Raw genomic sequence first — 57,671 nt, forward strand, 5'->3', positions numbered from 1 at the left:
TCGGGAATGTCGTGGAGGTTATTGATCAGTTGCGGCGGGAAGGCCTGAAGATCGGCGCAACAACCGGATACAACGATACAATGATGAAGATTGTGGCGGATCATGCCCGGGAGAAAGGATATGCGCCGGACTATTGGGTAACGCCAGATTCAGTGAAGGGCAAGGGCCGTCCTTATCCCTATATGATTTACTCCAATATGATTGAACTGGATATGGGGATGCCGTCACAGGTCATCAAGGTTGGGGATACGGCCTCGGACATGCAGGAGGCCAGAAATGCCGGTGTCTGGGCGGTTGGGGTGGTAGACGGCAGCTCGATGCTGGGCTTAACAAAAGAAGAAACAGCCGCGATGGAGCCTGCTGCTCTAAGGGAATATACCGAAGCTGCCAAACAGCAATTCTTATATCACGGAGCGCACTATGTGGTTGACCAGATATCCGGTCTGCCAGACCTTATCGGACAGGTGAACCGGCGTCTGGGGGAGGGGGAGTTGCCTTGTGGACATAAAGGCTAATACAAGAACCGAGGGAGATATTAACCTATCCACAGAGCGGCATAACTTTCAGGAGGCCTGGCTCAGTCCCGAAACAATGGAAGTATTAGCAGAGGACAGCCGGTATTTCCTTCATCAGTCCATGTCGACACCTTGTCTTAATGTCATCACGAATGCGGAAGGCATCTACCTGGAAGATATGGACGGCCGCAAGGTCATGGACTTTCACGGGAACAGCGTGCATCAGGTCGGGTATAAGAACCGTTATGTTCTGGATGCGGTTATGGCCCAATTGGAAAATCTCCCTTTTCTGCCCCGCCGCTATACCAATCCGGTAGCCATCCGGTTAGCACAAAAGCTTGTCCAGCTAGCCCCAGGTGATTTGAATAAAGTATTATTCACGCCTGGCGGAACAAGCGCCATTGGACTTGCGATGAAGCTGGCCCGTAAGGCAACGGGCAAATTCAAGACCTTATCCACTTGGGATTCATTCCACGGCGCAAGCCTGGATGCGATCTCTGTGGGGGGAGAAGGCATATTCCGCAATGGAATGGGTCCACTCTTGCCGGGGACGGGGCATATGATGCCCTTTAATTCCTACCGTAGTATCTTCGGAGATCATGATGATGGCACTTATTCCCTTAACTATCTGGAATACATGCTGGAGCGGGAAGAGGATGTAGGAGCGCTCATCCTGGAGCCGATCCGGAGTACAGATGTGCAGATTCCTCCCAAAGCTTACTTCCAGCGGCTCCGCCGGCTCTGCGATCAATATGGCATCCTGCTCATCCTGGACGAGATTCCTACAGCATTCGGAAGAACCGGAACGATGTTCGTTCATGAACACTTCGGAATCGTGCCTGATATCGTAGTGATTGGCAAGGGCTTCGGGGGCGGAGTGTTTCCCATGGCCGGGATTATTACCCGCGAAGGCCTTGATGTGGCACAGGACATTTCGCTTGGACATTATACGCATGAAAAGAGCTCTGTAGGCTGTGCGGCAGCACTCGCCACTATAGAATTCATCGAAAATAACGGCCTTCTGGCTCATGCCGTACAAATGGGGCAATTCCTGCAGCAGCAGCTTACAGAGATGATGCAGAGGCACGAGGCGATTGGCGATGTGCGTGTCATTGGGATGCTGGCCGGGATTGAACTGGTAACGGATAGACACACGAAGGAGAAGGCGACCCAGCATACCGAAAAGGTAATGTACCGCTGTATGGAGCGGGGCTTAAGCTTTAAGGTATCGAATGGAAATGTCATTACGCTGGTCCCGCCTTTGATTACGACTCAGCTCCAATTGGAACAGGCATTAACGATTATTGAAGAGGCCATTGTGGATACTTATCCACATAAAAACAACTTTTAAATACTAAATAACAACAAAAACAATATTAAACAACAACAAAACAAAAATATTACGTGGTTTTAATCCCAGCTTTACATGCCGCCTTTATACTTAGCTTGTACAGGAAATTAAGTAAAGTGAAACGGCCATGAGGAGGACTTTGAGGAATGAAGAAGCTTGTTGTTACTGCGTTGAGTGTAGTCTTGAGCACAGGACTGTTGGCGGGATGCGGGCCCGGTAACGAACCGGCAGAGGCAACATCGGCAGGTGAGGCGAAGATGAAGGAGATTCAAATTTCTGTTCGCGAGAGTACTTGGGGAGCACGCAAAGACAACTTTATCGAAGCTGAGAAACGCTTGAACGAAGAACTGAAGGCTGACAATGTTCAAGTAAAGATCGATTGGTGGCCGGGAATCGGCGATGACGAGCTCATTCTTCAGGCACAGGCTGGAAAAGTAGCAGATATCTTTATGAATTCCAGTGTGGATATTGGCTGGGAGCTCAATGCCGGTATCATCCGTGATGTCGATTGGGTGAAGGATTCTGAAGTATTCAAGAATGTGCCTGATTCCTATACCAATATCATGAAGTATGACGGCCATTATTATGGGGCTATTCAGGATATGGATGCTTCCCCGGTATTCATCAGCCGCAAAGCGCTCGAAGGCTTAGGCTGGACGAAGGAACAGATCGATGGCTTAAGACAGCGTGTGGACTCCGGCGACTTCACCTTCGGGGATCTCGAGAAGCTGGCTGAAGAAGCGAAGCAGAAAAAATTGGTCAAAATGGGCTTCGCCGTAGAAGATACACGGTTTGAAGGCTGGAATTATGCGTTCGGCAATTACAACTACAATGTCGATGAGAATAAAATGGTTCTTACTAAAAAAACCAAAGACGTATACGGCTTCTGGGCGGATGCGGTAAAACGCGGCATTATCGACGAAGCGATCGGTGATGTAGACACGGATAAAGCGGCGCCTATGTTTGTCAAAGGTGAGATTTTCGCTGAATTCGCCCGTACCGAGTTCTACCAGATGATGCGTGAAGCGAATGGCATGCAGGACGATCTGGAAGGCTTTAATACCTGGTTCAATGAGAATATCGTCTGGCTCCCTATTCCCTCAGCGGAAAAAGGCGGCAAACCTGTGTCCTACAGCAACCCGGCTATGATCTACGTGGGTCCGACTGTTGATGACGATAAGATGCCGTATGTCCAAAAATTGATCGAGCACGTGCTAGATCCGGACCTGCAGATCAATCACACCCTGGTCAGCGGCAAACTGCCGGTAACACCGGAAGCGCAAGAAGACGCACGCTTTAAGGAAATGGACTTCTACAAGGACCATGCGTACCTGCTCGAATTCACGAAGACCCGCCCTGCCCAACCAGATTACGCAACCTATACCAAATCTTATATCCTGGGCGTTGATGCGATTCTAACCAAAGGCCAATCCGCAGAACAGGCCTACGAATTGTTCCAGAAGGATGCGAAGCAGAACGTACCTTCCGATCATCTCATCACAGAATAAGAATAGGCTGGATTCACTCTACCGGAAACGGATACCGTCCTTTCACAGGGCTGCGTAGCCGTTTCCTCTTGTTCCATATTATGAAGGCGGGTGAAGGATCAGCATGGATCACACTACTGTTCAACCTATCTACAAAAAACCTTTCAGGAAGAAGATGTACCCCTACTTTTTCATTATGCCGTTTGCGGCATTGGTGCTCGTATTTTTCATCCTGCCGGCCATCGCAACCATCGCCATGTCCTTTACGGATCTGAATGCGTCGATGAAGCCGAAATTCGTAGGATTTAGTAATTTTACAAGAGTATTCTCAGACTACAATCTTCCGGGCATTTTATGGAATACGGCTATTTTCTCCATCCTGTCCTTGTCCGTCTCGCTGCTCTTTGCACTGATTATATCCATTGCCACCCAGTACTTTCTTAAGGGGAAAATCACGGCTGTCATCTACAGGGTGCTATGGCTCATTCCCAGTATTATACCTGCTGTCGTCTATGTTACCTTCTGGAAGTATATCTTTGATCCCACCGAAGGCGGCCTGGTCAATCGGATCCTGCTGCAATTGGGTGTCGAGTCTGACCCGGTATCCTGGTTCTCCAAAGCCGCAATGGGAATTGTCATCTTGGCGACTGTCGTGTCCACGATATCCGGCGGCATGATTCTGCTGTCCGCTGCGATCAATTCGATCCCTGAGGACTTGTACAAAGCAGCAAGAGTGGACGGCGCAAGTGAGAAATCCGTTATTATGAAAATCATTTTGCCCACCTTAAAGTGGCCGTTAATGTATATTACCATCTCGGAGCTGATCGGCTTTGTATCCTCCTACTTCTTTATCATGCTGCTTACGAACGGCGGCCCGATGAGAGATACGACAACCTTGTCCCTGTACGCTTACCAACAGGCCTTCAATCTGAAATACTATGGCTACGGAGCAGCCGTATCACTGATTGTCGTAATGATCTCTTTTATACTCACCTTATTCTTCTTGCGGTTATTTGATTTTGACCAAATGATCAAACCTTCAAGAATTGAAGACTAATCCAGGAAGGCGGCAGTCTGATGTCGACCAGTACGCTTAAAAAGTTGCTAGTGCACACCTACATGACATTATTTACGCTGCCGATTATCGCGATGATTATCTGGTATTTTCTGGCAGCCACAATGAACTTCACGACAGGGCAGTTTTCAATGGACAATTTCTCCTTCTTCAAGGAGCCTGTCGAATATGCCGGGGTTAAGCTCCCCTTAATATGGCCTATTGTGCTCAATACGCTTGTCTATTCTTTTTTGATTGTCATGATCGAAGTCTGCATCTCTGTACCGACGGCCTACGCCTTCTCCAGACTGGACTTCAAGGGCAGACGCTCCGCGATGAAATTCCTGTTTCTGATGAGATCCTTTCCGGGGATCACGCTAATTATCGCGACCTTTTTTATTCTCGTTCAAATGCATCTGGTCAATACGTATACGGGCGTATTATTGGTCGCAGTGACCGGTTCTCTTCCCGGGCGGGTCTACATTATGAAGGGGTTCTTTGACGAGGTACCCTGGGATATTGAATGGGCGGCCATGGTGGATGGATGCACCCGCTACCGGGCCTTCAAAAAGGTACTTGTCCCCTTCGTGCTGCCCGGAATTGGCGCGATTTCCGTATTTTCCTTTCTCGGGGCGTATGGGGAATGGTTCCTGTTCAAGCTGCTTATTTTTAATGACGATATGCTTACGCTTGCCGGCTACTTGTCCAAGCTAGTGACCAAAGAGGATCAAATTATGAATTACGGCCTTATTACAGCGATAGGATTGTTCTATACACTGCCTATCATTCTATTCTACATATTCACCCAGAAGATATTCATGAAGGTCAACTTGGGAGGGGCTAAGCAGGTATGATTACCTTAAGAAATATTGTGAAGGAATACGATGGCAAGCAAGACAGCGGCAGAGCGGTAGACGGCCTGAATCTCGAGATTAACAAAGGGGAATTTGTAGCTCTGCTCGGTCCTTCCGGCTGCGGGAAGACGACGACGCTTATGATGCTCGCAGGGCTGCTGAAGCCGACTTCAGGAGAGATCCACTTCAACGGGAAGCTGGTCAATCACGTGGAGCCCAAAGACCGCAATATAGGCATGGTGTTTCAGTCCTATGCGCTGTATCCCCATCTGTCTGTCCGGGACAATATCGCTTTTCCGCTAAGAGAACGGAAGATTCCCAAGCAGGAAGCCTATGAACGGGCCAAAGAAACGAGCAGAATTCTGCAAATCGATCACCTGCTTGACCGCAAGCCTTCGCAATTGTCCGGTGGACAACAGCAACGGGTGGCTATGGCCCGGGCACTCTCCAAAAATCCTGAAATCTTATTGCTGGATGAACCCATGTCCAATCTGGACGCACGCCTGAAGCTGGATGTCCGGGACGAGATCCGTAAGATTCAGCGGAACTTGGGAGTAACTACGATTATTGTGACTCATGATCAGGAAGAGGCGCTGGCCATATCCGATAGGGTCGCTATCTTGAACGGCGGCAGGATTCAGCAATACGCACCCCCGAATGAATTATTCAACCATCCGGTGAATCTGTTCGTAGCCAGCTTTCTGGGCAACCCGCCGATGAACCTTGTCCAAGGAGAGCTCAGAGAGATGAACGGCAACCAGGTAGTTGTTACGGAAGGCTTTGAGTATATGGTTCCGGCCGGGCGCAGGCTGGACAGAGAGCATATCGGGAAATCCGTACAGTTCGGGATCAGGCCTCATGACATCACGATTTGCTCTGAAGCAGACCCCCAGAGGATAAAAATGAAGGTGGATCTGGTCGAGCACCTGGGCAGCGGCAAGCTGGTAAAAGTGATGGATCCGTTAGGAAAGCTGGATACGATGATCCGGCTGTTGACCGGCAATGAGGCCGAGATCGGGAACGGTGATGAAGTGTATATCAAATTCAGGGAGGACAAATTCCACCTGTTCGATATGAAGGATAACGGCCGCAATTTATTGCAATATATATAGAAGATGAGTGCTTGAGGATGTATTGAATGCCCTTTATTATTAAATGAAGAGCCGATATAATGATAGTTCATAATAAGAAGGGGGTAGGGTAGGGTGTCTCTTGCCAGCGAAGAAAGAAAAGAGACGATCATGACTCTCCTGAATGAGAGAGGTAAAGTGATCGCAAGCGAGCTCTCTTTGCTGTTCGAAGTGTCCACTGAAACGATTCGCAGAGACCTCGACGAGCTAGAGAAAGAGAATAAACTGAAAAAGGTATATGGCGGTGCCGTTAAATTCAAGGCTGAAGTCGAGCCTCCTCTCTTGGAAAGAGAGGCCGTTCACGTTGAAGCGAAACGCAAAATTGGCGTTCTTGCTGCAGGACTCATTGAGGACAATGATGTTATTGTTGTGGATGAAGGAAGCACCGCGCTGCAGATCATTCATTGCCTGGAGGGCAAGCAGCATTTGACGATCTTAACCAATTCCGTGCCTGCCCTCATGCTTCTCATCGAATTTCAAAAACGCGGTACGTTCAATGGGAAGCTTATTTTCATTGGCGGCGAAGTGAGCGCCAAGCATCTCCGGGTATCCGGCCCCATCGCCGAGAAGGTTCTGGAGGATTTCTATGTGAATAAATCCTTTGTCTCTGTCGACGGTGTCTCCCTGGAGAACGGCATTACAAGCTACGACTATGAGAAGGCTGTATTCACCAGGCAAATGATCCGCAACTCAGAATTGGCGATCGTGGTAGCCGATTCCTCCAAGATTGATAAGCGTACTGTAGCCAAAATAGCCGATATGAATGAAATTCACATGATTGTTACGGATCAGGCACCTTCACCCAAATGGAAAGCGGCATTACAGAAAATGGCTGTACAGTGGATTCATCCTCAAGATGAAGTCTAGACCAGGAACATGGCGACGATCGTAGTCGCCGCAAGCCCAAGCAGGACCGGCTTCAGGTTGCGCCGGGCCAGCTCAAAGGGGCTGACTCCGCAGATGGCAGCCGCAGGAATCAGCGCCCACGGAATCAGGGTGCCTCCGCCGACCCAGATGGCGGCCACCTGCCCCAGGGCGGTCAAGGTCGCCGCGCCGGAATGGATGGCGGCGGCGAACAGCTGGGCCACTGAGCCGGCCAGCGAGATGCCGGAGAAGCCCGAGCCGTCGAGGCCGGTGATCGCGCCGATCGCCGTCATGGTCACGGCTCCCACTGCACCGTTCAGCGGCACGTGATCTGCGAGGGCCACGCCCAGGTCGTTCACGATGCCGTGTGAGCCGCCCGGCAGCACCTTGCCGAACAGCTCGGTGAATGCCGAATCGCCCAGATAAAAGAAAGCGGCGATGGGAATTACCGGACCAAACACCCGGAAGCCGAAGGTGAAGCCCTCAATCAGGTAGGAGGTGATTTTCTCCAGCCCCTGATTCCGGTGGGCCAGCATAGTGATCGTGATCAGAACCAGCACAGCGGTGCCGCCCACCAGTGCGGTAGCGTCTCCGCCTTGCAGACCCAGTGCAAACATTGCTGCCACGTCCAGGAGAAAAAGTAGTGGAATGGCGATGGCCAGTGCTTGCCGTAGCCGGGGATCCAGCAGAACCGGCTGTTCTTCCGCCCCTTCCGTCTCCGGTCCTCTCAGCTTGCCCGTGCTGCCCTTGAGGGTAACGAGTCCGTCTCTCCAGGTGCCGTTCTTCTGATCACGGCGCATCATCCAGAATGCCGCAAGGGTAGTGACCAGCCCCATTACGATAACCAGCGGGACGCTCGCCTCCATCACGCTGGATACCGGAAGACCGGCGGCATCCGCGGTGAGCTTCGGGGCGCCTTGAATAATATAATCTCCTGACAAGGCGATGCCGTGACCGAATAGGTTCATAGCTACAGCGGCCCCAAGTGCAGGCAGTCCCACCCGCAGAGCCACCGGCAGCAGCACTGCCCCCACCAGCGCAACGGCCGGCGATGGCCAGAAGAAGAAAGAGGTTACCATCATTATGAGCCCAATGCCCCAATACGCCATCGCAGGGGTGCGCATAAACCGGGTAAGCGGAGCAACCATAGTCTCGTTAATGCCTGTAATCATTAGAATCCGGCTCATCGCTACAATAATGGATATAATCATAATGGTCCCTAACAGCTCTTTGGTCGCATAGACAAAAGAGTTGAAAATCCCCGTTACCGAACCGCTAAGCGTCTCTGTGGCAAACATGCCCAGGGCAAAAATTCCGACCACACAGATCATCGTTGTATCCCGCCGCCGAATCAGCAGCACTATAATGAACACAATAAAAGCCAGGTAAACCCAGTGTAATGCAGTAAGCTCAATGCCCATTATTGCATACGCCCTCTCTTCACCCTGCAGGTTGGTGCTATATGCTATGCAGGAGAATAGGCGGTTGTTCGTGTGGGCATTTTACAACAATTTGTTGGCTCTTCTGGCCCGGATTAGCTGAATCTGCTGCAAGCTGTCATGCGCAGCTACTCCATCCACCGGGTTCGGCGCGGATTCTGTACTCTGAAGAGAGGCTTCCGAAGCAGACAGCAGCTTTCTCGATAGAATAGGCAGGGCCGTCTCCCAGGCATGCCGCCTCTCCGCCGCCGCGATGGCCTCCTCCGTCTGCTCTTCCGGGATTTCCGTATCCTTGGATTTGCTTACCATCCCTTCCTTCGGGGTGAACCATAGGGCCCCTGTAACCGTACCGTCCATATGAATAATAAGGCTATGTCTCAAGGGTTTCCCTCCGCTCAGCGGCTGCACCGGATTCGGGCTGATCTTCTCCGTATGAATGTGCTGGTCGATGATGCCATACATTTTACTCCGCACAACTGGATCTTTAGCCATCTGCTGAAGGATATTTGGCGCAATTACAATTTCCTGCCCACCGCCGCTCATACCGGGATGTTCCGACTCTTTTCCGTCCGCAGAAACGGTTAGAATACGCACTTTAATTCCATATTTCCGCTTGATCCGCTCCGCCTGATCCTGTGTTGCCGCATTGACGGCCGCCAAGGTTTCGTTAAAACTGAGCGCAGAGACCGGCGTAGACGGGTGGAACTCCTGCTGCTGTGGAGGCCGGGTCAAAGAAACACCATGGATTCCCGTAATAGGATTATACATATTGCCTCCTCCTTTCTTCATAAAGTTTCAGTTATCCTATTTTATCGGCCGGAATGGAATGATTACTTACACGTTCCGCAGACAAGTGGAAACGGCTTCGCCGTCCTTTTAAGGATGGCAAAGCCGTTTAAGCGAGAAATAGAAGGATAATTTATAGTGTGAAACCTATATATTCTTATATTTGCACAAAAGAGGGAGCCACAGGCTCCCCCTTACCTTGAACAGTAATTCTTATTTTGCGAACGCACCTGCTGCGGCATCCTCTCCGCCCAAACGGCCGGAAGTGAAGGAATAGCCAAGACCCACGCCGTTGCCGACATAAGTGTCATTGAACAATACACCTTCGGATTCGAGGCCAACCGCATATAACCCCTTGATCGGCACCCGTTTGTCATTCAGTACCTGGAACTTGGCATTGACCAGCAGACCGCCAACCGAGCCCAGATTGTTGACCTCAGCGATGATTGCGTAGTAAGGACCGCTGTCTCCCATAGGAACCAGATATTCCTTTGCTTTGCCGAACTCGGTATCCACACCGGTTTTCGTTGCTTCCTGATACTGTTTGAAGTCATTTGCAAAAACTTCTGCGTCCAGACCGGCATTTTGGGCCAGCTCTTCAATGGTGCTGCCTTTATAGCCGTCACCGTTAGCGACCATGGATTCGAATACTTTATCCGCATCCTTCCATGGCGTGTCCAGCTTGAACTGGTCTGCAAAAGAAGCATAGAATTCCGGCGGCATTCCCGGCAGTGCAGGCGCTTTTACACCATTCATCCCTTTAGCCTTCAAAGCATCAATCTGTGCTTGCGAGACAATAACCAAATGATACGCTCCGTTAAAAGCACTCGTGTTGGCAGCCGCTACAGAGGTAAGCGTAGCCGCCTCGTCTCTGAATCTTGCCCCGGAAGGGCCGACATTCATCAAAGTAGGCAGATAGGAGAGCATCAGCGGGTAACTGGCTTCAAAATCCTTGTATTGCGTCTTCAGCTTCCCGGTTGCTCTGGCCAAGGTCTGGTGCAGCATTTGACCGCCAAAATTATCAGGCACCTTGGCTCCGGCATCCCAAGACATCTGCAGTCCTTCGCCGATATTCTGGCCCAGCCCCCCGTTGACGCCTTCGAAGCCGAACGCTTCCTTGACCATTTCTTTGTTGCCGGCATAGCCGCCGGTTGCCATGATGATGCTTTTCCCGGTAATCTCAAGCGTTGTGCCGTCGGCTTTCTCAGCGACTACACCGGTCACCTCACCATTGGCGCCTGTAATCAGCTTCTTGGCAGTTGTTTCGGTAATCACCTGTCCGCCGCCCTTCTCTACTGAAGCAGCCAGCATGGCCCGCAGCGTAGGCTGGCGTGTTTCGTAAGCCGGAAGCATGTGCAGTTGTTCCCCGGCGAAATTGATGAAGGTTGTTTTGTAGCCTTTCTTATTCAGCCAATCGTAGGTTTCTCCGGACTTGGTCACATACTGGCGGATCGCTGCCGCATCCACTCTCCAGTGGTTATTGACGATCCAGTCGGAGATTTCCTTCTCCACATTGACCTTTAAGCCGCTGCTTACAGCTGCTGAAGAGTTGTAGAATTTGCCCGCCCAGGACAGATTGCTCGCTCCGCCGATGGTGGCTGTTTTCTCAATAATAATGACCTTAGCACCTTTATCTGCTGCGGACACGGCTGATGAGACACCGGAGGCTCCGGCGCCAACAACCACAACATCGGCCGACAGCTGCTCGGTTTTGCCTTCACCGGCTTTGGCTACAGTTCTGGACTTGAATGCCTCTACGTTACCGCCCGCTTGCTTCACTGCATCTTCAACCGCTGCCAGTATGGCTGTGCTTGATTCAGAAGCCCCGCTGACCGCATCAATGGCGAGCGTCTGCCCAGCGATGATCTCATCCTTGATCTTGTTGATAGCTTCAACGCCAATTCCGGCAGTTTCCTTCTGGCTAAGCACCTGAATATCGGTGATTTTGGACTGTGCGTCCAGCGTAACCTCTACCTGGATTTTGCCGTCTTTGCCATCGGCCTCTGCCTTATAGGTTCCTGCTTTAAAAGAAGCCGGCACCTCATTATCATTCGTTGCCTGCTGAGTCACTTCTGGCGACGCAGACGGCTTCCCGGATGCGGCCGGCTCCGCAGCATTATTGCCGCTGCAGCCGCTGATCAGCGACAGAATGAGGACGAGGCACACGGATAACATGAATACTTTGCCTAGTGCTTGCTTACGCATTGTTTTTCCCCCTGTGTAGTTTGTAGTTGACCCCGTTCTCTCTGTAAGGGCCTTCGGACTACACAGAGTGTAAACCTTGGTGCGGCACCAAGGTCAATGAAGGTTATGTGAAATTTTTCTCAAATGGAATGTTGATCTCCAAGTAAGTTTTGTTGTCTGCGCCAGCTCGTTCCGTAAACAGAATTTTGCCGCGGATATCCCCATGGACGGTGAAGCCCTCTGCCCTGATATAATCCAGCATGAACTGAAAGTCTCCCCGTCTCAGGTCCTCCTCATTAGAACTGGCAATGACTGCAGAAATACAGGTGGACGGCTCGACATACTCCGTAGTCTCATTAATACACACCCCGAGCTTCCGCTGATCCTCCACCAGCAAAGCCAGCCCCCAGCTGTATTCCAGTTCCTCTGTCCCCATGATATTCTCCGAATTTTCAATTCTGAAGGTATAGAAGGTAAAAGGAAGCAGCTCCATCCAAGCCTGCGCCGTCCGTTTCAGGCACTCCTTCTGCAGCAGATGATTCTTGTCTGTCTGCTGGATGCGGTACATGCCCGGCACCCTTTTGATGCTGCAGGTATAGAAAGAGTCGCTGATCCGGCTGAGGTCTGCATGAATCTCGTTGATCTTCTCCAGCAGCATAACACTGTGCCTGATCTCCTCCTCCAGCTGCTGCTTCGCGTCGGCAATAGACTGTATGACCTGTTCCGCAGGCGCGTCATTAATCAGCCCGGCTACATCTTGCAGCGGAATCTGCATACTCCGGTACCAACGGCTCGACAGTAAGTTCCTGGCATCCAAATCACTGAAATAACGGTAATTGTTATGCTGATCCTTCATCGGCCGCACAATATCATGTTTCTCATAGAGCCGCAAGGTATCCGCCGTCACACCCAGAATCGAGGCGAATTGCCCGATAGAATATTTCATCCAAAAGCCCCCCAGCTTCAACATATCTATCTTTCCTCACCATTCATGATAGAGGGTTTTCACAGGGGGCTTTGTGGGTTTTGTCACACGGCGCTTTCCCAGTCGCTCCGCACATCAGGATCGTTTATACTAAAGGATACTAGAAAACAAGATTGGGGAGGAAACCTCATGAATCTGGCAGAGAAAGTAGCGAGCCTTCCATTATCTCCAGGCGTCTACCTGATGAAGGACAGTCTGGGCCATATCATCTATGTCGGCAAAGCCAAGCAGCTAAAGAAACGGGTCCAATCCTACTTTTACAATGCCAAGGGCCACTCTCCTAAAGTAAAACAACTGGTCCGGAATATCAGAGATCTGGATTTTAAGCTGACCGATACGGAGTTTGAAGCCTTCATGCTAGAGTGCCGGCTGATTAAGGACATCAAGCCCATGTACAATAAAAAGATGAAAAACCCGCTCGCCTACAGCTATATTGCCATTCGCACGGACACACCCTATCGGCAGCTGGCAATAACCTATGATCCGGCCGAGTATGAGGATAGTCTATACTTTGGACCTTATACCAGCAGAGGTATTGTGGAGCGGGCAATTCAGGGAATCAAAGAAAGTCAGAAGATCCTGTGCAGCACCCCCCATGCCAAAAACACACTCTGCCTCAATCATTCGCTTGGGTTATGCATCGGCATGTGCGGGGGCGGGGAGACACTAGAGCAGCACGAGGAGATCATGAACCGCGTGATCGGACTGTTGAACGGGGACGATCAGCGGATTCTGGAGGAGCTGCAGCGGCGGATGGAGCAGGCAGCCGGGAATTTCGAGTTCGAGACGGCTGCCAAATACCGCGATTATTGTTCGGCGGTCAGTTCCCTGCTGCAGAAGGAAAAGGTGATCGGCTTCACCGAACAGAACAAGAATATTGTAGTGCTTGAGCCCATGCAGGGTCAGCAGCTCAAGCTGATCCTGATCCGGGGCAGCGAGATTCTGGACCGGGCCAGGCTGAATACCGCGCAGATGAGCGAAGAGTCGCTGCGTGAGGTCATCCAGTCCGCTATTCACAGCAGCTTCAGCCATCCGGCGGGCGGGAAGCCGGATGAGATCAGCCGGCATAAGCTGGACGAAGCCCAGATCATCTACAGCTATCTGGGGAACAGCTCCGGAAGCTATTCTATTATCCCCCAGGAATGGCTGGATAACCGGGATACCGCAGCTCTGGACGAAGCGGTCCGGGAGCTGGCCAAAGAATACTTCAAGGCTGTACCCGGCTAATCTGCAGTTAAGCATTCAGCAGCAAAAAGAGGCTTCCCTCCGGTCTATCGACCGTAAGCGGAAGCCTCTTGTTCATGGCAGTATGAGCCTTGTAAGCTTACCCGGCTCGCCTTCCGGCGGAGCAAGGCTGGACTTTGTCTTACGCCTTAATGCCGAGCATATCACTTACACCTACACTAAGCGGTGTAAGCGGGCGCTGAAGCAGCTTCTCGAAATCGCTGCTGGTGATGTCGAGTTGGCCTTCGCGGATCGCCTCTTGAATGGCGACTACAATCGGAAGCGCACCTTCCGGCACTCCGGCTTTCGCCATAACGTCGGCATAAGTGGCATCATCCACCTGCTGTACTTGAACTTCCTTGCCCAGTACTCCGCCGACCACCGCTGCCAATTCGGCCTGTGTAGTGGGTTGACCAGACAATTCGTACACGGTATTCGCATGGCCTTCGCCTGCCAGTACAGCAGCAGCCGCTTCGGCATAATCGTGGCGCGTAGCCCAGCCCACCTTGCCTTCGCCGGCAGAGGTCAGCCACGGCGCTCCGGCTTGAACCGCCTGGATCGTGCCAATCTCATTCTCCAAATACCAGTTGTTGCGCAGGAAAGAGTAAGAAATCCCGGATTCACGGATGAACTCTTCTGTTGCTTTGTGCACGGGTGCCAGGAACAGGGAACTGCTGTCTGCATGGCCAACACTGGTATAGACGATAAAGCTTACCCCCGCACGTACAGCGGCATCAACGGCAGCCTTGTGCTGGCGAATCCGTGTGTCATTGTCGCCATCGGCGGATACGATCAGTAGCCGGTCCACACCGGCAAAGGCTTTATCCAGCGTCTCAGGCTGGTCAAAATCACCATGACGCACATCTACTCCACGTGCGCGGAGATTATCCGCTTTCTCCGGGTTTCTTACGCTGGCTACCAGGTTTTCTGCCGCTACGGACTTCAGCAAAGTTTCTGCCACGATAGAACCGAAATGCCCTGTTGCTCCTGTTAATGCAATCTTCATTGTCTATTCCTCCTAAGGAAATGAGTTGTATAGTAGTGCCTGCTGTAACCGGTACGATACAGCAGATTTTTCTTCCTGTAACTAATATAGTTACATGTTGGTGAAATGTCAAACACAAAACATCCAACCCAGAGTCCGTCTCCATGCTCCACTTCAATCTTCGGCCCGCCAGAGCAGAGTGAGCCCGGATATTTGTTAGCATTGCCGGTTTTTGTTATTCTTAAATGAAAATAGAAATGATCTGCTATCAGAAAGGTTCTGCGCCATGTCAAAAACAAGAGCAAGCATTTATCAGCGCTATATTCCTGCAGTCACTCCCCCGATTGAGCTCAGTGGCTCCGCCTACTGGCTGATCTTCCATTCCGGCAAACTGCTGGTTACCGAAACGGGTGAGAGTACAGGCATTCCGCTTGTGTCATCGCTTGAACAGCTGTCCATGGCTCCTTTAAGGACCCTGTATCTAGGAACTTGGGATAACCTCCCCTGCTTCACCGCAGAGGTTCCGGCAGAAACACCTGAACCCGCAGGAATGGCCTTCCGTCCACTGCGCTCCCTGTATGAGCCGCTGGACGAGGATCTGTTCCATCTCGCAGGCAAGGGCATCCAGATGCTGGCCTGGGATGAGACTCACCAATTCTGCGGCAGATGCGGCACCGCCACGGAGCTGTCGCAGACAGAGCATTCCCGGAGCTGTCCGGCCTGCGGACTGGTCAGCTATCCCCGGATTGCCCCGGCAGTCATTACCGCGATTCTTAAAGATAACCGGATTCTGCTCGCCCACTCTCCGCATTTTGTGAACAATATGTATGGGCTGATTGCCGGATTCGTCGAGCCCGGTGAGACGCTGGAGGATTGCGTTCAGCGCGAGACCATGGAGGAAGTGGGTATCAAGGTCAAGAACATCCGCTACTTCGCCAGCCAGCAGTGGCCGTTCCCCCATTCTCTGATGGTTGGCTTTCTGGCCGAGTATGAGAGCGGAGAAATTACGGTGGACGGCGAAGAGCTGGATCACGCCGACTGGTTCGCACTTGATCAACTGCCCGTCATTCCGCCCCCTGTCAGCATTGCCCGCAAATTGATTGACTGGGTGGCCGAGAACCATTCCTGAGACAGACAGAAACGGATACCCCCTGCTATAGGGAGGTATCCGTTTCTATTTCAGCCTATGACTAACTAACTGTCTTGAAATACTGGTAGATCCGTTCCAGCTTCCGGGCATGCTTGCCCCGCTTGCTCTCCATGCTGCCGAACTCAAAGAACTTTACTCTGCGGATGCCCACGTAATGGAACAACGCTTTGCGCATTAACGCTTTATGTGCATTATTCAGCAGCAACAGGGGATAATGGGCAGGTCCCTTCATACTCGAAACACACACTACCGACTTCCCTTTCAGCAGCCCCTCCGGCAGCAGTCCGCCCTTATCCTTGTATGCGAATCCCGAAGCAAACATCTGATCAATATAGCCCAGCAGCATGGCTGGAGGCCGCCCCCACCAGATCGGATAGACAAAGACGATTTGATCCGCCCACCGCAGCTGCTCCCTGTATTTAGCAAGGGCAGGGTCGGTATGCATATCCCTCCTGCGCTTATGTTCACCAAAGACCAAGACAGGATCAAATCCCTCTTCATACAAATCAAGTACCTGAATCTCTGCCACCTCGGCATTCTCCCGGCTTCCCCGTAACACCTCCTGCAGAAAAGCATAGCTCAAGCTCTGATGATTCGGATGTGTATAGATTACCAATGTGTTCATGCAGCCACCTCTTTACTTATCATTTGACAAAAGAGTAACACGGCCATATTTTAGTTGTCAAATGATAATTGTTATTTGATAATATTTTTGCTAAGGTGTCTATAGAGGTGATCTTCATGGACAACAACAGTCTTTTTCAAAAATTCATAACCTTTACGGCTTCCGTCCACCAAATAACCAGTGATATTAGCAAAGAAGTGAAGTCCGAGATGCTCACGCCCGTTCAATATAAAATCCTCGAATATATTGCCGTCAGCCAGCCGGTAACTCTTAGCGAGATCAGCGATTGTATGCATATGTCGATGCCGAACACGAGCCGGGAGCTGAAGAAGCTTAGCGAGAAACAGCTCTGCGACAAAATCACCGACCCTTCCGACCGCCGCAAGCAAGGCATTACCCTCTCCGCTGCCGGTGAGGCCATGATGAATGAAGCTTTCCAGCATATCGCTGTCCGGTTCACTGAACGGATCGGCCATGTGACGGACGAGGAACGCAAAGAGATCGAGCGGGCGCTCGATCTCTTGCAGCAGAAGGTATTTTATTGAAGTGAATCTATATTGAATTAAACATCATTTTACCGGAATACTGTTCGCCGAACTCTTAACCGGAGCTTCTCTGCGTTTAATGAAGAAGGCCAGAACCAATGCGATCACTGCACTTCCGGCGGTTACCATCGAAGCCACATTCATCCCGTGTATTAAGCTGTGTACATCACTCGTCTGGCCCAGACCGCCACCGCTATAGGTCATTATAGTCACAAGCAGGGCTGTTCCGATAGAACCGGCTACTGTCCGCAGAGTGGTGTTAACGGGAATGCCATGCCGGATCAGATCCGGCGCCAGTGAATTCATACCGCTCGTTACGACAGGCAGCAGCGTCAGGCTGACTCCAATCATCCGCAAGGAATAGCCAATCATCAAGAAGGCATATGTGGTATTTTCCGTCAAATTAGAGAACAGCAGGGCTGAGATTACCGTTAAGCTTATCCCTGTGATGACCAGCATCCGGGCACCTATTTTATCGAAAAGCTTCCCGGCTACAGGTGACATAACGCCCATAAGAATTGCACCGGGCAACAGCATCAGACCTGATCGGAGCGCTGAATACCCAAGCATGGTCTGCATATAGATAGGCAGCAGCAGTTGGGCGCTCAGCATAATAATCATCAGAATCATACTGATTACTGTAGCCAAAGTGAAAGTGGGGCTTGTGAATACTCTTAATTCCAGCAAGGGATTATCCATAGTCAATTGCCGCCATACGAACAGACCCAGCGCTACGAACCCAATTCCCAACGAGATCAGAACTTCTGTGCTCCCCCACCCTTTGCTGCCGGAGACACTGAATCCATACAACACGCCGCCAAACCCAAGAGAAGACAGCGCCATAGATAACGCATCTATTTTGCTCTTCACCTGTGGGGTAACATTCTTAATCAGGAATAAACCGGCAATGGTAATCAACAGAGCGCAAGGAAACAGAATATAGAATAATAAGCGCCAGGAATGATCCTCTACAAGCCAGCCGTTCAGCACAGGTCCGATGGCAGGAGCGAAATTAATCGCAAGCCCAATCATCCCCATCGTAAACCCCCGTTTGGCAACCGGAATCAGGATAAAGGCCAACGTCTGCACCAAGGGAAGCATAATCCCCACTCCGACAGCCTGCACCATTCTACCGGTGAGCAGCAGACCGAAGTCCGGTGAGACCGCGCACAGGAGCGTTCCAGCGGTAAGCATGCCCATGGCAAAGACAAAGACCTGCTTGGTTGTGAATCTCTGAATAAGAAAAGCCGTAATCGGGACAACAATGCCGGTAACTAGAGCAAAAGCGGTAGTAAGCCATTGCGCGGTGCTTGTTGATAATCCGAAATCCCCCATAATGTTCGGGAGTGCCGTATTGAGTGAGGATTGGTTCAGCAATCCCACCATAGACCCGATAATTAAAATGGCCATGATCAAAATGGTTCCTTTGGGTGTCTTCTCCATTTTATTCCCCTCCAATTATAAACTAATATCGTTCCGTCCTGATTTACGTTTGGTCAGCGTACCGCCACCAGGCGAGCGTGCCCACTATGCCAATGCTGCCGGTGAGATAAGGCAGCATGCGGCTAAAAGTCTGTAAGTGTGCATGCTCCTCCCCCGAAGCGCCGCTGAGTAATCCGGGAACTGCCCACGGAATGTATTCCGCAAGCCCAACGCCACTGCCAAACTGGGCAATCACAATGGTAAGCACCACAAATCCCAAGGGAGACAGATAACCGCGTCCTACACTAGCCATCCAGGCTACCGGGATACTTAGGCAGATAACCATGATAGAGAGCAGTGCGTATCCTCTGAAGCCATGAGCGATGGCTCCAAGGCTCCAGCCGTCCAGCTGGACAAACCAAGCCGTTATACAACCAACCAAGAACATCAGCTCTGCCAGAATTACACACCAGGCGGCGGCAACGATCAATTTGGCAGCGGCCACTCCGTACCGGGACAACGGCAATGCCAGCATATCCTTGACCGTACGATCGGAATATTCCCGTCCGAAGATCCAACTGAATACAAAACCGAATCCGATGAGGCCCCCCATGGACATCACAATCCCAAGCTCCTTCATAAATCCCTGCATATTGATTTCGCCCTCAAAGCTGCTCTGGGAGCCTAGCCATCCGGAAAAGACCAGCCCAATCATCACTGGCAGCAGTATGCTGGTCGCAAGAGAAATCCAAACCAGCCTGGAGCGGCGAAGCTTCAACGTTTCTACCCACAGGGCGGATATCCATTGATTCATCCTTTCATTCCTCCCTCAGCCTCGATCATTCTAAGAAAATAAGCCTCTAAATCCTCCTCCTCTACCTGAATGTGCGTGGGCGGCATTTCCGCATCTACAAGCAGCCTGGAGATATGTTCCGGGTGCACTATAGCGTGTTTGTCGTCAATCACCAGCGTTCCAGCTTCGGTCAGCTTGACAGCATAACCTGCCTGGAGCAGTCTCTTCCGGCCCGCTTCAGAGTCGCGGGTCTGAACAAGCAGACGTGTGCGGAGTACGTGCTGCAGCTCTTTGACATCCGTCTCTTGCAGCAGCCGGCCCCTATGCACGATTCCTATCCTGGTCGTCAGTCTGGAGACCTCACCGAGAATATGGCTCGATATAAATATTGTCACTCCGTGATGGAGCGCCAGCTCCCGAAGCAGCTCCCGCACCTCGACAATCCCGGCCGGATCAAGCCCATTCGTCGGCTCATCCAGAATCAGCACCTTCGGATTATGCAGCATTGCCTTCGCCAGACCGAGCCGCTGCCCGTTGCCGAGGGAGAGGGTTCCGGCCTTCCGGTCCCGGTAAGCCGTAAGCTGCAGCTTATCCATAATGGTCTCTATCGCCGTGCGGTCACGGATGCCCCGCAGCCTGCGGATAATCTCCAGATTCTCGCGGACGGTAAGCTCCGGATAGGAGTAAGGTGTTTCCACCATGTAACCTACATCGGCCCATAGTTTATGGCTGCCCGCATCCACCTGCTCTCCAAATATATAGGAGGACCCCGAATCGGACCGGATCATACCCAGCAGCATACGGATGGTTGTTGTTTTACCCGCTCCGTTCAGCCCCAGAAATCCGTAGATTTCTCCTTGGTCCACCTCCAGCGACAGTCCATTCACAGCTTGATTGCTTCCAAAATGCTTGGTTAATCTATTGGTCTGAATCACTGCAGCCATTATCATCACTCCTATCATTCATTTAAAACTAACTAGTTGTTTATATTTTGACCAAAAAAACAGCCGCCTCTTACAGTAAAGACGGCTCCATCACGCCATGAATGATAAACTTCGCAATCTGCTGGGTGGTCTGCTCCCTCATCTGCGGGGAATCCAGTCTACCAAGGAGTTGTTCAAATCGTGATGACGACTGCAGGGTAGCTGTAGTCACATTCATAATGAGAATAGGAAACAACGCCGGGTCCAAATCCTGACGGAGGATTCCATTCTTCTGAGCGGATAACGCCAATTCATGCATTTGAGTAGCATCATCCGGACGATAGGTGATTTGATTCCATGTCTTCCAGTCCTCGGCGGCTTCCCAGAATAGAATTCTCAGGTAGCTGCGGTGCTCCAGGAGAAATGTCACTGTTTCCCGGATCATCGATTCCAGGAACTGCCGGAAGGCTGCAGGGTCAGTCACAAGTTGCTCATTTTTTAATAATCCGGTAATGAACGAGCCTGTAATTTGTTCGCCCACCTGATCCGCGCGTTTGACCACTTCTGTATAAAGACCCAGCTTATCGCCGAAATACTGATAGATAAGGCTTTTATTATATCCCGACGCCTTCGCAATCACATCAATCCGTGCCGCGGAATAGCCAAGTTCGGCAAATACCTTCTCAGCAGCGTCAAGAATGATCCCCTTGGTTCGGACGGCATCGTAAATTTTGGTGCTTCGTTTGCTCTCTGCTGATGCTATGATTGTCACCTCTTTTCTAACTAACTGGTTAGATTTTATTATGAAGCCGGACAGAAGTCAAGCGCAAATAACAAATCCCATTAGGGGACCTTGCATTGTCCCCCATGTTCCTTCAGAGATTGAATTGTGCAGTTATGCTTTTCTGACAAATTCGGATTTGAGTTTCATCGCTCCAAAGCCGTCAATCTTGCAATCAATATCATGATCGCCCTCGACCAGGCGGATGTTCTTCACTTTGGTACCGATCTTCAGCACGGAGGAGCTGCCTTTGACCTTCAGGTCTTTGATAACAGTAACAGAATCTCCGTCGCTCAGAATATTGCCATTAGCATCTTTAACCACTTTGTCGTCCACGCTATTTGCGTCCTCTGACCCCGGTGCCCACTCATGTGCGCATTCCGGACAAACCAGCAGTGCCCCATCCTCATATGTATACTCTGAGCTGCACTGCGGGCAGTTTGGCAATTCATTCATGATCTCATTTCTCCATTTCTTATCGACAACATGGTCTTCAATTAAATTCTCCTTATTGTAGCACACCGCTTGAACTCGTGCTTACACTACATGAACTCCATAAGCATTCCTCCGGCTGCACCGGCCAGAACGATCATCCAAGGCGGGAGCTTCCAGAAGAAAAGCATCACAAACAAAATGGCAGCCAGCGCAAAGTCCAGCGGCTTCAGGATGGCAGTGGTCCAGAGCGGATCGTACAGAGCAGCCAGCAATATCCCCACTACAGCCGCATTAATTCCCGTCAGGGCTCCCTGAACCTTCGGATTGTTCCTCCAGCCATTCCAGAACGGCAGTGCGCCGATGACCAGCAGAAATGCAGGCAGGAAGATCCCTGCTGTGGCAATCACAGCGCCCCAGATTCCCGAGGTCATCGCCCCAAGGTAGCCGGCAAAAGTAAACAGCGGACCCGGAACGGCCTGCGTCGCGCCATAACCGGCGAGAAAGTCCTCCCGGCTGACCCAGCCAGTGGGTACAACCTCGCGTTCCAGAAGTGGAAGCACGACATGCCCGCCACCGAATACCAGGGAACCGGAACGGTAGAAGCTGTCGAATATCGCCAAACCCTTAGCTTCCACAGACGTTCTAAGCAGCGGTAACAGGATAAGCAGAAGGAGGAATAACACCAGGCACAGGGCGGCAACAGCGCGGCTGATGGCAATCGGCAGATCCGGGCCTTTCTCCGGCTTGGTCCGGTATATCGCCAGGCCGATTATTCCTGCAGCGGCGAGAATCAGGATCTGGCCATATGCTGCATGCCAAGACAGCGCGAACACTGCAGCCACCACTGCAATGGTGACTCTTCCCCTGTCTGGCGTGAGCTTTTGCCCCATCCCCAGCACCGCTTGTGCCACAATCGCCACAGCCACAATCTTCAGCCCATGAATCCATCCGGCATTTGAAATGTCAAAGCCCTGCAGCAGAAAGGCAAAGGCAACCAGTGCAATTACTGAAGGCAAAGTGAATCCCAGCCAGGCAATGAATCCTCCAAGCAACCCTGCTCTGACCACACCAATACCAATTCCAACCTGGCTGCTCGCTGGACCCGGGAGAAACTGGCACAGTGCCACCAGATCGGCGTAGCTCCTCTCGTCCATCCATTTCCGGCGGCGAATATATTCATTATGGAAATAGCCCAGGTGGGCGATCGGCCCACCAAAGGAGGTAAGTCCCAGCTTGAGGGAAACGCCAAGAACCTCCAGCAGTTCGGCCCCTTTTCCACGGGTTCTTCCAGCTTCTGCCGGCTTCTGATTGCTTGCTTCCATATGGCTTATCCCCTTCCCCTCACTCTCTGCCCTTTCAAGGCATGTCATTCCAGCATAGCACCCTATTGTTAACTCTGTATTGACTGCAGATCAAATCAATCCAGCTCTGACAACAGCTGCGCATACAGCGACTGGAACTCCACCGAGGGAGCAATTCCGATTTCACTGTGCAAAATGTCGGCAAATTGCCGGTATTGCCGGTTCAGTTCCTCTTTATTCTTCTGCATCGCCGAGGTTTTCATAAGCAGCATATGGGATTCTTCGTCGAGCTCATTACGTTGGAGCAGCTTATATAGCAGCCTCATAGCTGTACTCGTCTCGCCCCTGTCCAGCAAAGCCGCGCACAGCCTCCGGGTAAAGGAGGTATACATGAATGACAGCCTTTCAATCTCATTCCAGGCCCAGGTATAGACCCGATCGCCGAACAAGTCCCCACGGTACAGCTGCTCAAGCTCGAGTGCTGCCTCAATATTGGTCTGATCAATAACAGTCATCCGCCGGCAGCCCTCTTCGAAGTCCAGCACATCCACCTGCACTCCGTTAAGACTCAGGCCATAATGCTGGCTGTCCGAATGCAGACTCTTCTTCAGACCATAGGTATCCAGCAGCTTCCGCAATTGGTATACCGTTGTGTTCAGATAAATCTCCGCATTTTTATCCGCCATCCCATCGAATATATCTTCGATTAGTCTCCCCCTGGAGACAAGTCTTCCTTTATGTACAAGCAGATATCCGAAGACCTCGGCACTCTTCTTGGACTTCCATTTCGTCTTCATGCCTTGTGCGCTATGAATTTCAATCCCGCCTAAGCAGCTGATCTGCACTTCATTAGAGACGGGCCCCGGGATCCCTCCTGCGGCGCGCTCCAGACGGATCTGCGCCATGGCCCTTTGCACAGTGTGAAGAAGCCTTTCTTGCACCACCGGTTTGACAATGTAGTCGAAGGCATATACCTCAAAGGCGGGCAGCGCAAATTCCTTGTGGGAAGTAATGAAGACGATCTTCATCCCTCTGCCGCTCTCACGCAGCCGCTGGGCAAATTCCAGACCATTTTCCCGCGGCATGCTAATATCTACGAAGATCAGGTCTACCTCATGGCCGGACAAATAGGCATAAGCCGCTGCAGTCTCCGCAAAAGCACCCACTATTTCAATATCTTCAATTTTGGCAAGCATCCGCTTCATTATTAAGTGCATAGCCTTCTCATCATCGACAAGGATCGCTTTCATTGCTTCACAGCACCTTCCATCCTGTTATCTGCCGGAACTGCTGAACGTGAGGGAGGAAGGGGAAGCGAGAAAAAGAAGGTGCTTCCATGCGACGGTATGCTGTCAAACCAAATGTCTCCTCCGTTCAGCCGGACAAATTCCCTGCATAGAGATAACCCCAGGCCTATCCCCCGCTCTCCGTCTGTGCCCTGCAAAGAAACCGGATATTTATCCTGCAGCAACGTATCCGCTTGTTCAGGCGCTATACCTTCACCCGTATCCCTCACAGAAATGACCAGCTGCTGGTCTTTGCGCTCTGCCTCTATAAAGATCCTCCCCCCATCCGCTGTAAACTTAATCGCATTGGTCAAAAGATTGCGGATGATGAGCTCCAGCATTTCCTTGTCGGCATAGACATAGGTTCCCTCTGGAATTTCGGAAATAATATCAATATGCTTACGGTCACTGCGAACCGACATCAGCCGCAGATTCCGCTCAACAGCCTGGGATAAGTCCCTTTCAAGCGGATGAAATACAAGGCCTCCGGTCTGAGTCCGAAAAAAATCCAGCAAACTTTCTACCAATGCAAAAGTATTGCGGATCTGCTGTCCCATCTCATGAACAACCTCTTCCTGACTCTCTCTGCTGCCTTGCATTTCTTCCTCCAATATTTCCATCAAGTTAACAAGAACGGCGATCGGATCACGGATATCATGGGCAACCACGCTGAACATCCTGTCTTTGAGCGTAATTAATTCACTTAGCTGTTTGGCGTTATCCATAAGCCTCTCCTGTGTACGTACATTTTCAGTTACATCACTTAAGAGGAGCATTTTGCCGACAGGCTTATTGCTGTTGTTCCAGACATAAGACAGCTGGACATTATAGAATTGATCACCGGCCTCACTTGAAAGCTGGAGCTTGCTTAACGAGGAAGGCTCTTGCAGAACCTGCTCAAGCAGTAGGGGAGAGCCGCCGAATACCTCTGTGGCTGTTTTCCCAATACTCTTGTTGCTTAATCCTTGAACCACATCTCCGGCCGAACGGTTGTAGCTGGTCAGCACATGATCGAGATCAAAAACAATAACAGCCTCATGCATCGATCCGAACACCTGCTGAAGAGCCAAGGGAGCAAGCCGCAGCATATTAAACTGATAAATCCCCCATAAGAAAAAAATACCCGAGAACAAAAAACCGAATGGTGAAATATCAATAGGCAAGTGGGTCACACCGCTAAGATACACCAGTGTAAAACCATAAGGTCCCCAGGATCCTACAATCATTAATACAACCGGCATCCTCATCCGGGGAGCGGCCTTAAGGTACATTTGCACCAAAAATATCATTCCGATCACAAAGAAGCTATACGAATAAAAGACATGAAGCTTATATAAGGGGCCTTTTACCAGAGTGACCAGCATAAATCCTTCTGTAGTATTGAGTGTCATACTCTTATAAAATAAGTGATGCCATTCATTAGTATAGTGGGCGATAAAGGTGATTACCGGTACAATCATCAGCAGTATTATATTCCTTCGGCTCACCCAGGATTGCCGCCCCGTGTATTGCAGCACCATAATGAACCACAGAACTGTGCCAAAGGGAATACCCATATACTCAATCCGCAGCCAAAAACGGATATGCTCCAGAGAAGTGCTGGCAATTTCAAAAGCATAGCCAAAACTATATAACGAACCGGTCAGCATGCCGAGGCCATAGCTCACGGCGATCGGAAGACTCCTTCTCTTCCAGCTAAGATACGTCAATATCAGTGAACAGCAGGTTGCTGCCAGCAGCAGCGCAGATAAATACAGATTGTAGCTCATCGATGATTGACCTCAATTCTGGAAGAACTTATGCGTTCTATGCCTCCTATGTTAACAGATCGACTTCTTGCAGAGAACTTAAAATTTTTATTTTTTCGACAAAAAAAGCCTGCTTTCGCCTTTTCTGGCGAAGCGGGCTTCATGTGGGTTGGCAGACACCGTGCAGGTGCCTGCAGGATCTCTGTTAGGCTTACTTTAAGGTGTCCAGTAGAGCCTTAAGCTCAGGACTGATCTGCAGAACGCGCTGCACCAAAGTTAGGGCTTCCGCGCGGGATGCTTCCTTGCCAGGTAAGAACTTTCCGTTACCGGAACCGTTGATAATGCCGGTCGCCGCAGTCTTCTGAATCTGATCCTTGTTCCATGCGGTATCAATATCCGAGAAATCTGTTGCCGCCGGTAAAGCTGCGTTGTTAAAGTCTATGATCTTATAGATGATTGAGATCATCTCGGAGCGGGTGATGTCACCGTCAGGCTTAAACGTACCGTTCGGATAGCCGGAGATCAAGCCTTTCTCCTGCAGGTTAAGAATTGAGGCTTCTGCCCAATGACCGGAAATATCGCTTAAATTGCTTGCTTTGCCGGTACCGGTGAGATCAAATGCTTTGGCAATGAGGGTTGCAAACTCCGCACGTGTGATACTTGCATCCGGGCGGAAGCCTCCATCCGGATATCCCTGAACTATCCCCAGCTTAGCGAAGGTCTCTACCGTCCAGCCCGCCCAATGGGAGGAAATGTCGGTGAATTTCCCCGCAGACGGATTACCGTTCGCCTGTCCGATCTTCTTGCTGAAGCTCAGTATTACATCATTAATATTGACTACATTGTCTGCGAAATGGACTGTTGTCTGGACCACTGGTGTTGGTGTTGGTGTCGGTGTCGGTGTTGCTGTTGGTGTTGGTGTTGGTGTCAGTGTTGGTAATGGCGTAGCAGCTGATGGTGCTGCCGGTGCTATGGTTGGCGCGATAGATGGTTCAGCAGTCGCTGTTGGTGTTGGTGTTGGCAAGCTGCTCTCACTGGATGGTATAACCGTGATCTCTTTTATTCCGTATACGCCGGAACCATCGTTGGCGGCAGCTTTTACAGTAAGGGTACCCAGGGAAGTCCCAGTTAACAGGCCTTTTTCACTAATCGTACCTGTGCCCGTTCCATACACAGACCATGTAACGGTCTGGTCTGTTGCCTCGGCAGGAGTTACCACCGTATCCAGTTGAATGGAATCACCCAACTTCACCATAGATTCTCCGCCAATCGTAACGGAAGCCACCGGGATCGTGGCTGGCACCACAGTCGGTGTCGGTGTCGGTGTTGGTGTCGGCGTCGGAGCAGCCGCTATAGTAATTTCTAAGTTGCCGGTTACTAAGCCTCCGTCGGTGGATTCCGCTTGCACGGTTACAGTACCCGGATCACCTGCGGTAAGCACGCCGCTTACCGCATCAATAGTTGCCGTTCCGGTTCCGTTAACTACGGACCAGACTACCCCTGGATTAACTGCGTCTATTGGCGTTATCTCGGCAGTCATCGCCAGGGTATCACCGGTATTCAGCGAGTTCACCCCTCCTGCACCGCTTACTGTAATCCCGGTAATACGATGAAAGATATTATCCGCAATCAACTTGGGGCCTGAATATAACGAAATGGGTGAGGAGAACTGCGTAGTAGGAGACTTAATCAGAAATGTAACTAATCCCTGGTTCGTATACGAAGAGAATCCTTCATGGACTTCAGGGGTCTTGAAATTAATATCGCTAGGGTCTGTGTTATAGAAAATGGTAGTGGGGTTGGCATGCGCAAAGACTTCAGTCCGGTCTCCCACCAGCTGGTTATCCGTTCCGTACACAGCAAAAGTTAGACTAATGAATCCGGGATTAGTAGTACTCGCCTCCGGCTGCTTAGCCAACATCACATGGTCTGCGGCATAGACAGGTTTATATGCCTTAATGTTGTTCACATACACATTAGAGCTGCCCCCGTACGAATAACTGGGAACCCAGCTGATATTATTGTCATTCACATACCCGCCCACAATGGTTTTAGTGGGTTCCGTAGGAACTGTTACCGAAGAAGCTGTACCGGCATCAGGAACTTGAGCCACGCCGCCATCTGAGTATCTGAAGAATAAATGCTCTGAGCTATCCGGCTTATCGGCCGGGAAGTTCACAACTACCAAGCTTGTGTTGGTTAGAACACAGCCGCTCAATAAAATGACTGTCAAGGCTGAAACCAGTAACAGTTTCAATGCTGTAATTCTTTTCATACTGTAGATTTCACCCTTTCAAATTTGCAATAAGTAATTTTAAAAGAATCATAACGCATCTCAATGACAAACTAATGACAAACTTCAACAAAAAACGACTCTCTATGAGTCGAGAGTCCTTAATCAGCTTCTTTTGATTTCTGCACCTTCAATTCATCCTATAACAACTTTCAAAGTAGTTGTATTCTTATCAGGCTAATTATATATTAGAGGCAAGATGTAAGACTTTAGGCCCAAAAAACGTTCATAACAACTAATAATAGCAAGAAGGTGTAACTTATTGGGTTATATGGTATGGACTGATCTGATTCTATTCTTTGTATTGTTTGCACTATTTGTCTATATTTTCGTTACCGTTAGTATCACGAAGCTACATAAAGTATATTTAGCCTTCCACTTCACGATGATGATATGGCCCTTTTGCCAGTTCGCGATTAAAACTACAGATAGTCCTACCTTCCAACTATTTTATGTCAAATCGGCATTTGTGGATTCGGCGCTGCTAAGCACGGGCTGGATCTTTTTCACCATTCTGTTGACCGGCCAAACCCGTTTTCTGCACCGCAGAGTCATACTTTTACTGTCCATTCCTGTTACTGTTGCCACTGCAGGCATTATAATCAATCCCCACAGCTGGTTTGTGCGGCCTGTAAATGGCGGGTATATCGTAAGAACCTATGGGCCTCTTTTTTGGCTCTTCATCGCCGTAATCATCGTCCAGGTGGCTACTTCCCTGTATGTCATCTCCGCGGCACTGGTTCAGGACATGCCCCCGCGGGTGCGCAAACAGGTCATACTGGTCCTCAAAGGCCTTCTGGCTGTAACCTTATTCATTCTGCTTGATGTCCTGCTCAATGTGGTCCTGGACCCGTATCTGCCTGTCATTCCAGGAATGACCTCACTAGGGATTTTATTATCAGCCACTTTTTTTGTGATCTCTATTCACCGTGACAAAGTATTTGATATTGTAACCATCGCCCATCAGGATGTGATGGATACGATCGGACACGGGATTCTGGTACTTGATGAATATGACAACGTAGTGGAGATTAACCATTCCCTGCATCCCCATCTGCATCTGCAGCGTGGAGAGCGGTTCAACATCCATATTATTTTCCCGGAATTATCTCCTGCCATTGAAGCGTTCATTCAGACTTACCTGAAGCATCCCCTGGAGAGGATCGAAATTGAAATTTTCCATACCACCCTCCAGCGTTATCTGAATATTCAGGCTGCGCCCATTATGATCAGTGACTCACGGGTGGGACGTATTGTTACGTTTCAAGATATGACCGAGCTGCAGCAGCTGATTCATGAGACCAACCGACAGAACATGGCCTTGCAGGAACGAAACCATTCATTGATTGAGGTACAGAAGGAGCTGTTCGAGAAGAACCGGCAGCTCCAGCACATGGCGATCACCGACAGCCTGACGGGCTGTTATAACCGTCACTATCTGACTCAGCACCTGGAGGATGAAGTGGTACGGAATAGGAAAGATCACATTCCCTTCGCACTTATCTTGCTGGATATCGATTTTTTCAAATCCGTGAATGATACTTACGGACATTTGGCCGGCGATGAGGTTCTCTGCCATACGGTAGAGGCGTTAAAACAGGAGCTACGTACCTCTGATGTTTTAGCGCGTTATGGTGGAGAAGAATTTATTATTTATTTGCCGGATACCATAGAATCTGAAGCCAAGCGTATTGCCGAGCGAGTCAAATTGCGGGTTGAAATGAATCAAATTGCGATTGCAAATGTGGCCGAGCCGGTGTCAGTTACCATTAGTCTGGGGCTTCTGAGCATCAGCGACTTCTCGCAGGGCAGCAATCTTTTCGAAGAAGTGGATCAAGCGCTGTATGAGGCCAAAAATAACGGGCGCAACCGGATCGTCCATATTGCACGCTGATGCTGAACTTATGATCATTCAACGGCTTCCTTTGGGGGTAATGTAAGTACAACACATATCTGCAAACAGAGAGGAAGTTGTACATGAGGCAGGCTATGATCATTGTTAACCCCTCTTCAGGCAAGGAGAACGCACTGGATTATGTCAGTAGTGCCGAAGAACTGCTGAGAAGCCGGAGTTATGAGGTTATCGTCAAGGAGACGCTAAAAGAAGGGGATGCTACCGAATATTGCGTAGCTGCTTGTGAAGCGAAGGTTGATCTGGTTGTATCGATCGGCGGAGATGGAACACTTCATGAAACGATCAATGGTCTGTCCGGTCAGGTACACCAGCCGAAGCTGGGGATTATCCCCCTTGGGACAGTGAATGATTTTGCCCGCGCGCTGCAGATCCCGCTGACACCCGAAGAAGCCATACGTACACTTGCCTCCTCCCGGGTACAGAGGGTAGATGTAGGGAAATTAAACGGCCGGTTGTTCGTCAATGTGGTCGCTGCCGGGCCTTTGGCTGAATCGCTGTCCTCCGTGACCTCGGATGACAAATCCAGACTCGGCACTCTGGCCTATTTCAAAGAAGGCATCAAAGAACTGGCAGGCACTGCCTCCCATCACCCGCTCACCATACAGCATGACGACAAGACCTGGGAAGGCGAGACGCCACTGTTCCTTGCCGCACTGACTAATTCCGTCGGAGGGTTCGAGAAACTGGCCCCCGATGCTGCTGTCGATGACGGTCTGATCCACTGTTACATTATTAAGGATCTGCATTTCCTTAATACGCTTACGGTCAGTATCTCTGTATTGCTGGGCACGCTCAAGAACCACAAGGACGTGGATTATTTCACCGCCAGAGAAGTAACCGTAAGCTCTGCAGATGTCCTGCGGACGAATGTAGACGGCGAAGAAGGCCCGGCTCTTCCGGTCAAACTAAGCGTACTTCCCCGTCATATTCAGATAGTAGTACCTGAGGAGGGATAACAGGCCGAGCGCCCCCCTCTCCGTTACCATTCTCTTAGTACAGCTGTGGTAGCTTGTCCAGGGTGATCGCGTATTCATGGTGATACGCCCGGTACAGCTCCGCCTTTGTATTCCATTCCTCAGATGCACCGTATTCATTCGACCACGTCATATACCAAGTCCACGGAATTCTGGTCTCGGACAGCTGGGACAGACTCGGGATCACGCCTATTTCTCCAAGTGCCGTGATCTTGGGGGACGGCGTGATCCGGACAAGCTCCTCATATTCCGGACGCTGATCCGTGTGCTCATGCTTAGGCGGGTATAGGTCTCTGGAGATCACATCGGCTACATCATCACCCGGATAACCTTCTGCGAGCGGCGAATTCCACACCCAGATCAGATTGTTCAACTGATGAATACGGGTGTATCTGTCATACATAATCCGGTACAGCTTCGCCGCAACCTCAGGCCCCTTGGCTCCCCACCAGAACCACGTACCTTCAGACTCATGGAACGGACGCCACAAGATCGGGATTTGTTTGTCACAAAAGTCCTTTAAAATACCCGCCATCACATCCATGTCTGATATAAGCGCTTCGTATTCTTCCGTCCCCTCGATAACAGCCTTCGAGGCGTCAAAGGTAGTATTCTCGGCATAAAAACCTTTGGCCCAGCTGCCAAAGGGTGAGAACCAGTGCCACGTAAATGTGACCAATCCTTTGCGGTTCAATGCCCATTCCCATGCATTATCGAGTGTATTCTTGTTCTCCTCCACTTCCAGCATACATTCCGGCGTGGTGTTCTCCACATTGATGTTAGGAGAATACGCCAGCAGCTCAAAGCCGCAAAGGGCAGGCAGCTTGCCGGTCACCTCTTCAATATAACGAAGCTCCTTTTGCACAGTGGTCTGGGTATGCTGTCCTGTAAGAATTCCTTTGCCGGAAATATCGCTGAGATACTTCAAGACTGCCCGGACCTCTTTCGAGGCATTGGGATTGCAGGGGGTGTAGTCCTTTATCGTAGTCATTGCAGGTGATTTCTCCTTTATTTTGTTATTTTATTGTTATTTCATTGTTATGAATTCATCATAATTTTAATCTGCATCCGCTTACAGGTCAATGCATTAAGATCGCTCATTTGCTATTGCTGCCAAAGAAACTGACTGGTATAGTATGGGATATATAACCAAAGGGCACTGTTTCCCTGGATAGGCCAGAGACAACCCCGCTGCTTTTGCAGCGGGGTTGTTTATTTTAGATGAAGGGCGGAGGTTCATGTGACAACCCACAAGGATACACGGGTCATATTAACGAAAGAAGATTTAATCACCCAATTCAGGAACTGCGGACTCACCAAAGGACAACATATCTTCGTGCATACTTCGTTAAGCCAACTAGGTTATGTTGTAGGCGGGCCCGAAACCTTCATCCGCTCGCTGCTTGAGATTGTGGGTAAAGAGGGGACCCTGATGATGCCTTCCCAGACCTGGAAGAATCTCGATCCAGAAACAGGCGTCCACTGGGACGCACCCGCCGAAGGGTGGCCCCTGATCCGGGAACACTGGCCAGCGTATAACAAAGAGATAACACCAGCTATAGGTATGGGCACTGTGGCTGAAATGTTCCGCAAATGGCCGGGGGCTGTGAGGTCCGATCATCCGGCCCGCTCCGTCGCCGCAGTAGGCAAGTACGCGGAATATCTCACGCAGGACCATGACTTAAGCAATATTTTCGGCTCAGGCTCTCCGCTCGATAAATTGTATCAGTTACATGGTTATGTACTCTTGGCAGGAGTCGGTTATGATAAAAACACCTCTTTGCATCTGGCAGAAACCCGGGCAGACTTCCCCTCCAAGAAGTGGGTACACGAGAGCAGTGCAATCATGGTGGAAGGCCAGCGCAAATGGGTCACCTACAAGACTCTGGCGGTGGATGACAACGATTTTGTCCGGTTAGGAGAAGCATACGACCAAGAAATGAATATACAGATTCACAAAGTCGGGCAGGCTGATATCCGGTTCCTGGAACAGCGTCCTCTAGTCGATTGGGCTACTGCATGGATGGAGAAGAACAGGCTGTAAATACTCAATTGCCATCCTCCGCGACATACTCGCTCAGCTTTCCTTGATAGATCAGCTTCAGCCGGTCGCTCTGCCGGAAATCATCCGGGGTAACGAGCGCGGGCAGCTTGTTCCACAGCTTGATGCCGGAACGCTCTAGAATCTCTGCAACAAACTGCGAACAGAAATAGGAGTTGCTGAATTCAACGGGCTCCTTGAGGGCGATACCAATGACACCCAGCATGTTATAGAGGTATTTCTGGCGGCTGCGGATAAAGATGTGCAGAACCCGCCGCATTTTCTCAACCTCTCGTCCGGATACCTGCAGCTCGTAGATTACACAGGTGGTGTTCGGATACTTGCTGAACGTGCCTGTCCGCAGGTCTTCATGCACAAAACCGCCGTTCAGGGGGTTGCTTGGATTCTTCCGCCCGAAGCTGTACAGCTCCGTAAGTTCCCGGTTGAAGGAAATAGAGGCGTGATTGTATGGCGCTTTGGTATAACCTTGAATAAGCTTAGTGAACAGTGTGCCTGTATTCGTAAGCAGGATAAAGACCGAATGATCAGCTTCCATGTGCAGTACGTCCCCTTATCGAGTTCCAAAATATTACATGCAACTTGTACTTTTTTATATATTAACATATGATTCCTTTGTTGGAATCCTATCCTGCGACAAGTTGGTGATGGCTTGAACAGCTCGCTTTTTACATTTGTGCTTATCTTTACAGCTCTATGCGTTATTCATTTGCTCTACATATTGGTAAGCAGGCTGCAGAAGGACAAGGATTACACGGGGATTGGCTTCCGCATCAAAACCTGGTGGGGCATGCTTTTCATCTTTTGCCTGGCCACTTTAATTAATCCTGTCGTGTCCCTTCTGTCTCTGATGGCGCTTGCTTTCTTTGCCCTGAAAGAATATTTCTCTATGATCCGTACCCGAAAAGCAGACCGCCGGCTGTTCCTGTGGGCTTACTTGTCCATTCCGCTGCAGTTCTACTGGATCTACATAGAGTGGTATGGCATGTTCATCGTCTTCATCCCGGTATATGTCTTCCTGCTCCTGCCGCTGCCCCGTCTTATCAACAAAGGTACACTTGGATTCCTGCGTAGCGTTAGCGCCACCCAGTGGGGGCTGATGCTCATGGTGTTCGGTCTCAGCCACCTGGCCTACTTCCAATTTGCCACACCGAATTATGGCGCAGGGCTGGTGCTGTTCCTGGTAGTGCTCACGCAACTGAATGATGCCGTACATTATCTGGCTTCAATCTATTTCGGCAAGCGTAAGGTCGTTCCGACCGCCAACCCGAATCTGACCTGGGAAGGCTTCGCCTGCGCATTCGTGGCCACGACAGGGGTCTCCTACCTGATCTACCCTTACTTCACACCACTGACCCCGATCTTCGGGCTGTTCTCCGGCGTGCTGATCAGTCTGGCCGGTTTCTTCGGTAGCTTAACAGTATCCGTGCTGAAGCGCGATTTGCTCATCGGCGATGATGACAAATTTGCAGCCCTGCAGAAAAGCTACCTCAGCCGTGTGGACAGCCTGGCCTACACTTCACCGGTGTTCTTTCATGTAATCCGTTACTTTTTTGATTTCATGTAGAGGCAAAGGGCGATGTGTACCGGAGTTCTGCCGGAGTATAGCACACAGGCCTGTACCCAATAACAAGAAAAGCGGCCCTTCTCCATCCACCGGAGAAGGGCCGCTTATTGGTATTAGCTGTTATTTAATTTGTAGCTTCACTCGGAGCGTCTGGCGGGGTGCCGCCTTGAGGTGGAGTACCTCCATTGCCGCGGTCAGGTCTGGAGCCGCCGCCTCCACCGCCGAATCCACCGCCTCCGCCAGGGCCACGGCCTGTGTTAGCCGTTGTGACGCCTGATTCGTTAAGCCAGGTTACGCTGCTGGAGATGTCGAACGCTACGACCTGGGTACCTCCGCTATACTCTCCATCTGTGTACAATCCGTCCACTGCAGTACCTGTCGAGGTGCCACCTGTGGAGAGGGTATACGAACCGCCTTGCTTCAGGTCCGGAGAGCTGACCACGACGGAGCGGAAACTCTTGGAGGGTGCAAAGGTCAGGATGGTGTTGCCATCACTGTCCTGCAGATGAACCAGTGTGCCTGCCTGCTGATCTGCCGTGAAGCTCATGCTGACCGAGTACTGGCTGGAATCCTCTCCCGGCGCCTGGGCCATACCGGCACTGCCTGCAGCGACCAGGAAGCCGCCGGTCATGTCGAAGGTTCCGTTATAATCCAGCGGGCCGTTGCCGTCATTAGTAGGGCCATTTACAATGGCGGTTCCGCCTGTCATCTTAACAGAACCATTGGAGTCCAGGCCGTCACCGGTGGCGTCAACGGTTATCGTCCCGCCGCTGATGGTAAGCATGTTGCTGCCTGTGCTGGTGAACTCATCCTGCTGCGCGGTCCCCTGTGCAGCATTATCGTCATTACCTCCAGATACGTTCACCCCGTCATCAGAAGCGACTACGTGGATATCTCCGCCGGCTACCGTAATATTTGCGCCTTCAATGCCTTCATAGCTCTTCATGATATCAATGGTTCCGCCAGACAAGGAGGTCAGGCTGTTAGCATGAATACCATCATCTCCTGCAGTAAGCTTGAATTCACCGTCCGTGATGGATACATTGCCATTGCTGTGCAGCGCATCATCTGCAGAGTTAATCGTGAAGCTGCCGCCATTCACGGTAAGGTCTCCGCCGGATTTCAACCCTTTGGCGCTTGTAGATTCCGTATTAGCCGTTGTGGTTGCCACTGCTGTAGTCACTGACGCAGTAGTTACGGTTACGGCATCTGTCGCTGCTGCAGCTGTAGTCTTCGCCGGAGTAGCATCGGTTGTAGCTGCTGAGGTTCCGTCTACTGCGCCCTGATCGCCGAAGGCGCCTTTGCCGCCGCCCATCCCCATACCGCCCGGACCTTGCTCAGTCTTCACTTCAGCGTTCTCATATCCTCCATTCGTTACAATGTTGAACGTTCCGCTATCGATAACCTCCGCCGTCTCCGACTGAATGCCGTCATTACTTGCCGTAATATCGAAGGTTCCGGCTGCAATCGCCACGAAACCTTTGGCTGTATCCTCGTCATTAGTGGATTTGATGCCGTCGCCTTCTGCCTTAATAGTAACATTACCATCCTTTACCGCTACCAGGTCCTTGCCCACGATTCCGTCATCTGCTGCCGTAATATTCAGGGTGCCGCTCACAATTTTCAGGTCATCTTTGCTGGAAATACCGTCCTTGTAGCTGCCGTTAACCGTCAATTCACCAGATCCGTTAATGGTCAGATCGGCTTTGCTGAAAATGGCTGCGCTTGGTTCATCCGCGGTCTCGTCAGCGAACACATAGGTCGCCCCGTCCGAGATGCTGTTCTCCGTACCTTCCTGTAGGGTAATCACAACTTTGCCCGCTTCCTTAATGTAGATAGGAGCACTGTCGCTATCCTTCAGGTCCACACCGTTCAGCACCAGCCGGACAGTTCCTTTGGCCTGCTCGTCTACAACAATCTGTCCGTCACCTAGTGACCCGGCGAGAATATAGGTTCCCGCTTCGGTGATCGTTACCGATCCATCCTTGGCTGTAGCGCCAGCACCTTCGATCTGTGCTGTCGTCCCTGCGAGGGTAATACCGGTTGAAGCCTCTGCCGTCCAGGCTGTAGTGGTATCATCTTCGTCATACTCTACCAGATCTGTTGTCTTGACGTTTGCCAGAGCTACAGCAGCAGTGGTTCCACTCTGTGCACTGGTGGTAACGGCTGTGCCGGCCGCCGCGCTGTTCGTGGCATTGGTCGCTGTTCCTGAATTCGTACTGCATGCCGTCATAAGTGCGGCACTCAGCAGCACCATTCCTATCTTGCTTCCTGTTATGAAATTCTTCATAGTTATCATCCTTTCAATTCCTAATATTCCGTAGTGGTAGGACTCATGGTGAGCGACAGATCTAGATTGCCGTTCCGGGTACGGACCGCATCCAGAAGCTCTTTCTGGCTCGTATGCTCATCAATCGTAACGTCGTAGACCAGCTCGTATAAGCTGCCTAGCTCGGTAGTTCTAATCTTTTTCAGGTCATAACGGACATTGAACTTATCGAACACTTCGGCAAAAGCCTCTTCATATCCCAGGTTCTCGGGAATGGTCACCTTCAGCGTCTTCTGCTGCGACTTTCTTGCGCCGAAGCCCGTGCGGTTCAGGATGAACATCAGCACGCAGAGAATGAGAGTGAACAATATCGCGTAGCCGAAGGAACCGACCCCGCAAGCCAGACCCGAGGCCATGGTGAACAGAACAAAGGTGATGTCCTTCGGATCGCCAGGCGCACTGCGGAAGCGGATAATCGAGAAGGCTCCGGCAAGGCTGAAGGCGCGGGCTACGTTACTGCCGATCAGCAGAATGATGATCGCCACAATCACCGGCAGCAGGACCATCGTCAGCGTGAAGCTTTGCGAATATCCCCCCGGATTGGTCTTCATATAGGTGAAGCTGATCAGTCCGCCGAGTACAATGGCTATGAAAATGGTTAAAATGGCCTCCGTGAAGGTTAATTCAGTACTCGTTAATGCAGCGGAGAAAATAGAGTCAAGCATATAAGGCACTCTCCCTTTCGATTTTGCTGTCTTTCAGCATTTTTTTATATTCATTGCCGTATTTGGAGAAGCTGGTGCGGTACATCTGGTGCTCCGAGAGCAGGTTAGCCAGCCAGACCGGAATCGTCTTCTCTGCCTTCACTTCCATCAGCCACTGACCTTGCGGCATCAGGAACTCGCCATGTGTACCATGCTCCAGCTTCAGATCATAGCGGCGGCTGCGGATGCCCGTGTCGAAAGTGATGCGGAGATCCCGGTTATTCTTGCAGAAAAGTGCTTTGCGGTCATAGGACAGATACACCTTGGGCATCAGATCGTACCGGGTTAACATGTACTTGATTTCCTCGATGACCTGCTTGTTCATGTAATCTTTGTACTCCGGCTCCACGCCTGTGGCGACGAAATCGTAGGCTTCCTGAAGCTTAAGCGAGGTTCTTCTTTTGTTGACCAGGCCGAACACCTTTTTCTTAATTTCCAGGTATACCCTGGTATCCTGATTCGGAATGCCGTAGGCTCTTAACCGGAGCTTTTCCTTGTATTTCGGCTTCGCCAGGCTGCTGCGGATCAGAGTATCATGGGCGGTGTCAAAATAGAGATTCGTAATGGAGTAAAATTCATGCTGCTTGTTATAATCGTCCGGCTCCATATATTCCAGCAGATCATGGTAGAGTCTCAGGTAAGCGGCATGATCGAGCAGATATTTGTTCTCGTACCGGTTGAATACCTCAATCGCCATAGGGGTCAGATCCTTTCGTAGTGGAGTGCTGCATGTGCGTCCCGCTTTCTTATGAATGTATCTTAGTCCCGGAACCTTTAATGAATCTTAAATGACTTTACAGTCTTCTGATCTTTTTACACTCTGTTTATAAATAGACCGCCCGGATTAGATTTCTTCATATATAGGCGTTCATCGTATACTGAAATCCGGTTAAGGTTGGTTAAAGGTACTCTTGCTATAATGACTTAAGTAATCAGCAAACTTTCAATGCAGAGGATGGGCATACCCATGAGAATATTAATAGCGGAAGACGAAGTGCATCTGGCGGAAGCCTTGACTCAAATATTGAAGAAACAGAACTATTCAGTGGACGCGGTACACGATGGAAGATCGGGACTCGACTATGCACAGAGCGGGATCTATGACCTGCTGCTGCTGGATATTATGATGCCGGAAATGGATGGAATCACCGTGCTGAAGAAGCTCCGCAGCAAGGGTATTTCTACGCCAGTGATCATGCTGACTGCCAAAGGAGAGATTACCGATATGGTGACGGGGCTGGATTACGGGGCCGATGATTATATCGCCAAGCCCTTCTCGTCGGAGGAGCTGATGGCCAGAATCCGGGCGGCGCTGCGGCGCAAAGGCGAGGTCATCCCGGATGATGCCCTGAAGCTGGGGGATATCGAGCTGAATACGGCGAACCTGCGCCTCTCTGTGAAGGGCAAGGAGATCAAGCTGAATCTGAAGGAGAATGAGCTGCTGGAGCTGCTGATCCTAAGGAAGCAGGCGGTAACCTCGAAGGAGCAGATCATCGAGAAGCTGTGGGGCTTCGACTCTGAGGCCGAGCATAACAATGTGGAGGTATATATTTCTTTTCTGCGGAAAAAGCTGACCTTCCTGAACTCAGAGGTACGCATTAATACTATTCGAAACGTCGGTTATGTATTAGAGGTGACCAATTGATGTTCGCCAAACTCAGAAACCGGTTCCTGATCGTCAACTTGACCACCATCTCCGTGATGATGCTGATTGCCTTCGCCTCGATCTATGTAATCACGTACCGGAATGTACAGAACGATATTAATATGGATCTGCACCGGATTGCGGACTACCAGCAGAAAGGTCCCGGCAATGAAGGCCGCTCAGGGTTTGGCGAAGGTGGCATGATACCCAAAAACGACGGGCCTATGGACGACGGCACCCAGCCGCCGGAGCGCTCAATTTCCTTCACAGTGAAGACTGATGCGGAAGGAACCCTGATCAGCAAGGAATCCAAATTCACGATGGATGATGAATTCTATACCGCTGCGCTGCAGAAGGCCCTCAGCATGAACAAGGACATCGGTCGCTTCACCCTGGATGACAGCCGGTGGATCTTTACAGTCAAGCATACGGGGGAGGGCTCAACATTCGTCTTCCTGGACATCACGGCCCAGCAAAAAATCCTCACCAATCTGATCTATACCTTCACTGCCGTTGGCCTGCTGATGCTCATTATCCTCTACTTCACCAGCCGTTTCTTCGCTAACCGCTCGATTGCACCGGTCCGGGAAGCTTTTGACAAGCAGAAGCAGTTCATCGCCGATGCCTCCCATGAGCTCAAGACACCGCTGACAATTATCAATACCAATGCCGATGTGCTGCTGTCCAACAGTGACGATACAATCCGCAATCAGGCGAAGTGGCTGCAATATATCAAATCGGAGACAGAACGGATGACCCGGCTGACCAATGACCTGCTATACCTGACAGAGATGGATGATTCCCGGACAAGGATGATCTACAACAGGTTCAATATGAGCGAAGCGGTAGAGAATATCATTTTGACCATGGAAGCCGTAATTTTCGAGAAACACATCTCTTTCGACTATGACATCGAACCGGACCTGACCGTACAGGGCAACAGCGAACAGCTTATGCAGGTGGTCATGATTCTTCTCGACAACGCCGTGAAATACACGAATCCCAAGGGCTCGGTAGCAGTCACGCTAAAAAAACAGAATACCGATGTGCTGCTGTCCGTCTCGAACACCGGGGAAGGCATTGCCGCCGAACATTTGACCCGCATCTTCGACCGCTTCTACCGTACGGATGCCTCCAGAGCACGCAAGCAAGGAGGATATGGTCTCGGCCTCGCCATCGCCAAGTCCATTGTGGATCAGCATAAGGGGAGAATCTACGCGAAGAGTGTGGTGGGAGAGTCTACAGTGTTCTATGTGCAGCTCTCGTAAAAAACCATTCCAAGTCACCTGTTTATGTTAGATTATATAACACAAAATCAATAAATCGCTTTCAAAAAGTATAGTTATTAGTATTTTAAAATTTATATGTTATTATTATTGACATTTGTAGTGTGACTTATTATATTGACAATATAAGATTTCAACGACACAGCATTGTGTCAACGAAGGAACAACGGTTTCTCCCCACAATGCTGTGGCCGGATGGCTTGTTGTACCAGTATTCTTACCACAACTTATAAAGTCAGTCACGATGACGTGGCTGCAATTGGCAACGGGGCCGATTAACACAATCCGCGAGTTCTGCGGGTTCTGTCAGTCGGCCCTTTTTTGTCGATTCACTTACTTGGGGTTTCACTAAAAGGAGGATGTGAACTATGGAAGCAAAGGGTTTTCGCAAGGCGGGGCATGCCCCGAGTTTGTTCTCAGCTTTTTTGTACTTTGATGTAAGCTTTATGATCTGGGTGCTCTGTGGTGCTCTGTCGCTCTACATTACCAAGGACTTCGGACTATCGGATACCCAAAAAGCGGCCATGGTCGCCATCCCCATCCTCGGCGGATCGATCTTCCGGATTCCGATGGGCATCCTGGCTGACCGCATCGGCAGTAAAAAAGCAGGCCTGCTCGGGATGTTCCTCACCATTATTCCTCTTCTGTGGGGCTGGCTAGGCGGAACCAGCCTGCTGCAGATTCATATGATCGGATTCCTGCTCGGTTTTGCAGGTGCAAGCTTTGCCGTATCACTCTCCCTTGCAAGCCGCTGGTACCCTCCGCAATATCAGGGGCTGGCGATGGGTATTGCCGGCGCAGGGAACAGCGGAACCGCACTGGCTACCTTTTTCGGACCCCAGATCGCCCAGGCTTACGGATGGCACAGTGTGTTCGGGATCGCGCTGATTCCTCTGGTAATCGTTATGATTGTCTTTGCTATATTGGCTAAAGATGCCCCGAATGCCCCTGCGCCCAAACCGCTCAAGAATTACCTTAGCGTCTTCAAGCATGCAGATACCTGGTGGTTCTCCATGTTCTACGCGATTACCTTCGGCGGGTTTGTCGGATTTGCTAACTATGCGAGTATTTTCTTCTACGATGTATACGGCGACGGCGTACATGCTGGCGGACTGACCAAAATCCAGGTAGGCTACCTGGTCACCATCACAGTCATTGCGGGCAGCTTCTTCCGGCCTTTAGGCGGCTGGATCGCGGACCGGATTGGCGGCATGCGGCTGCTCCTTGTTTTGTACAGCGTCATTTCGGTATGTGCCTTTGCCATTGCGTCTATGCCAAGTTCCTTCCTGGTGATGCTGCTCTATACCAGCGTAATGATGGCCTGCCTCGGGATGGGGAACGGCTCGGTCTTTCAGATCATCCCGCAGCGTTTCTCCAGTGAGATCGGTGTCATTACAGGAATTGTCGGTGCTGCCGGAGGTCTTGGCGGATATTTGCTGCCAACCTATGTCCTGGGCCCGCTGAAGCAGTCCACAGGCTCGCAGGTTACCGGATTTCTGGTGGTCGGCTCTATCGTGCTCCTTACCACCCTTATCTTTTACGCTGTAACCAGATCCTGGAGAAAATCCTGGGCGAAGGCGGAATCCGGGGTTAATTTCTAAGCAGCTTGTACAGAAACCTTCGAGGCGGTGAACTCACATGACAACTGGCAAAGTTAAAAGCGTCTGTCCATACTGCGGGGTTGGCTGCGGGATCGTACTCGAAGTATCGGATAACCGAGTGGTCAAAATCACCGGAGATAAGGAGCATCCGGCCAACTTCGGCCGGTTATGCACCAAAGGTAGCACGGCCGCAGCTGCGCTCACGGAATCCGGCCGGATGGAATATGCATACAGCCGCCCGTCCCGGGGAGCCGAACCTATGAAAATGGAGATCAATGCTGCTATCCGCGACACCGCGCAGCGGCTGCGCAGCATTCTGGAGGAACACGGTCCGGATGCCCTCTCCGTCTATGTATCCGGCCAAATGTCGCTGGAGGCCCAGTACCTGATTAACAAGCTGGCCAAAGGCTTCATCCGGACGCCGAATATCGAGTCCAATTCACGTCTGTGTATGGCAGGTGCCGGCAACGGCTATAAGCTCTCCCTGGGAGCGGATGGGCCTCCGGGGTCTTATCAGGATATGGATCAAACGGATTTGTTCTTTGTGATTGGGGCCAACATGGCCGATTGCCATCCGATTCTGTTCCTGCGGATGATGGACCGGGTGAAGAGCGGCGCCAAGCTGATTGTCGTGGATCCCCGGCGGACGGCTACTGCGGAGAAGGCAGATCTGTTCATGCAGATCAAACCCGGAACGGATCTTGCCCTGCTGAACGGACTGCTGCATCTTCTTGTGAAAAACGGCCATACAGACCCGGCCTTTATCGCCCGGTTCACTTCGGGTTTTGAGAGTATGGAGGCATTCCTGGAGGACTATCCGCCGGAAAAAGTCTCCGAAATCACCGGGATCCCGGAAGCGGATATCCGCCAGGCGGCCGAATGGATCGGCGAGGCTCCGGAGTGGATGTCCTGCTGGACCATGGGTCTCAACCAGAGCATTCACGGCACCTGGCATACGAATGCTATATGCAACCTTCATCTGGCTACAGGAGCCATCTGCCGTCCTGGCAGCGGCCCCTTCTCCCTCACCGGACAGCCCAATGCCATGGGCGGCCGGGAGATGGGCTACATGGGGCCCGGCTTGCCCGGGCAGCGCTCTCTGCTGTCACAAGCCGACCGCAGCTTCATAGAGAACCTATGGGAGATTCCACAGGGGATGCTTCGAACCGATGCCAGCGGCGGCACCATCTCCATGTTCGAAAGCATGATCGCCGGCCAGATCAAGGCCTGCTGGATTATCTGCACCAATCCGGTGGCTACCGTTCCCAACCGCAAGAAGGTCATCGCCGCCCTGGAGGCGGCGGAGCTGGTCATTACCCAGGACAGCTTCCTGGATACCGAGACTAACCGGTACGCGGACATCCTGCTGCCCGGGGCCTTATGGGCCGAGGGTGAAGGCGTGATGATCAACTCAGAGCGCAATCTGACTCTGATGCAGCAAGCTGTCCAGCCGCCCGGAGAGGCCATGCCGGACTGGCAGCTTATCGCCAGGGTCGCCGCTGAAATGGGCTATGCTGAAGCTTTCTCCTACTCTTCTTCTGAAGAGGTTTACGCAGAAATTCAGCAAGCCTGGAATCCGAAGACAGGATACGACCTGCGCGGGGCCACCTATGCACGGTTGCGGGAAACGCCCGTGCAATGGCCTAGTGCTCCAGATCAGCCGAACGACCGGAATCCGATCCGGTATTTGAACCGTCCAGGCGGTACTGCAGTAAGTGAGCTATCAGATAACAGCTCTCCGGATATCGTGTTCGCGACAGAAAGCGGGAAAGCTGTTTTCTGGGCACGTCCGTATATGCCCCCTGCCGAGATGCCGGACAGCGAGTATCCCTTTGTCCTGAATTCCGGCCGCTTGCAGCACCAATGGCATACGCTCACGAAGACAGGCAAAGTTCCTAAGCTCAACAAATTGAACCCGGGTCCCTTTGTAGAAATCCACCCGGAAGATGCTGCGGTGCTGGGAATTAAAGACCGGGAGCCGGTAGAGCTCCGTTCCCGGCGGGGCCTGGCCATTCTCCCGGCGGTCCTTTCCGACCGTGTGCGCCCCGGCAACTGCTTCGCCCCTTTTCACTGGAATGATGTCTTTGGTTCCCAGCTGGCTGTCAATGACGTCACCAATGATGCCGTCGATCCCCTTTCCTTACAGCCTGAGTTGAAATTTTGTTCTGTGTCGCTAGTCAAGGCTGTGGGGCAGCCTGCAGGGAAACCGCATGCGCCGGCGATGGACAGCAATCCGGCTTCATCCGTAGTCAGCGCTGAGACTGCCCGCCCGAAGGAGGCCGTAACTATGAAGCAGCTCGACACGCTTGCGGGCATGTTTGGCATTGAAGCCCGGACTGCAGTTACTCTGGATAGCCATGAACAGGCTTATCTATCCGGCTTCATCACTAGCCTGCGCACCGATGCCGGGCAATCCGCCGCGGGGATTCCGGTCCTGCCGCCCACTGCGCCGTTTGAGCAGAAGACCCGTTACTTTGTAGACGGTCTTCTGGCGGGGATGTTCTCCCGAACTTCGGTTCCCGGTGCGGATGCTTACTCCAGGCATGAACCTTTTTCAGACCAAGTATCTTCAGAGACTCCCCCGTTCCCGGGCAGCACTATAACAACCAAACTTCCGGTGACCATCCTCTGGGCCTCGCAGACCGGGAATGCCGAAGGTGCGGCCATTGACTGCGCTAGGAAGCTACAGCAAGCCGGTTATGATATACGGCTCGTCAATATGAATCAATACTCCGTAAGCGAACTGTCTAAGAACCGGTTTGCCCTGTTCATCGCCAGCACCTTTGGAGCCGGAGATCCTCCGGACAATGGAGAAAGCTTCTTCCAATCCCTCAAGGCAGAGAATGCCCCGCAGCTTCAGGATCTCCATTATGCCGTGCTCGCTTTCGGGGACTCCAATTACGATCTCTTTTGCGGCTTCGGGCAGAATCTGGATACCCGTCTCACGGAGCTTGGTGCGCAGCGGCTGCTTGACTGTGCCCATTGCGATACAGACTTCCAAGAGCAGGTGGATGCATGGACGAATGATATCTCAACACTGCTGAGCGGATATACAGGTAGCCTTGGGTCTAGTGTTCCAACCGCAGCAAGCGTGAATTCATCCGATCCGGTCACCGTATCCGTCCCGGTTGCCCCAAGCCCGGAACTACTTGGATATCACCGGAACCACCCGGTACCTTCACGGCTACTGTTCAAGCAGACTCTGAACAAGGCCGGATCCCAAAAAGAAACCCGCCACTACGCCTTCGATCTTACGCCATCCGGGGTACAGTTCGAAGCAGGCGATGCTCTGGGGGTATGGCCAGCCAATTGTCCTGATCTGGTCCGCGATCTGCTTCATACGCTGGGCATTGAACCTGCTACTCCTGTACTGGTGAAAGGCAAGGGAGAACTGACGGTGACCGAAGCCCTGCTCCGTCATTTTGAGATTGCGCGGGTCACTCCGGATATGCTCCGGTTCATCCGGGACCGCGCCCGGGATGCCCGGTTAAGCAAGCTGCTCGACAGTGAGAACCCAGCGGATCTCAAGCAATGGCTGTGGGGCCGTCAACTTATCGATGTGCTGCAGGAATTTCCGTTTTCTCTCAGCGCACAGGAACTTTTGGAACAGCTCAAGCCTTTGCAGCCGCGCCTGTATTCGATTTCTTCCAGCCCGAGGGCCAATGCGAACGAGGTTCATATTACAGTGTCCACCGTCCGCTACGAGAACAAAGGCAATGTCCGTAAGGGTGTATGCTCTACATTTCTTGCGGACCTCGCTACAGAGGATACGGTCATTCCCATTTTCATTCAAAAGAATGCCCATTTCCGTCCACCAGCCAATCAGGATACACCGATGATTATGGTCGGCCCAGGTACAGGTATTGCTCCGTTCCGGGGCTTCCTGCAAGAGCGCAAAGCGTCCGGGGCCAAGGGCAAGAATTGGCTAATCTTCGGGGAACAGCGGGAAGAGAGTGACTTCTACTTCCGCGACGAGCTTGAAGTTCTCCAGAAGGAAGGCTTGCTGCACCGGCTGGATACCGCCTTTTCACGCGATCAGGCTGACAAAATCTATGTGCAGCACCGTATCCTTGAGCATGGAGCCGAACTCTGGACCTGGCTTCAGGAAGGCGCTCACTTCTATGTATGCGGAGATGCCCAGCAGATGGCTAAGGAAGTAGATACCGCGCTGAAGACAGTGATTCAGCAGCACGGCGGGATGACTGCAGATGAGGCGAATGATTACGTACAAGAAATGTCATTAAGCAAGCGGTATGCACGGGATGTCTATTAAGCAGACTAATAATCTTTTCGAAGCACAACGATGCATAAAATTGTCCGGCAACGATCAACCTACAGGTTAGCGTCCTTGCGGCGCGCTAATCACAGGAGGCGATCTACGAATGGCAAAGCCGGATAACCGGTCAGACAATGTTGAGCATTTACAGCAGAGCATTCAGCACACCATGCAGAACCTGCATGAAGCTGAAGACTACTTAAACGAATTTTCTTCTGAGATCAGCAGCAAAGAACGTGAACAGATCGAAGCCAAGAACGAACGCCGTAAAGAAAGCATTAAAGGCTTCCGCGAGGAAGTTAAGGACGAAGCTGCGCATTCCGAAGAGTAGTTATAGTTAACGGCACTTCAAGCAAAACGGCGGGTCACCCGGATTATTCCGGGCGGAACCGCCGTTTTGCTTGGGGTAATGTTTCTAAAATCCCTCCAAAACCACTTTGCCAACCGTTCTCCCCGTTTCCAGCATGGCATGTGCTTTGCGCAGATTCTCCGCATTGATCGGTGTGAGCGTCTCACTGGTCGTCGTCCGAATCACGCCTTCGTCGACGAGACGTGCCACCTCATTCAACAGCTTGTGCTGCTCAATCATGTCCGGTGTCTGGTAGGTGGAACGGGTGAACATCAATTCCCAGGCAAACGTAACGCTTTTATTCTTAAGCAAGGTCAAATTTAGTAATTCATCTGTCTCCACGATCGAGCATATCTTACCTTGTGGCGCGATTGCCTCTGCCATGTTCGCCCAGTGCTTCTCGGTGCTGTTCAAGCAGAGTATATAATCCACCTGGTCAAATCCTACAGCCTTCAATTGCGGCACGAACGCCTCGAAATGGTTGATGATATGGTCCGCCCCAAGCCCCTTCGCCCAGTTCACGGATTCCGGCCGGGATGCGGTGCCAATGACCGTCAGACCAGAGTGCTTCGCCAGTTGTATGGCAACCGATCCAACGCCACCCGCTGCTCCGATAATCAAAAGCGTCTTACCTGTATTGTCTTCCTTGTTCCGGGAGACAGCCAGCCGGTCGTACAAGCTTTCCCAGGCGGTGATTGAGGTTAACGGCAAAGCCGCAGCCTGCGCAAAGTCCAGCGTCGACGGTTTCTTGCCAACAATCCGTTCATCCACCAGATGATACTCGCTGTTCCCACCGGGACGTACAATGCTACCGGCATAGTACACTTCGTCACCAGGACGGAACAAGGTGGATTCCGGACCCACCTGTTCAACCACCCCCGCAACATCCCAGCCCAGCACCTTCGGTACGCTCTCCTCACGGTTTTTGGGTGAACGGACTTTATAGTCTACAGGATTCACGGAGACCGCTTGTACCCTCACCAGCAGATCCCGGCCTGCCGGGCTCGGCTTGTCCAATTCCACGTCGATCAGGCTCTCCGGATTCTCAATGGGCAAATATTTATACAGGCCTACGGCTTTCATGGTTTCCTTAGTCATTATCATTCTCTCCTTTGAATGGGGTTACGTTCTAATGCTTACCCTGGCAGTTTAATGTATACACAACATTTCCGGAAGTACGCACATTATTGTGATCTAGTATCAAAACGTATACTGTATGTTCCTGACTGGGATATCTATTTTATGAAATCTAAAAAAGCAGATAGAGTTATAGCATGTCGCTGTAATCTGATATAATTTCTAATCTAGCCCATACGCTTGCACTTGGTGACAGCGACGCTGGAATTACCCGTTCTAGATACAAAAAAAAAGAAAAACCCGAAGGTGGGTTTTCTTGAAACTTCATATGCAGGGGCCTGTAACCCTTGTCTCCATTATCTGTCCAGTTCCAGCTGCGCGGACTCTAGTCTTCTGAAAAAATCGATTTTTTGATCGACTTTTCCTAACCTCAGATCCAGTTCCTTCCTTTGCTCGATAACAGTCTCGCGATAACTTTCTATAAATTCTCTTCTTGCCGTTATGGTTGAGACCCCGCCCTTGTTCATGGCCATTACCTTCTGAATCTCCCGTACAGGCATTCCCATTGCCCGAAAATAATGTAAAGCATTAAACCATACAATATCAGCTTGGGAATACAGGCGATATCCATTACCATCCCGTTCTATCCCGCCAATTAATCCGATTTGTTCATAATACCGCAGGGTGTGGACGCTTAATCCCGTAATTTCAGCAACTTGCTTGCTCGAAAATTTATTCTCCATACTTTTATTGTAGCATGCGTTTTAGCCCTATTGCTATCGAGTGCACTCTATACTTTATCATTTCAATTGCAAGTATTATTTTCATTTAGGAGGAATGCTCTATGCGTGTTTTTGTGACCGGAGCAACGGGTTTTATCGGTTCTGCAGTCGTCCCTGAACTCATCGCCGCAGGGCATCAGGTCGTCGGACTCGCCCGGACCGACAAAGCTGCCACGGCATTATTGGCGGCTGGTGCGGAAGTGCATCACGGCGGACTGGACGACCTTGAGAGTCTTCGCAGCGGCGCCGCCACAGCAGACGGCGTTATTCATCTTGCTTTTAAGCACGACTTCTCGGATTACGCCGGAGCTATCGCCTCCGATCTCCGCGCCGTCGAGACCATCGGAGCAGCCCTTGAAGGCTCCGGCAAGCCGCTTGTCATCACCTCGGGAACATTGATCCTCTCCATGCTGCTCCCGCCAGGCCAGACCGGAACAGAAGAAGCTGCAGCCCGGGCCGAATTGCCCCGGGGCGGTTCCGAGTGCTTGGCTATGGCACTGGCTGAGCGCGGAGTCCGGACTTCAGTAGTCCGTCTCTCGCCATCTGTACATGGAGAGGGTGATAAGGGCTTCGTCCATGCACTGATTGCTATTGCCCGTGACAAGGGGGTCTCTGCCTACATCGGCGACGGAGCGAATCGCTGGCCAGCAGTGCATCGGCTGGATGCGGCGCGGCTCTTCCGGCTCGCGCTGGAAGATGCCCCGGCAGGATCACGCCTGCACGGGGCCGGTGAGGAAGGGGTGCCCTTCCGTGACATCGCCGGCGTCATCGGCCGCCACCTGAACTTGCCCGTGGTCAGTATCCCGCGCGAAGAGGCAGACGCTCACTTTGGATTTCTCGGCGCCCTTGCCGGGCGCGATAATCCAACATCGAGCTTACTTACCCGAGAACGCCTGAACTGGCGGCCGGAACATCCAGGACTGATCACCGATCTTGAGAAAGGCCACTATTTCAGCAATTGAATAACTTTCCGCTTACTTAAACAGAGATTTGGATACAACAGCGGCAGTCTGGGAGCTATCTTTCGCCTCCTGGACTGCCGCTGTTTCTGCTATTAAGACTCATCAGACCCTTTAATTCCAACCCTTTTCTCTCCGCGCACCTGCCGTCTAGGCTTCACCTTTACTCAGCCTATCCCGCATCTCGGTATACGCTTCCGGGGTGCCGACATCATCAATCGTGCCCTCCGTATAGTAGGCCCGCATCTCCTGGCGGGAGTGCAGCCACTCGGGAAAATAACTCGGCGCATCCGGGTTGCCCCCTTCGGCGAGATAATGGGCGAATAGCGGCAGCGTGGAACGCTTATAGAGATAGAGGGCAAAGACACCAATGTTCGTACGGGGTGATTGCGGCTTTTCTTCCAAAGAAAGAACCCGCCCCTCCGCATCCAGCTCAGCAACGCCAACACTGCGAAGCTCCTGGATATCGTCCACCGTCCGGACCAGAATACAGTCTTTGTCTACCTGATGAAAATAATTCAGATAGCCCTCGAGGCCAAATCCGAGCACATTGTCACCCGCCAGAACCAGCAGGTCCTCTGACAAATGTTCCCGTTCGATGACATACTGGATATCGCCAACCGCTCCTAACCGTCCTTCGGGTGAAGAAGTGCCGTCATTCAGAATACGAATCGGCTTCGTCCCCCTATACTTGAGATGCCACTGCTCAAAAGCACGGAAGAAGCGATCATTCGTTACAACCAGAATCTCCGTGACTTCCTCCAGAACCTCCAGACGATCAATCAACAAATCCAGAATCGTCCGGCTTCCCTGAACCGGCAGCAGCGGCTTCGGCGTATCTTTCGTTAACGGATAGAGACGGGTCGCATACCCCGCAGCCAAGATCAATGCTATCATCCCTGTTCGCTCCCCTGTCCTAGAAATGTCCCTCTACTATATACCACCGGAGACGTCCAGCCAAGCTATCTGCTGCTGCATTTCACCTTTACGAATGGATATCTGTTCAGCACTATGCGCGCGAGCGATACGCCACACCATCCATCTGCACCTTGAGCCCATCCGGCCCGCCGACATGCGCGAATTCTGTGGAGATCGTCTTCCGGGCAGGGTACTTTCCTTGGAATCTGCGCTTGAACACCTGCTCCATCACCGGAATATCCCACACATCCCGCAGCAAAATATCAACCTTCACGACGTCCGCAAGCGTCAGCCCCACCCGCTGCAGCCGGCCACTCATATCATTCAGCGCGCCTTCCACCTGCTCCTCCACGGTTCCCCCCACATTGCCTACACAGAAGCTGAGAAATACAAAATCCCCCGCCTCCACCACTCCAGAATACGCATATTCCTCATTCACATCATGTCTAACGATCTCTCCCATACCTATGCTCGTCTCCTTATCATTTCAAGATACGTTCATTATAGGAGGGGAAACCGGACAGCTGTGTGTCGTGGTTTTGGGGGATTTACCTCTCAACAGTTGCTAATAATTCTCTCCCCGATAATACCGCTCCAGCTTATGCTCCAGATGAACGAGCTGAGCTTTTTTCTGTTCAATTTCGTCCAATAGAGCTTGCTTCTGCTCCTCAATGAGCCTGGTTCTCTCCGGCAGGGTAGAGATTCCAACTTTGACCATGTCGTGGTACTTCTTGATCTCCTCTATACTCATTCCCGTTTCGCGCAGACATTTCAGAAAGATCAGCCAGCCAATCTCGTCGTCGGTATACAGGCGATTGTTTTGCTCGTTGCGGACTACTGGCTCGAGAAGCCCTTTTCGTTCATAAAAGCGAATTGCCCCAATATTTATCCCTACTTTTTTGGCAACTTGTCCAATCGTAAAAATTGTTGCTCACATCCTCACTTTTAGTGTTGACCTACACTAAGTGTAGCATAGTAAGCTACGAATTATTAATAGAACCTCACTCACAGAAAGAAGGATGAAGATGACAAAAACAGCGTTTGTAACAGGTGCCAATAAAGGGATTGGCTTGGAAGTCGCAAGACAGCTTGGTGTAGCGGGCTGGAAGGTATTGCTTGGGGCACGCAGTCTCGAACGGGGGAAATCCGCAGCTGCTGAATTAACCAGTCAAGGGCTGGACGTGGAGTTCTTGCCCATTGATATGACGAATCTGGACAGCATTGAGCAAGCAGCCGTTACCATTCGCAACAACTATTCTGATGTGACGCTTATCATTAACAATGCCGGCATGCCGGGGGCATTCTCCAGTTCATTCAGCGATACCCGGGAGGAGCATTTGCGGAACGCTTTTGAGGTGAATTTCTTCGGAACCTTCCGCTTGAATCAACTTCTTTTCCCTCTAATAAAAGAAAATGAAGGAACGATTGTGAATGTCTCTACCGATATGGCGTCCCTTCATTTCATGCAGAATTCGGAGTACGCGCTGAATGCATTTGACTACAATTCCTCTAAAACTGCAAACAATGCGATGACTGTAGCCATGGCCCTAGAGCTCAAAAACAGCAAAGCCCAGGTATTTGCAGTAACCCCCGGCTTCACGAAGACGGATCTGAATGGGAATGCCGAAGGCGGGAAATCCAAAGAGGCCGGGGCGGCCATTATTGTCGGCTATGCCACGGATGGCAAGCGTCATAACGGAGAGTTTTTGGATGCGAATGGGGTTTATGCGTGGTAATGCTGGTAATGTGCGTGCTGTAACCTACTCGGCTATTAAGGCCCACAATCAACAAAAAAGGCTCCGTTATCGGAGCCTTAGGCCTTAACAATCTATAACTCTTCCCTAGCTGAAGCGTTCTCCCAACATTCAATATGATCCAGACCTTGAATACTATCTTTTACAAAAACCGGGTCTTTTCCGGCCTGTTTCTGCCGCTTGTAATCCTGAAGGGCTGCAAAGGCTATTTTGGATAAAAGAAGGATGGCGATCAAGTTAACTACCACCATGAGCCCCATAAATAAGTCAGCCAAATCCCATACCAGCTGAACCTTGGCAACCGAACCGAATAGAATCATCGCAAGCACACTGTATCTGTAGAATATGACTACTGATTTCTTTGAGTTTAAGAACTCTATATTGGTTTCTCCGTAATAATAATTCCCAATTAAAGTACTGAACGCAAACAGGAACACCATGACAGCCAGAGAACCAGACGCCCAAGAACCGATATGCTCGCTTAGTGCAGCCTGGGTAAGCTTGATGCCATCCAGCCCAGGCTGCTTATATGCATCGGATAGCAAAATAATTAAGGCGGTACTCGAACAAATCAACAACGTGTCTGTAAGCACACCGAATGCTTGCATAAGCCCTTGTTTTACAGGATGACTTGTCGTTGCCGTTGCTGCAGCATTCGGCGCACTTCCCATTCCCGCTTCGTTCGAGAACAAACCGCGCTTCACCCCCTGCAGAATCACCGCCCCAAGAGACCCTCCTACGACTTGCTCAAATCCGAACGCACCCTTCACAATAAGCGCCAGAACCTCCGGCATTTTGGTAATGTTAATCAGCACAATGCATAAGGCAACGGCGATATAAATTACAGCCATGAAGACTACAATATATTCGGACAATTTGGCAATACGTTTGATACCGCCAAAGATAATACTGGCAAACGCAACAGCCATGAGGAGGCCAACCATCAGACGATTGGTTCCGAATGAATTTTCAAAAGCAACGGTAATCGTGTTGGACTGAACCGCATTAAAGACGAGGCCGAAAGACAACGTGATCAGCACGGCAAATAATGATCCCATCCAGCGTTTCTTCAAGCCTTGTTCCATATAATAAGCAGGACCACCGCGAAATCCTGTTTGATCCCTCACTTTATACACCTGCGCTAAGGTACTCTCAATAAAGCTGGATGCGGAACCAATAAGTGCAATTACCCACATCCAGAAGACCGCACCCGGCCCGCCCAAAGCAATGGCAATCGCAATTCCTGTAATATTGCCTGTCCCCACCCTGGCTGCCATGCTGATACAGAATGCCTGGAATGATGAGATGCTGTTGTTAGACTTCGCATTCGACTCTCTTAGCACAACAAACATTTCTTTGAACATGCCAAATTGTACAAATCTCGATCGAATGGTGAAATACAAACCACAACCGATCAGAAGAACAATCAGAAGCTTAGACCAAAGAAAATCGTTTGTTAGACCGATACCCTCTAATACTTGTTGCATGTAAATCCGCCTCTCATCCTTTTATGCCGACACCTCTGCTGCTTATCCCTCTCTGACCATAGTATTTTCAAATATAGCAGGCCTAATTTCAAAAGCCAATAAAAAAGTTATGTAACATCCTTCCATATGAGCACACTCTGTACACAAGCTGATGGCTTATCTGAAGGAGATTATTCCTGATCCAGCGGATTCTGCACTCCATCTTCGTAGAAATCGAACACAAGCTGCTGCTGCGTGCCTTTTACCGCATAGAACACATCTGCCAGCGTCTTACCCAGTTGCTTCTTCTCAAGCTCCGTCTCCAGCCACTCGCGGGTCAGACCGTTTCGCTTCAGATTATCCTCCACCACTACCCCATCCATAATCAGCTCCACAGGAAAAGCCTGCGGATATAGCGCCATCCCCAGGTCCTGCTTAGTTACGGACTGGTAGACTTCCTTTTTCAGAACAGATACCTGTCCATTGTCCTCAAGCACTGCATATTCGACCTCTTCGAGATTAAAAATCTCCTTCTCTCTTAGTGCCTGAACCAGCGAATCCAGCGTATAGTGGATCTTGCGCATGTTGGCCTCCATGATCTTTCCGTCCTCGATCAGGACCGTGGGAGAACCGGAGATCCAGCTGCGCAGGCGGCGGCTTTTGAGGGAAATGAAGGAGAGCAGGAACGAGATCGCCGTGATCACAACAATCGACAGGACCAGATATGTTGACTTCAGACTGACATTGAACGCGAGATTCGCCGCCAGGGAGCCAAGTGTAATGCTGATCACGAAATCGTTGGACGTCATATTGGAAAGGGTCTGCTTGCCCAGAATTCGGGGAATGAGCAGCAGCAATCCCACCGATAGAACCGTCCGCATCAGAATCTCTATATAGTTCATTATTCAAGCCTCCTACCCCCATTATTTCCAAAGGGCAGCAAAAGAAACAGGAATGCAAACAAGCCTGCCGGAGGCAGGCTGAGAAGGAGTCGTTTGTTCTCTATTTTAATATAGAGATTATTGAACCGACTGCAAATGCTCTTCCAAGCGGTCCCATGTTTCGGTAATGCCTTGTATCATCCCCATATCCATCACTGTTTTGAGCGCTTCGTCAGAGTCATATTTGGAGCGGCTTACCAGCTTCGTCTTTCCGTCATGTTCTTCAAACAGCATCGTAATCAGCGTAGACGGCATGCCTTCGGTTTCGTTGCCTTCGGCATCCGAGAAGTAATCGGTGTAGACAATTTTCTCTCCATCTATGATTTCATGGTAGACGCCTTTGCCCCACGATTCCATTCCGAAGAAGTCCCCCTGCTTCTCATCGACACACTTCATACAGTAATGCCATACTCCGCCCGGACGAAAATCAACGCTGCAGTAAGGGATGGTCCAGCCGCGCGGACCCCACCAATGCTTCAGATGCTCCGCCTCGGAGAACACTTTGAACACTAGCTCGCGGGGTGCATCGAATACACGCTCAAGAATCAGTTCCTGGCCTTCTACTCGGGAAATCATTTGGTTAGACATTCATAATCCCTCCTGAAAGTAATGTTCATTGTCATTCGCGGTCTTTGGATTGCAGCTGACGCAGGTAGTCGTCCAGATTATCGAAGCGTTCACTCCAAATCTTCCGGTAGGCTTCAAGCCAAGCATCCAGTGCCTCCAGCGGCTCCGTGCGCAGCCTGTAGTTCCGCCGGTTGGCCTTAGCCTCTACTTCAACCAGCCCGGCATCCAGCAGAACACGCAGATGCTTCGAGGCCTGGGGCTGACGGAGTTCCAGACGCTCGGCGATATCGCCTACGCTTAGGGGTCCGTCCTTCAACATTTCTACCATCCGCAAGCGGGTGGGTTCGGCTAATGCGCTAAATATTGTCGTTTCCATCATGCAATGTTCCTTTAGTGAATCAGTTTTTACTACCTTGCACTTACAATATACCCGATAAGGAATATTCCTGTCAAGGAATATTAAAGTTTGATTCGAGCCCTTAAGCTGGTTATGCGGCCAAAGGGGATTTATAATAACAGAAACATTAGAATCTTGTTGGTAGAGAGAGAGGAAAAGATGCATGCTCATCCTCCAAATCGTTACGTGGCTGTTCGCACTAGCCGTTCTCCTGTCTGTAATGTGGATCGTTGTGGACACCTGGCGAAACGGAATCTCTCCAATGCCCACTTCAAGAGCTGTACGGCTGGCGGTTGCCAGGGAGGTGAACCGGATTCCCGGCTACGGTACTATTGTGGAGGCAGGATCCGGCTGGGGCACACTGGGTCTGGATATCATCCGCCATTGCCCAGGCAAAAGGCTCATCGGGATCGAGAATTCAAGCCTCCCTTTATGGTTCTCGCAGCTGCTGCCGCTGATATTCGCGCGGCTCCCGCACTCAGGGAACGGCCCGGATCCGCTCCAGGGCAGACTCCGCTTCATCCGGGGCGATATCTACCGGAGCTCCTACGCAGATGCCGATATGGTACTGTGCTATTTATTCCCCGGCGCAATGGAGCGGCTGGCGGAGAAGTTCAGACAGGAGCTGCCGCCCGGCGCGGTGGTAATCAGCATTTTCTTCGCCATGCCAGACATGCAGCCGGTCCGCACAATAACCTGCAGAGATCCGATGCGGACCAAGGTGTATGTGTACTCTTTTTAAATCCAACCAAGGGGGTTTCCCATGATCGACAAGTCCATCACTGAAGGCGTCATCCGCACACGAAGCAAGCTCCGCAAGGATCTGCTAATCTCCATATTTGAAGAGTTCGACGGCGGAATTATGGGCCTGAGTCCTGAGAAACGGGCAGAGAAATACTCGAAAATGTCGCTGAACGCTTTTTCCTTCTACCGGGGCAGCGCGTACTTATTCTATTTCGATACAACCCGCCAGTACTTCCCTTATCATACCCCCGAAGACCGGCCAACCTGGATTCAGGGAGACCTGCACTTCGAGAACTTCGGCGCCATCCGCAGCGAGGACGGAGATATTGTCTATGACGTCAATGATTTCGATGAGGGATATGTCGGTTCGTATCTCTACGATCTCCTGCGTATGGCGGGCAGCATCGCTCTTGTGTGCAGACAGCTCGGACATGGTGAAGCTGAACAGTTAAGCCATATTGAGAGCTTCGTTAAGGCATATGGAAGGCAGATCCGGCGGTTCGACCAGGGCAAGGACAACCCCGCCACTTATGTTATGGATGAGGAAACGGCTAAAGGTCCTGTGAAGAAGCTCCTCCGCAAGCTGGAGAACCGCAGACAGGCGCATTTTCTGGAAAAGGTTACGGCCCAGATGCAGACGGGCAGAGTCTTTCTGGAGAATTCCGAGCTGGCTGTTCCCGGGCAAGCCGAGCAGACCCTCCTGGAGAGCGCCTGGGCGTTCTATATACAGACCCTTACTTCCCGCAACCTGGGGGAAGATCATTACCGGATGAAGGACATCGCCGTCAAGCATGGTTCAGGCACCGCCTCCATTGGGCTAGACCGTTATTATGTGCTAATTGAGGGTGGACATGAGCAGGAGGATACAGACGATACTGTTCTTGAGGTAAAAGAGGTTAGGGTGCCGGTGCCGGCCTATTTCATGCCGTATTCCGTGTCCTTCTGGCAGCATTTCGGGCATCAGGGGAAAAGGGTCACCGCGACGCAGCAGGCCATGCACCATATGGCTGACCCATATCTGGGCTTTCTAACGCTTGCGGGAAGGGATTTCTATGTAAGAGAACGGTCGCCGTATAAGAAAAGACTGAAGCTGACTGATATCGAAACTACGGAGGATATGACACGGGTTCTTGAGGTAATGGGCAGTCTCACCGCCAAAATGCATGCTCGGGCCGATGCCGATGTGGACCAGGGAATTCTT

The 57,671-nt window shown here is 51.1% G+C and carries 52 protein-coding genes and 1 pseudogene (2 of these 53 only partly in view); 23 read left to right on the plus strand and 30 right to left on the minus strand.

What is annotated here, in order from left to right; translation table 11 throughout:
• The 7 genes from phnX to AC0MA3_RS06875 all read left to right on the plus strand — a co-directional run.
• Window positions 1–515, plus strand: the 3' portion of a protein-coding gene (phnX, locus tag AC0MA3_RS06845) for a phosphonoacetaldehyde hydrolase (protein ID WP_474655614.1). 310 nt of this gene lie to the left of the window's left edge; the window shows 515 of its 825 coding nt (coding positions 311–825); its start codon lies beyond the left edge, outside the window; it ends in the stop codon at window positions 513–515.
• A complete protein-coding gene (locus tag AC0MA3_RS06850; protein WP_474655615.1) occupies window positions 499–1,866 on the plus strand; it encodes an aspartate aminotransferase family protein in 1,368 nt (455 codons plus the stop codon). Before phnX ends, AC0MA3_RS06850 begins: the two co-directional genes overlap by 17 nt.
• 146 nt (window positions 1,867–2,012) lie before the next feature.
• On the plus strand, window positions 2,013–3,374 hold the full coding sequence (locus tag AC0MA3_RS06855; RefSeq protein WP_474655616.1) for an extracellular solute-binding protein: 1,362 nt from the start codon (window positions 2,013–2,015) through the stop codon (window positions 3,372–3,374).
• A 103-nt stretch (window positions 3,375–3,477) separates the two neighbouring features.
• Entirely contained in the window at window positions 3,478–4,410 is a 933-nt protein-coding gene (locus tag AC0MA3_RS06860) for a carbohydrate ABC transporter permease (protein ID WP_474655617.1), read from the plus strand.
• Window positions 4,411–4,430: 20 nt separating this feature from the next.
• Window positions 4,431–5,261 carry a carbohydrate ABC transporter permease gene (locus AC0MA3_RS06865; protein WP_474655618.1) on the plus strand — a complete coding sequence of 277 codons (831 nt, stop codon included), beginning with the start codon at window positions 4,431–4,433 and terminating at the stop codon, window positions 5,259–5,261.
• Window positions 5,258–6,373, plus strand: coding sequence for an ABC transporter ATP-binding protein (locus tag AC0MA3_RS06870; RefSeq protein WP_474655619.1), 1,116 nt, complete (start codon window positions 5,258–5,260; stop codon window positions 6,371–6,373). The genes AC0MA3_RS06865 and AC0MA3_RS06870 overlap by 4 nt, the downstream gene beginning before the upstream one ends.
• 93 nt (window positions 6,374–6,466) lie before the next feature.
• A complete protein-coding gene (locus tag AC0MA3_RS06875; protein ID WP_474655620.1) occupies window positions 6,467–7,258 on the plus strand; it encodes a DeoR/GlpR family DNA-binding transcription regulator in 792 nt (263 codons plus the stop codon).
• Here AC0MA3_RS06875 and AC0MA3_RS06880 read toward each other — a convergent pair.
• The 4 genes from AC0MA3_RS06880 to AC0MA3_RS06895 form a co-directional block, all read right to left on the minus strand.
• Window positions 7,255–8,676: a hypothetical protein gene (locus AC0MA3_RS06880; protein ID WP_474655621.1), complete on the minus strand. Its 1,422-nt coding sequence runs from the start codon at window positions 8,674–8,676 to the stop codon at window positions 7,255–7,257. The two genes, AC0MA3_RS06875 and AC0MA3_RS06880, sit on opposite strands and share 4 nt — an antisense overlap.
• An 81-nt stretch (window positions 8,677–8,757) precedes the next feature.
• Window positions 8,758–9,462: a DUF6033 family protein gene (locus AC0MA3_RS06885; RefSeq protein WP_474655622.1), complete on the minus strand. Its 705-nt coding sequence runs from the start codon at window positions 9,460–9,462 to the stop codon at window positions 8,758–8,760.
• 231 nt (window positions 9,463–9,693) lie between these two features.
• Window positions 9,694–11,685 carry an FAD-dependent oxidoreductase gene (locus AC0MA3_RS06890; RefSeq protein WP_474655623.1) on the minus strand — a complete coding sequence of 664 codons (1,992 nt, stop codon included), beginning with the start codon at window positions 11,683–11,685 and terminating at the stop codon, window positions 9,694–9,696.
• A 103-nt stretch (window positions 11,686–11,788) separates the two neighbouring features.
• Window positions 11,789–12,610: a MerR family transcriptional regulator gene (locus AC0MA3_RS06895; protein ID WP_474655624.1), complete on the minus strand. Its 822-nt coding sequence runs from the start codon at window positions 12,608–12,610 to the stop codon at window positions 11,789–11,791.
• A gap of 168 nt (window positions 12,611–12,778) precedes the next feature.
• On the opposite strand from AC0MA3_RS06895, the gene AC0MA3_RS06900 reads away from it, so the two are divergent.
• Entirely contained in the window at window positions 12,779–13,876 is a 1,098-nt protein-coding gene (locus AC0MA3_RS06900; RefSeq protein ID WP_474655625.1) for a UvrB/UvrC motif-containing protein, read from the plus strand.
• Window positions 13,877–14,015: 139 nt separating this feature from the next.
• On the opposite strand, the gene AC0MA3_RS06905 is transcribed toward AC0MA3_RS06900, so the two are convergent.
• Entirely contained in the window at window positions 14,016–14,879 is an 864-nt protein-coding gene (locus tag AC0MA3_RS06905; protein WP_379156489.1) for an SDR family oxidoreductase, read from the minus strand.
• A gap of 265 nt (window positions 14,880–15,144) precedes the next feature.
• Between AC0MA3_RS06905 and nudC the strand changes: the two genes are divergently transcribed.
• Window positions 15,145–15,987, plus strand: coding sequence for an NAD(+) diphosphatase (gene nudC, locus AC0MA3_RS06910; RefSeq protein WP_474655626.1), 843 nt, complete (start codon window positions 15,145–15,147; stop codon window positions 15,985–15,987).
• A gap of 61 nt (window positions 15,988–16,048) precedes the next feature.
• On the opposite strand, the gene AC0MA3_RS06915 is transcribed toward nudC, so the two are convergent.
• Window positions 16,049–16,633, minus strand: a complete 585-nt coding sequence (locus tag AC0MA3_RS06915; protein ID WP_474655627.1) for an NAD(P)H-dependent oxidoreductase — start codon at window positions 16,631–16,633, stop codon at window positions 16,049–16,051.
• A 116-nt stretch (window positions 16,634–16,749) separates the two neighbouring features.
• Here AC0MA3_RS06915 and AC0MA3_RS06920 point away from each other — a divergent pair, with 116 nt between their 5' ends.
• Entirely contained in the window at window positions 16,750–17,178 is a 429-nt protein-coding gene (locus AC0MA3_RS06920) for a MarR family winged helix-turn-helix transcriptional regulator (RefSeq protein WP_474655628.1), read from the plus strand.
• A gap of 24 nt (window positions 17,179–17,202) precedes the next feature.
• Here the strand turns inward: AC0MA3_RS06920 and AC0MA3_RS06925 are convergent, their stop codons facing one another.
• The 9 genes from AC0MA3_RS06925 to AC0MA3_RS06965 all read right to left on the minus strand — a co-directional run bounded on the left by AC0MA3_RS06925 (window position 17,203) and on the right by AC0MA3_RS06965 (window position 28,142).
• A complete protein-coding gene (locus AC0MA3_RS06925) occupies window positions 17,203–18,621 on the minus strand; it encodes a DHA2 family efflux MFS transporter permease subunit (RefSeq protein WP_474655629.1) in 1,419 nt (472 codons plus the stop codon).
• Between the two features lie 43 nt (window positions 18,622–18,664).
• Window positions 18,665–19,414 carry an ABC transporter permease gene (locus AC0MA3_RS06930; RefSeq protein WP_474655630.1) on the minus strand — a complete coding sequence of 250 codons (750 nt, stop codon included), beginning with the start codon at window positions 19,412–19,414 and terminating at the stop codon, window positions 18,665–18,667.
• The gene (locus tag AC0MA3_RS06935; protein WP_474655631.1) at window positions 19,411–20,337 is read right to left on the minus strand and encodes an ABC transporter ATP-binding protein; all 927 of its coding nucleotides are present in this window, start codon (window positions 20,335–20,337) and stop codon (window positions 19,411–19,413) included. Before AC0MA3_RS06935 ends, AC0MA3_RS06930 begins: the two co-directional genes overlap by 4 nt.
• Before the next feature lie 70 nt (window positions 20,338–20,407).
• Window positions 20,408–21,088: a TetR/AcrR family transcriptional regulator gene (locus AC0MA3_RS06940; protein WP_379156467.1), complete on the minus strand. Its 681-nt coding sequence runs from the start codon at window positions 21,086–21,088 to the stop codon at window positions 20,408–20,410.
• A gap of 123 nt (window positions 21,089–21,211) precedes the next feature.
• The gene (locus AC0MA3_RS06945) at window positions 21,212–21,553 is read right to left on the minus strand and encodes a zinc ribbon domain-containing protein YjdM (RefSeq protein ID WP_474655632.1); all 342 of its coding nucleotides are present in this window, start codon (window positions 21,551–21,553) and stop codon (window positions 21,212–21,214) included.
• Between the two features lie 86 nt (window positions 21,554–21,639).
• Window positions 21,640–22,854 (minus strand): chromate transporter, encoded by a 1,215-nt coding sequence (locus AC0MA3_RS06950; RefSeq protein WP_474655633.1) that lies wholly within the window; start codon window positions 22,852–22,854, stop codon window positions 21,640–21,642.
• 95 nt (window positions 22,855–22,949) lie between these two features.
• Window positions 22,950–24,083: a response regulator gene (locus AC0MA3_RS06955; protein ID WP_474655634.1), complete on the minus strand. Its 1,134-nt coding sequence runs from the start codon at window positions 24,081–24,083 to the stop codon at window positions 22,950–22,952.
• Window positions 24,080–25,888 (minus strand): sensor histidine kinase, encoded by a 1,809-nt coding sequence (locus AC0MA3_RS06960; protein ID WP_474655635.1) that lies wholly within the window; start codon window positions 25,886–25,888, stop codon window positions 24,080–24,082. The genes AC0MA3_RS06955 and AC0MA3_RS06960 overlap by 4 nt, the downstream gene beginning before the upstream one ends.
• A 190-nt stretch (window positions 25,889–26,078) precedes the next feature.
• A complete protein-coding gene (locus tag AC0MA3_RS06965; protein ID WP_474655636.1) occupies window positions 26,079–28,142 on the minus strand; it encodes an S-layer homology domain-containing protein in 2,064 nt (687 codons plus the stop codon).
• Between the two features lie 289 nt (window positions 28,143–28,431).
• On the opposite strand from AC0MA3_RS06965, the gene AC0MA3_RS06970 reads away from it, so the two are divergent.
• Window positions 28,432–30,054, plus strand: a complete 1,623-nt coding sequence (locus tag AC0MA3_RS06970; RefSeq protein WP_474655738.1) for a histidine kinase N-terminal 7TM domain-containing diguanylate cyclase — start codon at window positions 28,432–28,434, stop codon at window positions 30,052–30,054.
• 83 nt (window positions 30,055–30,137) lie between these two features.
• On the plus strand, window positions 30,138–31,031 hold the full coding sequence (locus AC0MA3_RS06975; protein WP_474655637.1) for a diacylglycerol/lipid kinase family protein: 894 nt from the start codon (window positions 30,138–30,140) through the stop codon (window positions 31,029–31,031).
• Between the two features lie 34 nt (window positions 31,032–31,065).
• Here AC0MA3_RS06975 and AC0MA3_RS06980 read toward each other — a convergent pair whose 3' ends face one another.
• Window positions 31,066–32,040, minus strand: a complete 975-nt coding sequence (locus AC0MA3_RS06980; protein ID WP_474655638.1) for a glycosyl hydrolase — start codon at window positions 32,038–32,040, stop codon at window positions 31,066–31,068.
• 249 nt (window positions 32,041–32,289) lie between these two features.
• On the opposite strand from AC0MA3_RS06980, the gene AC0MA3_RS06985 reads away from it, so the two are divergent.
• Window positions 32,290–33,093 carry an AAC(3) family N-acetyltransferase gene (locus AC0MA3_RS06985; protein WP_474655639.1) on the plus strand — a complete coding sequence of 268 codons (804 nt, stop codon included), beginning with the start codon at window positions 32,290–32,292 and terminating at the stop codon, window positions 33,091–33,093.
• A gap of 4 nt (window positions 33,094–33,097) precedes the next feature.
• Here AC0MA3_RS06985 and AC0MA3_RS06990 read toward each other — a convergent pair whose 3' ends face one another.
• Window positions 33,098–33,646 (minus strand): hypothetical protein, encoded by a 549-nt coding sequence (locus tag AC0MA3_RS06990; RefSeq protein ID WP_379156442.1) that lies wholly within the window; start codon window positions 33,644–33,646, stop codon window positions 33,098–33,100.
• Between the two features lie 114 nt (window positions 33,647–33,760).
• Between AC0MA3_RS06990 and AC0MA3_RS06995 the strand changes: the two genes are divergently transcribed.
• The gene (locus tag AC0MA3_RS06995) at window positions 33,761–34,675 is read left to right on the plus strand and encodes a phosphatidate cytidylyltransferase (protein ID WP_474655640.1); all 915 of its coding nucleotides are present in this window, start codon (window positions 33,761–33,763) and stop codon (window positions 34,673–34,675) included.
• A gap of 124 nt (window positions 34,676–34,799) precedes the next feature.
• Here the strand turns inward: AC0MA3_RS06995 and AC0MA3_RS07000 are convergent, their stop codons facing one another.
• From AC0MA3_RS07000 to AC0MA3_RS07010, 3 genes are read right to left on the minus strand one after another with little or no spacing between them, the layout of a single operon-like run.
• Window positions 34,800–36,965, minus strand: a complete 2,166-nt coding sequence (locus tag AC0MA3_RS07000) for a carbohydrate-binding domain-containing protein (protein ID WP_474655641.1) — start codon at window positions 36,963–36,965, stop codon at window positions 34,800–34,802.
• A 20-nt stretch (window positions 36,966–36,985) separates the two neighbouring features.
• Window positions 36,986–37,669, minus strand: coding sequence for a DUF4956 domain-containing protein (locus tag AC0MA3_RS07005; protein WP_379156433.1), 684 nt, complete (start codon window positions 37,667–37,669; stop codon window positions 36,986–36,988).
• Entirely contained in the window at window positions 37,662–38,405 is a 744-nt protein-coding gene (locus AC0MA3_RS07010) for a VTC domain-containing protein (RefSeq protein WP_474655642.1), read from the minus strand. Before AC0MA3_RS07010 ends, AC0MA3_RS07005 begins: the two co-directional genes overlap by 8 nt.
• A 270-nt stretch (window positions 38,406–38,675) precedes the next feature.
• On the opposite strand from AC0MA3_RS07010, the gene AC0MA3_RS07015 reads away from it, so the two are divergent.
• From AC0MA3_RS07015 to tlp, 5 genes are all read left to right on the plus strand, one after another.
• Window positions 38,676–39,353 carry a response regulator transcription factor gene (locus tag AC0MA3_RS07015; RefSeq protein WP_474655643.1) on the plus strand — a complete coding sequence of 226 codons (678 nt, stop codon included), beginning with the start codon at window positions 38,676–38,678 and terminating at the stop codon, window positions 39,351–39,353.
• On the plus strand, window positions 39,353–40,621 hold the full coding sequence (locus AC0MA3_RS07020; RefSeq protein ID WP_379156422.1) for a sensor histidine kinase: 1,269 nt from the start codon (window positions 39,353–39,355) through the stop codon (window positions 40,619–40,621). Before AC0MA3_RS07015 ends, AC0MA3_RS07020 begins: the two co-directional genes overlap by 1 nt.
• A 386-nt stretch (window positions 40,622–41,007) precedes the next feature.
• Window positions 41,008–42,240 (plus strand): MFS transporter, encoded by a 1,233-nt coding sequence (locus AC0MA3_RS07025; RefSeq protein ID WP_474655644.1) that lies wholly within the window; start codon window positions 41,008–41,010, stop codon window positions 42,238–42,240.
• A 37-nt stretch (window positions 42,241–42,277) separates the two neighbouring features.
• Window positions 42,278–46,513 carry a sulfite reductase subunit alpha gene (locus tag AC0MA3_RS07030; RefSeq protein WP_474655645.1) on the plus strand — a complete coding sequence of 1,412 codons (4,236 nt, stop codon included), beginning with the start codon at window positions 42,278–42,280 and terminating at the stop codon, window positions 46,511–46,513.
• Between the two features lie 109 nt (window positions 46,514–46,622).
• Entirely contained in the window at window positions 46,623–46,847 is a 225-nt protein-coding gene (gene tlp, locus AC0MA3_RS07035) for a small acid-soluble spore protein Tlp (protein WP_379156412.1), read from the plus strand.
• An 84-nt stretch (window positions 46,848–46,931) separates the two neighbouring features.
• Here tlp and AC0MA3_RS07040 read toward each other — a convergent pair whose 3' ends face one another.
• Both AC0MA3_RS07040 and AC0MA3_RS07045 read right to left on the minus strand, forming a co-directional pair.
• Window positions 46,932–47,963: a zinc-binding alcohol dehydrogenase family protein gene (locus AC0MA3_RS07040; RefSeq protein ID WP_474655646.1), complete on the minus strand. Its 1,032-nt coding sequence runs from the start codon at window positions 47,961–47,963 to the stop codon at window positions 46,932–46,934.
• Between the two features lie 335 nt (window positions 47,964–48,298).
• A complete protein-coding gene (locus tag AC0MA3_RS07045) occupies window positions 48,299–48,685 on the minus strand; it encodes a MerR family transcriptional regulator (protein ID WP_474655647.1) in 387 nt (128 codons plus the stop codon).
• A gap of 101 nt (window positions 48,686–48,786) precedes the next feature.
• Between AC0MA3_RS07045 and AC0MA3_RS07050 the strand changes: the two genes are divergently transcribed.
• A complete protein-coding gene (locus AC0MA3_RS07050) occupies window positions 48,787–49,686 on the plus strand; it encodes an SDR family oxidoreductase (RefSeq protein ID WP_474655648.1) in 900 nt (299 codons plus the stop codon).
• Between the two features lie 147 nt (window positions 49,687–49,833).
• On the opposite strand, the gene AC0MA3_RS07055 is transcribed toward AC0MA3_RS07050, so the two are convergent.
• From AC0MA3_RS07055 to AC0MA3_RS07070, 4 genes and pseudogenes are all read right to left on the minus strand, one after another.
• The gene (locus AC0MA3_RS07055) at window positions 49,834–50,580 is read right to left on the minus strand and encodes a nucleotidyltransferase family protein (protein ID WP_474655649.1); all 747 of its coding nucleotides are present in this window, start codon (window positions 50,578–50,580) and stop codon (window positions 49,834–49,836) included.
• Between the two features lie 112 nt (window positions 50,581–50,692).
• Window positions 50,693–51,064, minus strand: coding sequence for a RidA family protein (locus AC0MA3_RS07060; RefSeq protein WP_474655650.1), 372 nt, complete (start codon window positions 51,062–51,064; stop codon window positions 50,693–50,695).
• Between the two features lie 102 nt (window positions 51,065–51,166).
• Complete coding sequence (locus tag AC0MA3_RS07065) at window positions 51,167–51,319, minus strand: hypothetical protein (RefSeq protein ID WP_474655651.1); 153 nt, start codon at window positions 51,317–51,319, stop codon at window positions 51,167–51,169.
• A gap of 18 nt (window positions 51,320–51,337) precedes the next feature.
• Window positions 51,338–51,526, minus strand: a pseudogene (locus AC0MA3_RS07070) (MerR family transcriptional regulator); the annotation flags it as partial.
• Between the two features lie 100 nt (window positions 51,527–51,626).
• Here AC0MA3_RS07070 and AC0MA3_RS07075 point away from each other — a divergent pair.
• Window positions 51,627–52,337: an SDR family NAD(P)-dependent oxidoreductase gene (locus AC0MA3_RS07075; RefSeq protein WP_379156394.1), complete on the plus strand. Its 711-nt coding sequence runs from the start codon at window positions 51,627–51,629 to the stop codon at window positions 52,335–52,337.
• A gap of 92 nt (window positions 52,338–52,429) precedes the next feature.
• Here AC0MA3_RS07075 and AC0MA3_RS07080 read toward each other — a convergent pair whose 3' ends face one another.
• The 4 genes from AC0MA3_RS07080 to AC0MA3_RS07095 form a co-directional block, all read right to left on the minus strand.
• Window positions 52,430–53,842 carry an alanine/glycine:cation symporter family protein gene (locus tag AC0MA3_RS07080; RefSeq protein ID WP_474655652.1) on the minus strand — a complete coding sequence of 471 codons (1,413 nt, stop codon included), beginning with the start codon at window positions 53,840–53,842 and terminating at the stop codon, window positions 52,430–52,432.
• 170 nt (window positions 53,843–54,012) lie between these two features.
• Window positions 54,013–54,723, minus strand: a complete 711-nt coding sequence (locus AC0MA3_RS07085) for a DUF421 domain-containing protein (RefSeq protein ID WP_474655653.1) — start codon at window positions 54,721–54,723, stop codon at window positions 54,013–54,015.
• Window positions 54,724–54,840: 117 nt separating this feature from the next.
• Complete coding sequence (locus AC0MA3_RS07090; protein ID WP_474655654.1) at window positions 54,841–55,350, minus strand: SRPBCC domain-containing protein; 510 nt, start codon at window positions 55,348–55,350, stop codon at window positions 54,841–54,843.
• Window positions 55,351–55,381: 31 nt separating this feature from the next.
• The gene (locus tag AC0MA3_RS07095; RefSeq protein ID WP_379156381.1) at window positions 55,382–55,705 is read right to left on the minus strand and encodes an ArsR/SmtB family transcription factor; all 324 of its coding nucleotides are present in this window, start codon (window positions 55,703–55,705) and stop codon (window positions 55,382–55,384) included.
• A 184-nt stretch (window positions 55,706–55,889) separates the two neighbouring features.
• Here AC0MA3_RS07095 and AC0MA3_RS07100 point away from each other — a divergent pair, with 184 nt between their 5' ends.
• A complete protein-coding gene (locus AC0MA3_RS07100; protein ID WP_379156378.1) occupies window positions 55,890–56,468 on the plus strand; it encodes a class I SAM-dependent methyltransferase in 579 nt (192 codons plus the stop codon).
• Between the two features lie 21 nt (window positions 56,469–56,489).
• A protein-coding gene (locus AC0MA3_RS07105; RefSeq protein WP_474655655.1) for a DUF2252 domain-containing protein crosses the window boundary here: on the plus strand, window positions 56,490–57,671 show its 5' portion. Its footprint extends 168 nt past the window's final position; the window shows 1,182 of its 1,350 coding nt (coding positions 1–1,182); it begins with the start codon at window positions 56,490–56,492; its stop codon lies off the right edge, out of view.

The organism is Paenibacillus sp. LS-5 (genome assembly GCF_056121505.1).

Bases quoted from the DNA above. Each gene is read 5' to 3' on its own strand.
- AC0MA3_RS06855 (WP_474655616.1), top strand. From the start codon at position 2,013: ATGAAGAAGCTTGTTGTTACTGCGTTGAGTGTAGTCTTGAGCACAGGA.
- AC0MA3_RS06860 (WP_474655617.1), top strand. From the start codon at position 3,478: ATGGATCACACTACTGTTCAACCTATCTACAAAAAACCTTTCAGGAAG.
- AC0MA3_RS06865 (WP_474655618.1), top strand. From the start codon at position 4,431: ATGTCGACCAGTACGCTTAAAAAGTTGCTAGTGCACACCTACATGACA.
- AC0MA3_RS06870 (WP_474655619.1), top strand. From the start codon at position 5,258: ATGATTACCTTAAGAAATATTGTGAAGGAATACGATGGCAAGCAAGAC.
- AC0MA3_RS06880 (WP_474655621.1), bottom strand. From the start codon at position 8,676: ATGGGCATTGAGCTTACTGCATTACACTGGGTTTACCTGGCTTTTATT.
- AC0MA3_RS06885 (WP_474655622.1), bottom strand. From the start codon at position 9,462: ATGTATAATCCTATTACGGGAATCCATGGTGTTTCTTTGACCCGGCCT.
- AC0MA3_RS06890 (WP_474655623.1), bottom strand. From the start codon at position 11,685: ATGCGTAAGCAAGCACTAGGCAAAGTATTCATGTTATCCGTGTGCCTC.
- AC0MA3_RS06895 (WP_474655624.1), bottom strand. From the start codon at position 12,610: ATGAAATATTCTATCGGGCAATTCGCCTCGATTCTGGGTGTGACGGCG.
- AC0MA3_RS06900 (WP_474655625.1), top strand. From the start codon at position 12,779: ATGAATCTGGCAGAGAAAGTAGCGAGCCTTCCATTATCTCCAGGCGTC.
- AC0MA3_RS06905 (WP_379156489.1), bottom strand. From the start codon at position 14,879: ATGAAGATTGCATTAACAGGAGCAACAGGGCATTTCGGTTCTATCGTG.
- nudC (WP_474655626.1), top strand. From the start codon at position 15,145: ATGTCAAAAACAAGAGCAAGCATTTATCAGCGCTATATTCCTGCAGTC.
- AC0MA3_RS06915 (WP_474655627.1), bottom strand. From the start codon at position 16,633: ATGAACACATTGGTAATCTATACACATCCGAATCATCAGAGCTTGAGC.
- AC0MA3_RS06920 (WP_474655628.1), top strand. From the start codon at position 16,750: ATGGACAACAACAGTCTTTTTCAAAAATTCATAACCTTTACGGCTTCC.
- AC0MA3_RS06925 (WP_474655629.1), bottom strand. From the start codon at position 18,621: ATGGAGAAGACACCCAAAGGAACCATTTTGATCATGGCCATTTTAATT.
- AC0MA3_RS06930 (WP_474655630.1), bottom strand. From the start codon at position 19,414: ATGAATCAATGGATATCCGCCCTGTGGGTAGAAACGTTGAAGCTTCGC.
- AC0MA3_RS06935 (WP_474655631.1), bottom strand. From the start codon at position 20,337: ATGGCTGCAGTGATTCAGACCAATAGATTAACCAAGCATTTTGGAAGC.
- AC0MA3_RS06945 (WP_474655632.1), bottom strand. From the start codon at position 21,553: ATGAATGAATTGCCAAACTGCCCGCAGTGCAGCTCAGAGTATACATAT.
- AC0MA3_RS06950 (WP_474655633.1), bottom strand. From the start codon at position 22,854: ATGGAAGCAAGCAATCAGAAGCCGGCAGAAGCTGGAAGAACCCGTGGA.
- AC0MA3_RS06955 (WP_474655634.1), bottom strand. From the start codon at position 24,083: ATGAAAGCGATCCTTGTCGATGATGAGAAGGCTATGCACTTAATAATG.
- AC0MA3_RS06960 (WP_474655635.1), bottom strand. From the start codon at position 25,888: ATGAGCTACAATCTGTATTTATCTGCGCTGCTGCTGGCAGCAACCTGC.
- AC0MA3_RS06965 (WP_474655636.1), bottom strand. From the start codon at position 28,142: ATGAAAAGAATTACAGCATTGAAACTGTTACTGGTTTCAGCCTTGACA.
- AC0MA3_RS06970 (WP_474655738.1), top strand. From the start codon at position 28,432: ATGGTATGGACTGATCTGATTCTATTCTTTGTATTGTTTGCACTATTT.
- AC0MA3_RS06975 (WP_474655637.1), top strand. From the start codon at position 30,138: ATGAGGCAGGCTATGATCATTGTTAACCCCTCTTCAGGCAAGGAGAAC.
- AC0MA3_RS06980 (WP_474655638.1), bottom strand. From the start codon at position 32,040: ATGACTACGATAAAGGACTACACCCCCTGCAATCCCAATGCCTCGAAA.
- AC0MA3_RS06990 (WP_379156442.1), bottom strand. From the start codon at position 33,646: ATGGAAGCTGATCATTCGGTCTTTATCCTGCTTACGAATACAGGCACA.
- AC0MA3_RS07000 (WP_474655641.1), bottom strand. From the start codon at position 36,965: ATGAAGAATTTCATAACAGGAAGCAAGATAGGAATGGTGCTGCTGAGT.
- AC0MA3_RS07005 (WP_379156433.1), bottom strand. From the start codon at position 37,669: ATGCTTGACTCTATTTTCTCCGCTGCATTAACGAGTACTGAATTAACC.
- AC0MA3_RS07010 (WP_474655642.1), bottom strand. From the start codon at position 38,405: ATGGCGATTGAGGTATTCAACCGGTACGAGAACAAATATCTGCTCGAT.
- AC0MA3_RS07015 (WP_474655643.1), top strand. From the start codon at position 38,676: ATGAGAATATTAATAGCGGAAGACGAAGTGCATCTGGCGGAAGCCTTG.
- AC0MA3_RS07020 (WP_379156422.1), top strand. From the start codon at position 39,353: ATGTTCGCCAAACTCAGAAACCGGTTCCTGATCGTCAACTTGACCACC.
- AC0MA3_RS07025 (WP_474655644.1), top strand. From the start codon at position 41,008: ATGGAAGCAAAGGGTTTTCGCAAGGCGGGGCATGCCCCGAGTTTGTTC.
- AC0MA3_RS07030 (WP_474655645.1), top strand. From the start codon at position 42,278: ATGACAACTGGCAAAGTTAAAAGCGTCTGTCCATACTGCGGGGTTGGC.
- tlp (WP_379156412.1), top strand. From the start codon at position 46,623: ATGGCAAAGCCGGATAACCGGTCAGACAATGTTGAGCATTTACAGCAG.
- AC0MA3_RS07040 (WP_474655646.1), bottom strand. From the start codon at position 47,963: ATGACTAAGGAAACCATGAAAGCCGTAGGCCTGTATAAATATTTGCCC.
- AC0MA3_RS07045 (WP_474655647.1), bottom strand. From the start codon at position 48,685: ATGGAGAATAAATTTTCGAGCAAGCAAGTTGCTGAAATTACGGGATTA.
- AC0MA3_RS07050 (WP_474655648.1), top strand. From the start codon at position 48,787: ATGCGTGTTTTTGTGACCGGAGCAACGGGTTTTATCGGTTCTGCAGTC.
- AC0MA3_RS07055 (WP_474655649.1), bottom strand. From the start codon at position 50,580: ATGATAGCATTGATCTTGGCTGCGGGGTATGCGACCCGTCTCTATCCG.
- AC0MA3_RS07060 (WP_474655650.1), bottom strand. From the start codon at position 51,064: ATGGGAGAGATCGTTAGACATGATGTGAATGAGGAATATGCGTATTCT.
- AC0MA3_RS07065 (WP_474655651.1), bottom strand. From the start codon at position 51,319: ATGGTCAAAGTTGGAATCTCTACCCTGCCGGAGAGAACCAGGCTCATT.
- AC0MA3_RS07075 (WP_379156394.1), top strand. From the start codon at position 51,627: ATGACAAAAACAGCGTTTGTAACAGGTGCCAATAAAGGGATTGGCTTG.
- AC0MA3_RS07080 (WP_474655652.1), bottom strand. From the start codon at position 53,842: ATGCAACAAGTATTAGAGGGTATCGGTCTAACAAACGATTTTCTTTGG.
- AC0MA3_RS07085 (WP_474655653.1), bottom strand. From the start codon at position 54,723: ATGAACTATATAGAGATTCTGATGCGGACGGTTCTATCGGTGGGATTG.
- AC0MA3_RS07090 (WP_474655654.1), bottom strand. From the start codon at position 55,350: ATGTCTAACCAAATGATTTCCCGAGTAGAAGGCCAGGAACTGATTCTT.
- AC0MA3_RS07095 (WP_379156381.1), bottom strand. From the start codon at position 55,705: ATGGAAACGACAATATTTAGCGCATTAGCCGAACCCACCCGCTTGCGG.
- AC0MA3_RS07100 (WP_379156378.1), top strand. From the start codon at position 55,890: ATGCTCATCCTCCAAATCGTTACGTGGCTGTTCGCACTAGCCGTTCTC.